Below are 57,671 nucleotides of genomic sequence, written 5' to 3' on the forward strand. Positions count from 1 at the left end.
CGGGTTGACCCGCGGCATGTGGATCGGTTGGCTCGAGTTCGACGTACTGCTGGGCGACGTGCGGTCCCTCAAACAGAAGCGGTCGGTGATTCGTCCCGTGGTCGCCGAGTTGCAGCGCAAGTTCAGCGTGTCGGCGGCCGAAGTGGGTTCGCATGACTTGTACCGGCGAACGAGCATCGGCATCGCCACGGTGTCCGGGGATCGCGGTCATGCCGTCGACGTCTTGGACGCGGCCGAGCGGCTGGTGGCCGCGCATCCCGAATTCGAGCTGCTGTCGGTGCGGCGCGCGTTGGTGCGCAGCGAGGACCTCGGCTAGCCGATGGCGACGACCCGCTGCGCCCGGCTACGCCGCGCTTGCGATCGCCGCTAGCTAGCCGTCGCGGCCTTCGCGCTTGCGGCCCAGCGGCACGGGCGCGACGACGCCGGGTGCGAGCCGCCGCGTGAAGATCAGGAAGGCGGTGTGCCCGCGCATCGAATGCTGCGGCCGGACCGCGAGACCGACGACGTTCCAGCCGCGCTGCAACGTCTCCCACGACCGCGGCTCGGTCCAGCACTGCTGGGCCCGCAAGGCCTCGACCGCGCGCGAGAGCTGGGTGACGGTGGCCACGTAGATGATCAGCACGCCGCCGGGAATCAGCAGCCGCGCGACCGCCTGCAGCACCTCCCACGGCGCGAGCATGTCGAGCACGGCGCGATCGAAGGATCCGTCCGGCAGCTCGGAGTCGCAGACGTCGCCGATGATCAGCTGCCAGTTGTCGGGCGCCTGGCCGCCGTGGAACACCGACACGTTGCGTTCGGCGTGCTCGGCGTGATCGGCGCGCAGCTCGTAGGAGGTCACCCGGCCGTCAGGCCCGGTCGCGCGCAGCAGCGAGCAGGTCAGCGCGCCGGAGCCGGCGCCGGCCTCCAGCACCCGCGCGCCCGGGAAGATATCGCCCTCGTGCACGATCTGGGCGGCGTCCTTGGGGTAGATCACCTGGGGTCCGCGCGGCATCGACATCACGTAGTCGATCAGCAGGGGCCGCATCACCAAGTACACGGCGTTGTTGCTCGACTTGATGACGCTCCCTTGCTCGAGCCCGATCAGCGCGTCGTGCGGAATCGCTCCGCGATGGGTGTGGAACTCGGCGCCCGCGGTGAGCACCACGGTGTAGTGCCGACCCTTGGCATCGGTGAGCTGGACACGCTCGCCCTCGGTGAACGGGCCGGATACGGACACGCGGTCTAGCGTGCCAGCCGACTCGCCGCCGCGGGTGCTTGGGGGTTGTCGGCGCCCGGTCCTAGGCTGCCGACATGATCGTCCAGCCCGAGGCGCCCCAGTCTGAGGCGCCCCAGCCGGAGATGCGCCCGCCGGGCCAGGCGTACCGCCCGGCCCTGTCGCCGTCGCGGGCCGCGGACTTCAAGCAGTGCCCACTGCTGTACCGGTTCCGGGCCATCGACCGGCTGCCCGAGGCCCCGTCGCCGGCGCAGTTGCGCGGCTCGCTGGTCCATGCCACCCTGCAGCAGCTGTACGGCCTGCCCGCCGAACAGCGGGGCCCCGACACCGCCATGGCGTTGGTGGAGCCGGCCTGGGACCAGGTCATCGCGGCGACGCCCGAGCTGACCGCCGATGTGGATCCCGGGCAGCGCGCCCAGTTACTGGCCGAGGCGCAGGCGTTGCTCGCCGGTTACTACCGGCTCGAGGATCCCACTCGCTTCAGCCCGGAATGCTGCGAGCAGCGCGTCGAGGTGGAACTCGCCGACGGCACCCTGCTGCGTGGCTTCATCGACCGGATCGACGTCGCCGCCACCGGCGAACTGCGGGTGGTCGACTACAAGACCGGCAAGGCGCCGCCGGCCGCCCGGGCCCTAGCCGAGTTCAAGGCCATGTTCCAGATGAAGTTCTACGCGGTGGCGCTGTTGCGGTCGCGCGGTGTGCAGCCCACCCGGTTGCGGCTGATCTATCTGGCCGACGGACAGGTGCTGGACTACACGCCGGATCACGATGAGCTGCTGCGCTTCGAGAAGACGTTGATGGCGATCTGGCGGGCGATCCAATCCGCCGGACACACCGGCGATTTCCGGCCCACCCAGTCGCGGCTGTGCGACTGGTGTCCCCACCAACAGCACTGCCCGCTTTTCGGCGGCACCCCGCCACCCTACCCGGGCTGGCCGGAAACCCTTGTTGCGCAGAGCGGTTCGCATCCCACCGAACCGGCCGCCTAAGCCTGGCCGTCCAGCGGCGATAGCTCCTGCAGCATGGTGGGAATCAGCTCGCTGACGGTGGGATGGATGTGCATGGTGCGCGACAGCGTGGTGTAGGGCGCCTTGGCCGACATCACGTCCAGGATGGCGTGGATGGCCTCGTCACCGCCGACCCCGAGGATGGCGGCGCCCAGGATCTCCTGGGTGTCGGCGTCCACCACGACCTTCATGAAGCCTTGCGTCTCACCCTTTTCCACCGCCCGGCCGACCCGGGTCATCGGCCGCTTACCGACCAGCGCCTTGCGTCCCGACGAGCGGACCTGATCGACGGTCATGCCGGCGCGCCCCAACGGCGGATCGATGTAGAGCGCGTAGGTGGTGATGCGGTCGCTCACCCGGCGCGGGTCGTCGTCCAGCAGGTTGGCGGCGACGATCTCGAAATCGTTGTAGGAGGTGTGGGTGAATGCGCCCTTGCCGTTGCAGTCACCCATCGCCCAGATGTGTTCGACGCTGGTCTTGAGCTGATCGTCGACCACGATGTAGCCGCGGGCATCGGTCCGCACCCCGGCCGCGTCCAGGCCCAGGTCGTCGGTATTGGGTCGCCGGCCCACCGCCAGCAGCAGGTGACTTCCCTGAACGGGCGCGGCGCCCTCACCAGTCGTCAGCTCGAACCCGTTGCCGTTCTTGGCTATTCGCACATCATCGGCCCCGACGATGACGTCGACGCCCTCGGCGCGCAGGATTTCTTCGATGGTGGCCGAGACGTCCTCGTCCTCACGCGACGCCAGCCGCGGGCCCCGTTCGACGACGGTCACGCGGGCCCCGAACCGCCGGTACATCTGCGCGAACTCCAGCGCGATGTAGCTGCCGCCGACGATGACGAGATGCGTTGGCACCGTGTCTAGTTCGAGAACGGACACGTTGGTGAGGTAATCGACGTCGGACAGGCCCGGGATGTCGGGCACCACCGCACGGCCGCCGACGTTGAGGAAGATGCGGTCGGCGCTCAGCTCATCGTCACCGACTCGCAGCGTGTGCGGATCCCGAAAGACCGCGTGTCCGCGAAAAACTGTGCAGCCCTTCATGCCTTCGAGCCAATCCTCGACGCCCTTGCGGTCACCCAGCATGATCTCGTCCTTGCGGGCCTTGACCTTTGCCATGTCCACGCTGACCGGCCCGGTCCCGACGCCGTATTCCGCGCCGCGACGCGCCAGATGGGCGGCGTGCGCGGAGGCCACCAGCGTCTTGGTTGGGATGCACCCGGTGTTGACGCAGGTGCCGCCGATCAGCTTGCGCTCGATCAAAGCGACGCGCTGTCCGGCAGCGGTCAGCCGGCCTGCCAACGGCGGGCCGGCCTGCCCGGCCCCGACGATGATCGCATCGAAATGCGCTGTCACTTAACCGCCGTCAGCAGGTATTCCGTCAGCAGGTGGCCCGTCGCCGCTGCGATGGCGAACCCGCCCACGATCGCGACGGCGTCCTCGAGCAGCGCGATGGGCAGGTCCCGGCCACCCGTCGCTGCCACCAGTCGCTTGCGCGCCTGGTAGCCGCCGAGGGTACCGAGCACCGCACCGATGACACCGGCGCCCAGCGCGGTGAACGTCCAGTGCGGCCAAGCGCCCAGCGCCGCGCCCGCGAGCCCACCGGTGACGATCCGGGCCGCGAAGATCGGCGGCGCGGTGCGGGCCGGCGTCTTGGGCAGCTTGTCGTTGATCAGTTCGCCGATCGCCAGGACGGTGAAGATGATCACCGCAATGATGTTGGTCAGCCAACTCGCCCAGGTGCCGTGCAGGTCGATCCAGCCGATGTAGGCGGCCCAGGCCACGACGGCGGGCGCCGTCAGCGACCGCAGCCCGGCCACGACGCCAATCAGTAAAGCCAATAAGACGAGCAGCGCGTGTGTCACGGAAACCCTCCTGGGAGACGAACAGCCGGCGACCGATCCAGGGACGGCCCATTCGCCAACCCGGGCAGTCCCCCGAGGCGGACGCTAACACAGCCGCGGGTCTTGCACCGCCTGCGAATCAGAACCGGCAAAACCTGATATCGGATGCCAGGATCGCCTTGGCGCCGATGGCGGCCAGCTCGTCCATGATCTCGTTGACGCCCCGACGCGGCACCAGCGCGCGGATGGCAACCCAGTCCGGATCGGCCAGGGGCGCGATGGTGGGCGACTCCAGCCCCGGCGTGATCGCCGTGGCCTTGCCCAGCACCGAGCGTGGGCAGTCGTAATCGAGCATCAGATACTGCTGGCCGAACACCACGCCCTGGATCCGCGCCACCAGCTGATCGCGCGCCGCCTGCGTCCCCGCATTGCTGCTCGCGTCGCTTTCGATCAGCACCGCTTCCGAATCGCACAGCGGGTCGCCGAAGGCGACCAGGTTGTGCAGGCTCAGGGTGCGCCCGGAGCCCACCACGTCGGCGATGGCGTCGGCCACGCCGAGCTGCACCGAGATCTCCACCGCGCCGTCGAGCCTGATGACGGTCGCCTCAATACCGCGCCCCGCCAAGTCTTTTCGGACCAGATTGGGGTAGGCGGTGGCGATCCGTTTGCCGGCCAGGTCGGCGATCTTCCAGTCGCGCCGGGCCGGTCCGGCGTAGCGAAAGCTCGACGAGCCGAAGCCCAGCGCCAGACGCTCGCGCACCGGTGCGTCGGAATCGGCCACCAGGTCCCGGCCGGTGATGCCCAAATCCAGCTCCCCCGAACCCACGTAAATGGCAATGTCCTTGGGCCGCAGGAAGAAGAACTCGACCTGGTTCACCGGATCGATGACGGTCAGATCCCTGGAATCGGTGCGGCGCCGGTAACCGGCCTCCGCGAGAATCTCGCTGGCCGGCTCGCTGAGCGTGCCCTTGTTGGGCACCGCAACCCGCAGCATGGTCACAGCTTCCGATACACGTCGTCGAGGGTCAGCCCGCGCGCCACCATCAACACCTGTGTCCAGTAGAGCAACTGGCTGATCTCCTCGGCCAGCGCGTCGTCGGATTCGTGTTCGGCGGCCAGCCACACTTCGCCGGCTTCCTCGAGGATCTTCTTGCCCAGGCCGTGGACGCCGCCGTCGAGCGCGGCGACCGTCGCGCTGCCGGCCGGCCGGGTACGGGCGCGCTCGCCCAGCTCGGCGAACAGATCCTCGAAGGTCTTCACGGCCAGCGATTGTTTCACGCGGCGGCGAGCAAAGTCACGGCGGTTTAGCCCCGGCGGCGTCCTGGCGGATTCGTCACTCGAATCCGGCGAGGGTGAGGCGCAGCGCTTCCTCCAGCTGCACGTGGAACGCCGGGCTCTCGGCGACGTTCGAGGTCAACCAGCCGTCGAGGACGAATTTCACTGTGGCCAAACTGGTATGGACCAACAAGGCGGGTCGGATGTCGGCCGCCGAATCGACACCCATCCGGTGGGCGACCTGCTCGATCAGCCTGCCGTGATCGGTTTCGCTGACCAAGACGGATTTGCTCAACAGGTGGGGCGCGGTTGCGACGGCCAGGCGCCAGGTGTCGAGGTTGTCGACCTCGCTGACGTCGCGGGCGTGCGTGACGAACAGCTGGATCAACGCTTCGACCGGTGACTCATCGGCCGGCCTGGCGCTGTAGGAACCCACGATCTCGGCGGCGGCCTCCCGGACGGGGTCGACCAGCAGGCCCTCCTTGGTGGGCGCGTACCGGAAATAGGTGCTGATGGAGATCCCGGCGGCCGCGGCGATGTCCTCGGTGGTCACCGCCTCGAAGCCGCGTTCGGCGAACAGCCGGTGGGCGGTCTGCTGAATCTGGGACAGCAGCTCAGCACGGCGTCGGTCACGCAGCGATGAGTTTGCTGAGGGCATGCCATCACCTTCGTCAATCCGACATCAGAACCCCACGGCGCCGTTGGCCGACGAACTGAGATGAGTGACTCTACACTATTGAAAGTCCCTATCAAGTAGGCTAGTGTGATGCAGCACACACCAATGAGCTGCGGAGATCTAGGGCTTGTTGACACTATTTTAATAAGGATAGGGTTCAACCGTCGCCCAAAGCGCTCCGCTCGGCACTCAGGACTGAGGGGCGGGAAGAGGGCCGATGAAAGCGCTAGCTGGTACCCGATGACCTGCACCGTGGGTTTGCTAGGCGGACCGCAGGTCACGCCGTTATGACGACGACGCAGCTTGATGGCGTCACCGCTATCCGGAACTGGTCCGTCGGATACGTCAAGCGTCACCCGGTCGCCTCGCTGACGACGGTAGGTGAACAGTTCGTGCTGGGTGTGCGAACCGCCCAATATTTCTTCTACGACCTGGTGACCGGACGATTCCAGTGGCATGAGTTTGTCCGGCAGGGCGCGTTCATGGCCGGCACCGCCGTGTTGCCGACGATCCTGGTGTCCCTGCCGATCAGCGTCACCCTGTCCATCCAGTTCGCCTTGCTGGCCGGCCAGGTGGGTGCCACGTCGCTGGCCGGGGCGGCCAGCGGGCTGGCGGTGATCCGGCAGGGGGCGTCGCTGGTGGCCGCGGTCCTGATGGCCTCGGCGGTCGGGTCCGCGATCACCGCGGACCTGGGCTCCCGAACGATGCGCGAAGAGACCGACGCGATGGAGGTGATGGGCGTCTCGGTGATCCGCCGCCTGGTGGTTCCCCGCTTCGCCGCGGCGGTGATGATCGGTGTGGCCCTCACGGGCGTCGTGTGCTTCGCCGGATTCTTCGCGAGCTACATGTTCAACGTGTACTTCCAGAACGGGGCGCCGGGCAGCTTCGTGTCGACGTTCGCGTCGTTCGCGACGACCGGTGACATGATCCTGGCTCTGATCAAGGCCATCGTGTTCGGCGCCATCGTGGCCATCGTGTCGAGTCAGAAGGGCCTGTCCACCAAGGGGGGACCGACCGGTGTCGCCAATTCAGTGAACGCCGCTGTGGTGGAGGCGATCCTGCTGTTGATGATCGTCAACGTGGCGATCAGCCAGCTGTACATCATGTTGTCGCCGCGTACGGGACTGTGACATGACGGCCTCCGCCTATCAACCGTTCGCACCGATTTCGGTCCCCCTCGTTCGGCTCTACCGCCGCGGCAAGGTGCCGGTCATTCGGCTCGGCCACCTCCTGGTCTTCTTCGTCCGGGCCGCGGTCGCCGTGCCGCTCGCCCTGCGCCAGTACAGCGCCGAATTTCTGCGGCTGCTGTCGAACATCACCTGGGGCAACGGCTCGATCGTGGTGGGCGGCGGCACGGCCGGGGTGGCCGTGGTGCTCGGCATGACGGTCGGCGCGCTGGTCGGCATCGAGGGTTACAACTTTCTGGATCTGCTCGGTCTGGGCCCCGCCACCGGATTCGTCTCTTCGTTGGTCAACACCCGCGAGCTGGCTCCCCTGATGGCGTCGCTCGCCTTCGCCATGCAGGGCGGTTGCCGCTTCACCGCCCAGCTGGGGTCCATGCGGATCGCCGAAGAGATCGACGCCATGGAGTCGATTGCCATCCGCCCGATCCCGTACCTGGTGACCACCCGGCTGATCGCGTCGGTGGTGGCGATCGTCCCGCTATACGCCGCGTGCCTGGCGATCGGATACCTGAGCACCCAGGTCGTGGTGAGCCTGGGCAGCGGCGGGTCGACCGGCTCCTACCTGCATTACTTCACGCTGATGCTGGCCGGGCAGGACATCGTCTACTCCTTGTTCAAGGCGGTCATCTTCGTCTGGATCGCGTCGACGATCCAGTGCTACTACGGCTATTACGCGAGTGGCGGGCCCGAGGGCGTCGGCGTCGCCGCCGGACACGGGATGCGGGCCAGCATCACCGTGGTGATCATCGTGAACATGCTGCTCACCATGGCGTTGTGGGGCGTCGACTCCGGCGCACGGTTCGGCGGGTAGGTCGGTGGAACGTGCCCAATTCCTTTGAGCTGGACGGCCGTGGCCCCTCCGATCGGCAGCTGTTCGGCATCGGCATCGCGGTCGTAGTGGTCAGCGCCCTGGTCACCACCGCGATGCTGGTGAAATCCACCGGCAGGCTCAACGAGTACGTGCGGGTGGTCGCCGATCTGATCAACGTCGGCGATGGCCTTCCCCAGAAGTCCGATGTCAAGTTCCGCGGCGTCCTGGTCGGGATGGTCAACGGCGTCGTCCCGGCGGCGCACGGCAAGCCTAACTACGTCCACATCGACCTCAAAGAGGAATACGCGAAGTCGATTCCGGCCAACGTGACCGCACGCGTGGTGCCGAGCAACGTCTTCGCCGTGTCGTCGGTCCAACTGGTGGGCTTCCCGAACCAGGAGGGCCGCAGCGGGAAAATCCGCGATGGCGCGCACATCTCGGAGGACAAGCGGCTCCCGACGGTTCTTTTCCAGACGACCGTGAGCAAGCTGCGTGACGTGCTCGCCGCCGCGGGTCGTGGCCGTGACGACAGGTCGGTGGGGATCCTGGCCGCGCTGGGCGCGGCGACCGATCACCGCCGCGTCAGCCTGCTGACCGCCGGTGCCCAACTGAATCGCCTTCTCGATCAACTCAATTCGATCGTCAGCACCGACACCAGTCCCTCGACGGTGTCGGCTCTGCTGGATGCCACCACGGGGCTCGCCCAGACGGCGCCCGATCTTCTCGATGCGTTGCATCAGGCCGTCGAGCCGATGCGAACCTTCGCCGAGACGCGCGGGCAGTTGGCCTCGCTGCTCTCCGGCGCCGACTACACGGTCGGCACCACCCGCCAATCGTTCGACAACCACATCGACCAACTCATCAGGATCACAGGCGATTTCACGCCGGTGCTCGGCGTCTTGGCGCAGAAGTCGAACAACTTCGTGCCCGCCGTCACCAAACTGGACAATCTGGCCAACCAGTTCATGGAACAGGTCTGGAACCCGCGGACCAACCTGGGCAACATGCGCGCGATGCTGACGTTCACGCCGAGTTCCACCTACACCCGTGCCGACTGTCCGCATTACGGCGAGCTCAAAGGGCCCAGTTGCTTTACCGCACCGCTTATTCCGGTGCGCCCCGATCTGCCCGACGTGTTGTTGCCGCAGAACTACCATCCGCCGAAGGACCTGGCCCCACCGCCCGGCACGATGATCGGCCCGGACGGAAACCTGGTCGCCGTGGGCCCGCCGCTGGTGAACGGGCCACCAAACCTGGTCGACCCCAATCCGCCACTCGCTCCGGGCATTACGCCGTCGCCGCCGGTGCCGGGCAGTGCGAACCCCGACAACCCCTCACCCGGGGCGCCCGCGACGCCGCAACAACACGAACCGTGGGTCGCGCCGGTGGCACCGAAGGCGCCCTGGATCCCGCAGGCCTCGTACCGGGCCTCGTTTGGCGGCAACGTGGGACCCGTCGGGAGTCAATACGAACGCACCATGCTCGGTGTGATCACCGGCGCCCCCGCGACCGAGGCCACCGAACTTCTGCTGGGACCCGTCGCTCGCGGCACCACGGTCTCACTGGCTCATCCGCCCGGGGAGGTCAAATGAGGTTTCGCGGCCCGCTCATCGCACTGACCCTGTTCATGATCGTCTCGTTGACGCTGACCTGGCTGGTGTATGTGAGCCTGCGGCGTGACGTCGCCGGCGACACCGCCAGGTATACAGCGGTGTTCAGCGACGTGTACGGACTACGCGACGGCGACGACGTCCGCATGGCCGGCGTGCGCGTGGGCCGGGTCGAAAAGGTGGAACTGGACGGGACTTTGGCGAAGGTCTCGTTCGTGGTGCAGTCCGAACAGCGGTTGTTCGGAAACACCCTGGCGTCGGTGACCTACCAGAACATCGTCGGGCAGCGTTACCTCGGGCTGTCCCTGGGCAAGGAAGGCAGTCCGCAGCTGCTGGCGCCGGGCAGCACCATCCCCCTGGAGCGCACCGAGCCCTCTTTCGACGTGACCACGCTGCTCAACGGCTACGAGCCGTTGTTCAGCCTGCTGAACCCCCATGATGCCGACAACCTCACCAAGGGCATCATCGCCTCGCTGCAGGGCGACACCTCGTCGCTCACCACGCTCGTCGGCCAGACCTCCACGCTGACACAGACTTTCGCGGGTCGCGACCAGGCCCTGGGCAGCGTGATCACCAACCTCAACAAGGTGGTCGGCAACCTCGCCCAACAGAACGACGATCTCGACGGGGTAATCACGGCGGCCCGCAGCGTCGTCGGCGACCTCGACCGGCGGCGCCCGGACCTGGTCGCCTCGGTCGGTTCGCTCGCCCGGGTGACCAACCGGCTGTCGGCCTCGGCGACCGACGTCTACCCGGCACTGCGCGAATTCATCGACCGCCAGCCCGGCGTCGCCAAACACATCATGGACGTCGAACCGCAGGTGGCGTTCTTCGGCGACAACATTCCGCTGCTGCTCAAAGGCCTTACCCGGGTGGGCAATCAGGGCGCCTACGGCAATGCCTACGTGTGCGACGTGAACTTCATGGGTTTCTTCCCCGGGCTCAACGATGTCGTGCCGATCATCATCAACGCGGCCACGCCGGGAAACCGGGCCTGGCACACCCCGCGCTGCAGGAGCACGGTCGATGGCTGAGGCATCGGTAGGGCGGCGGTTGTCGGCGCTGACGAAGCGCCCGCTGGAAAGCTACAACAAGACGTGGCTCGGGTTCATCGCCGTCGCGGTGGTCGCGGTGGTGATTTCAGTCATGCTGGTGGTGCACGCTATCGGGGCCGGCTATCGCCATTACACCGCCGAGTTCCTGCAGGCGGCCTCGCTGCGGGCCGGCAACCCGATCGTGGTCGCGGGCATCCCGGTGGGCAACGTCACGAGCATGAAACTCGTCGGCGACCATGTCGAGGTGGGGTTGAAGGTCCGCGACGACATCAAGCTGGGCAAGGATTCTCGCGCACAGATCCGGGTGACCACCATCCTGGGCTCGCGCTATCTCGCGCTGGAACCCAAGGGCCCCGCCCGCCTGCCCAACGAGACCTTCGACCTGGCGCACACCGAGGTGCCCTACGACCTGCAGGCCGCGTTGCAGGACGCCACCACCACTTTCGAGCAGGTCGACTCCGACAGGTTCGCACAATCGCTGGCGGTGCTCGGCAAGCAGCTCGAGGGCCTGCCCGCCGTTGTGCCGCAGGCCATCACGAACATCAACACTTTGTCGTCGATCATCGCGGTGCGACGCGACCAGCTGGGACAGCTGCTGCACAGCACCGAGCAGGTCACCAACACGCTGCGCCGCCAGCAGGCCGGCATCGGCGCCCTGGTCGACCAGGGCCAAGACCTGCTGGGCCAATTCGTCGCGCGGCGCGCCGTTTTTCACGCGATGATGCAATCCCTGTCGAGCCTGGTCGACACCATGAGCCAGGTCGTGGTGAACGACCGCTCGGGTCTGGACGCGTTGATCAGGGACATGCGTGACTTCACCAACTTGATGTCGGCGCACGACGACCTGCTGCACAGCATGCTACAAACCAGCCCGATCTTCTTCCGCGAGGCGGCCAACCTGACCGGTGACGGCAACGCGATCAACTTCAACGCCCCCAATGTCCCGTTGATCGATTCGTGGATGTGCGCAATCAGCGGGCGCGCCAAGCAGTTCGGCATGATCCAGTACTTCAAGGACTGCAAGTGAACGGGCGCGGCGCCAAGGTGCTGGCCATCGTCGCCGCGATCGCGGTCCTCGCCGCGGCGGTCGGCACCGGCTGGTGGTACCTGAGTTCGGACGACGACACGATCACCGTGACGGCCCAATTCGACAGCGCCTCAGGCCTCTACGAGGGCAACGAGGTTGCGGTGCTGGGCATGCCGGTGGGCAAGATCACCACGATCAACCCCAAGGGCGGTTACGTCGAGGTCCAGTTCACCGTCGACCGCCACGTCAAGGTGCCCGCCACCGCGCAGGCCGTCACGGTGTCGACGTCCATCCTCACCGACCGGCAGATTGAGCTGACGCCGCCCTACCACGGCGGACCGACCCTGCAAAATCACGACACCATCGGACTGCCCAGGACCAAGACCCCTGTCGAATTCAGCAGTGTCCTCAATGTTTTGGACAAGGTGACCAAGTCGCTCGAGGGTGACGGGCGAGGCGGCGGACCGATCGCCGACGTGCTGGGTGCCGGCACCGAGGTGGTCAACGGGAACGGCGAAAAGATCAAGGCGGCCCTCGGCGAGCTGTCCCAGGCGCTGCGGTTGTCCAGCGACGGCGGCGCGGCCACCCGCGAACAGATCACCACGATCGTCAAGAACCTCAGCACGCTGTTCGACGCCGTGGCCGCCAACGACACCAAACTGCGCGAATTCGCCTCCACCATCCACCAAGTCAGCCAGATCATGGCCGACGAGGACCTGGGCAGCGGCAGCACCGGACGCAAGCTCGACCAACTGATCCAACGGGCGGGTGACCTGCTCGACGCCAACCGCGACAACGTCAAACAGGCCGTGCTGCATGGCAATGACACGCTGAAGACGGTGACCGATCAGCGGCGCGACCTGGCCGAGCTGCTGGATCTGGCCCCGCTGGTGGCCGACAACGCCTACAACATGATCGACCGGGCGAACGGCAGCGTGCGGGCCCGCTTCCTGACGGACCGGCTGCTGTTCGACAGCCAGTACACCAAAGAGATCTGCAACCTGATGGGGCTTCGGCAACTGGGCTGCAGCACCGGGACCATCCAGGATTTCGGCCCCGATTTCGGGTTGACCTACGTGCTCGACGGCATGGCCGCCATGGGGCAGAAATGACGGGCCCGGGTGTGCGGGGCATGCTGACGGCCGTGGCCGCGGCGATGGTCACCGCGGGATGTGCCTCGAACGGCCTTGCCAGCCTTCCCCTTCCGGCCCCGGGCCTGGGCTCGGGCGGATATTCGCTGAACGCGGTGTTCTCCAACGCGCTGAACCTGCCGATGAACGCCAAGGTCAAGCTCGCCGGCGCCGACGTCGGGCAGCTCGAATCGATGGTCGCCCGCAATTACACCGCGGTCACCCGGCTGCGGATCCGGGACGGCGTGCAACTGCCGCGGGGAAGCACCGCCGAATTGCGCACGGCCACACCGCTGGGCGACGTGTTCGTGGCGCTGAAGCCACCGGACGATGCCGACGGTCCGCTGCTGCGCGACGGGGACACCATCGGCTTGGACTCGACCGCGGCCGCCGCGACCGTCGAGTCGGTGCTGAGCTCGGCGGCGATCCTGGTGAACGGCGGGGCGGTGCGCAATTTCACCAACATCATCAACGGGTTCGGCAAGGCGACCGGAGATCAGGGCCAGGCGTTCGGAGACATGATCCGCAAGTCCAACGAGCTACTCGCGACGTTGGACGGCCGATCCGATCAGATCTCGCACGCGCTGACCCAATTGTCGCGCCTGTCCGACCAACTCGACGCCAAGAACCAGACGATCAGCGACCTGATGTCGGCGGCCCGCCCCGCCACCTCGGCCCTAGCCGACAACACCAGTCAACTGTCGAACCTGGCCGTGCAGGTCGGCGACACCTCCCGGTTGCTGGCCAGGTTCCCGTCGATCGGCGGGACCGACACCAGCGGCCGCAGCATGATCCGCGACCTGAACACGATCGCCGGGGCCGCCAACGACGTTGTGACGAGCCCCGACACCAGCTGGCTGTCGATAAATCGGCTGATTCCCGCGCTGGTCAAATCGACTGCGGGGAACTCGATTTCGGTGAATGTCGGCGTGGACAAGATCATGCTCGGATCGCTGCCCGACATCGGTTTCCCCGGTGACATCGGGCTGCACGGGCCGCACCACTACAACGTGAACCTGCTCGTCGGCACCCTCAAATACACCCTGTGGCGACTGCAGGAACGTGTGGTCGGCCGGGGACCCAATTCGCCTCAGATTCCGGTGATTCCGGACCCCAACGTTCCGGGACAGATCGACGTCGCGCCTGGGCCCCCGCCCGCACCGTCCCCGCCGCCGGGGCCGCCCCCACCGCCAGGACCGCAACCGTGATCCGCGCCGTCGCCGACTTCGCCAATCTCGTTGTGCGCACGGTGCGCACCGCGCACCGGCAACAGGTCTGGCTGTCGGTGGCCGGCCTGGTGCTCATCCTGGTCGTGGCGACCGCCTATCTGCTCGTTGGCGCGCTACGGGTGAAGCCCTTCGCCTCGTCCTACCGGGTCACCGTGCAGCTGGTGGAATCCGGCGGCCTGCTACCCAACCAGGACGTCGCGCTGCGCGGTGTCCGCGTCGGCCGCATCGAATCGCTGCAGATCACCGACAACGGCGTGAACGCCGTCGCCAGTATCACGTCGAAGGTGCGGATCCCCGCGAACAGCGTGGTGCACGTGTCGGCGCTGTCGCCGGCCGGCGAGCAGTACATCAACTTCGAGGCCGCCTCCGACGCCGGGCCGTACCTGCACGACGGCAGCCTCATCGCCTCAGACCACACCACCGTTCCCGTCAGCTTGGCCGAGTTGCTCGGCGACGCCGACGGGCTGCTGGCCCAGGTCGACCCGCACAAGATCGAATTGATCAAACGGGAATTGAGCCTGAGCAGACAGGGCCCGGCCAAGCTGACCGCCATCGTCGACGGCGGCACGTTCCTGCTCTCGGCGCTCGATTCGGTGCTGCCCCAAACCACCAGCATCATCAAGACCAGCCGGGTCGTGCTCACCCTGGCGAGCGACAAGAACGCCGGATTGGGCTCCACCGCAACCGAACTCAACCAGACGCTGACCGGCGTGGCGAGAATGCAGGCCGGCTATCGCCGGTTGACTCAGCAGACGCCGCGCACCCTGTCAGCCGTCGACAATCTGTTCGCCGACAACTCCGACACCATGGTGCAGTTGCTGGGCAGCATGGCCACCATGTCGCAGCTGTTCTATCTGCGGGTCCCGGCGCTCAACGCACTGTTCCCCGACTACCGCGGGTCGGTATTGGACGCGGTGACGAGCGCCTTTCACGACGGCGGCGTCTGGGCGACCGCCGACCTGTATCCCCGCTACGTCTGCGACTACGGGACACCGGCGCACGCCTCCTCGGCCGCCGACTACTACGAGCCGTTCATGTACACCTACTGCCGCGACGACGACCCGGCGGTCTCGATCCGCGGGGCCAAGAACGCGCCACGGCCGGGCGGCGACGACACCGCCGGTCCGCCGCCGGGCGCGAACCTGGGCCAGCGAACCGATCCGACCCCGCGAGGCCGCTACACCATTCCCACCCCCTACGGCGGTCCGCAACTGCCGATCGAACCGCCCCACTGAGCCCTGGCCCATCCCAGCCGACCTTTAAGGAGATGATCGTGGTCGTGACCACCAAGAAGAGCCCGAAAGTCGATACCGAAACGGACACGGACGTCGAAGCGGAAAAGGGCGCCGAAACAGCGGCAGCCGCAAGCGAAGACACCGACGAGGCGCGCGCCGAGGAGCCCACCGACGAGGCTGACGGGCAGGACGAGGACGAGGACGAGGACGAGGACGAAGTTGGCCCGCTGCTCAAACGCAAGCGTCCCGACACCGAGCGCGCCAAGCGGCCCTGGCGGCGGTATCTGCGCCGCAGCGTGCTGCCGGTGTTACTGGTTGCCGCGCTTGGCGTTTCGGGGTTCCTCGGGTGGCGGCAGTGGCAGGATCATCAGCTGAAGCTGGCGGGCGAACAGGCCCAACAGGCGGCCATCGCCTATGCGCAGGTGTTGACGAGCATCGATTCGAACAAGGTGGACGACAACTTCAAGCAGGTGCTCGACGGCGCGACCGGCGAATTCAAGGACATGTACACCCAATCCAGCGTCAAGCTTCGGCAACTGCTGATCGACAACAAGGCGACCGCGCACGGCGTGGTGGTGGACTCGGCGATTCAGTCCGAATCGACCGACAAGGTCGTCGTGCTGCTGTTCATCGACCAGACCGTCACCAACACCGCCGCACCCGACCCGCGCATCGACCGCAGCAGGATCAAGATGACCATGGAGAAGATCGACGGTCGCTGGCGGGCAAGCAAAGTCCAACTCCTCTGAGTCGAGCGGAGCAACCCCATGCTCAAAAGACTGTCGGCGGCAATTGTATTGGTCACGGCGGCAACCATTCCCGGCGCGGCCACCACGCACGCGTCCGCGCCGTCGTTCTGCGGTGAGCTCGGCGGCGATTGGGACGGCCAGTACTGCCACACCGCGGTGACGTCGGAACGCAACGCCGTTCGCGACATCAAGGTGGCCGTGCCCGACGACCTCGTCGACAACCCGACCACGGGGCCGGTGATCCGTGACTACCTGCACACCCTGGTCAACAACTGGAAGACCGCAAACGCCAGCATGGCCGCCGACAGCTACGGCGAGGAGAACTTCGAGGTCTTCCGGCACGGCAACCTGCTCAGCGCGGTGTTCCACGAGGACTATCACGCCGACGGGCCCAAACCCAACAACGCCTATCGGACGTTCACCTTCGACATGGCGGCGGGTCGACGGGTGCAGCTCGCCGACCTGACGACGTCGAACCCGCTGACCGCGATCCCGCCGCTGGCTGCGCCGTTCATCGACACCGCACTCAATCAGGCTCCGCCACCGCATGATCCGGGCACCTACCCCTTCATCCTCGACCGTTGGACTCCCGACAAGGTCTACTCGGGCGCTTACAAGGCGTGGGCGCTGACGCCCGACGAGTTGATCATCTACATGCCCGACTATCCGGTCGGTCACGACGAGCCGATCAACTTCTCCCCCGGGCTGCCGCAGTGGTACATGGACGGCGGCACCGTCCAGGCGCACATCCCGCTGTCGGCGCTGGGTCCGGTGCTGCGCATCTGAACGGAGCCCTCGGTCCTGGCGCATCGGCTCCGCATGTGGCCGAGTCGTTTTCACTCCGGCGAATCGCGCACCGCCTGCTGCTGATCACGACGCGGGCACCCCGTGTAAGTCGGCCGCGGATGGGTACGTTCCGAAAGTGCGCCCGCCTCTTTGCTATCTGAATGCTTGCCGTGCTCGCGATGTCCAGCCGCCACCGGCCCGCCCCGCCCTGCCGCCGGTGCGGACGATCTGATGGCCGCACCCAAGCCGGTGCCCGAGGACCTGCGCCAGCTGGCCCAGGCCCATGGCGTGGCGACCTTTTACCGCAATGAGCGTCGGGAACCGGTAGAGGTCGATGCCGACGTGGTGGTCCGGGTGCTGGCGTTGCTCGAGGTCGACGCCGCCAGCGAGGCCGATCGGCGCCGCGAATTGGCGAAGCTGGCCGAGCGCAAGCGCGCGGGAGCCCTGGCGCCGACCATCGCGATGCGACTGGACGGCCGGCCGCGGCCGTTGCCCGGAGCGGCGGTGCTGGTCGCCGAGGACGGCACCCGCGCCGACGTACGCGGCGAACTGCCCGGCGATCTGGCGCCGGGCTGGTACCGGCTGCATACCGCGGACGGCCAGGAGGTCACCCTGGTTGCGGCCCCGCCGCGGGTGCCCCAGACGGCGGTGACCTGGGGATGGATGCTGCAGCTGTACGCGCTGCGCTCGGGCCGCTCCTGGGGCATCGGTGATCTGGGCGACCTGCGGGCGTTCATCGATTGGACCGCGGCGGCGCACGGCGCAGGCGCGGTATTGCTCAACCCGCTCAACGCCCCCGGCCCGACGCATCCGGTTCAGCCCTCGCCCTACACCCCGTCCAGTCGACGATTCAGCAACCCGCTGGCCCTGCGCATCGAGGACCTCGACGCCTACCATCGAGCAGACCCGCAAACCCGCGCGGAAGTCGACGCCCTGCGCGTCTGGCCGGAGACCGAGCGGATCGACCACGACCTCGTCTGGGCCGCCAAGCGCGACGCGCTGGAGTTGCTGTGGCGCGCGGAAAATCGGCCCTGCCCACTGGACGAGTCCCCGTCTTCCGCGGCGCTGCGCGACTGGGCGACCTACTGCGCGCTGGCCGAGCGGTACGGCGGGCGCTGGCCGCGATGGCCCGAATCCCTGCGCGATGTCCACGGACCGGGAGTCACCCAGGCTCGCCGCGAACTGGCACCCAGGATCGCCTTTCACGCCTGGGTGCAGCAACGCTGTGCCGAACAGCTCGGCGAAGTCCGCAGCGCCGCGCGACGAGCCGGCATGGCGCTGGGTGTATTGCACGACCTGCCGGTGGGCGTCGACTCCGACGGGGCCGACGCGTGGGCCCTGGCCGACATGCTGGCCACCGGAGTTCACGTCGGCGCTCCCCCGGACAATTTCACCCCGCGCGGCCAAGACTGGGGGCTGCCGCCCTGGCGGCCGGACCGGCTCGCCGCCACCGGTTACACCGCGCTGCGAGACATGCTGCGCGCCATACTTGTTCACGCCGACGGACTGCGGATCGACCACGTCGCGGGGTTGTGGCGGTTGTGGTGGATACCGCCGGGCGAGTCGGCCGACCGGGGCACCTACGTCCACTACGACGCCGACGCCATGCTTGCCGTGCTCGCGCTGGAAGCCCAGCGGGCCGGCGCGACCGTCGTCGGCGAAGACCTGGGGACTGTCGAGCCGGAAGTCACGGAAGCGTTGGGCGACAACGGAATGCTGGGCTGCGCAGTGTCCTGGTTTACCCGCGACGAGTCCGCGCCCGGCCAACCCTTACTTGCGTCGTCGCAGTGGCCGGCGCGGGCGGCCGCGAGCCTTTCCACCCATGACCTGCCCACTGCGGCCGGCTTTCTGCGCGGCGAACACGTGCGGGTGCGCGTCGAGCTCGACCTGCTCGACGACGTACCGGCGGAGCAGGCCTCGGCCGATAAGGAAAAGGCCGAGTGGCTGGCCCTGCTGCGTTCCGAAGGGCTGTTGCCCGACGACCCGGACGAGAACGACGCCCCGAACGAGAACGCCATCATCACCGCGATGCACCGGTTCTTGGCGGCCACGCCGAGCAAGTTGAAGCTGATCTCGCCCTACGACATCGTCGCCGAACCGCGACAACCGAATCTGCCCGGCACCATAGACGAATATCCGAACTGGCGGCTGCCGTTGCCGCAAACGCTGGAGCAGCTGCGCGAGGACCCGCGCGTCGCCGAAATCACCGCCATATTTCGGGCCGCCGCCGAGGGCTGAGCCCGCCGAGGGCTCAGTCGTCCGAAGAGCTCAGTCCTCCGGGTTGTAGCCGAGATTGGGGGCGAGCCAACGCTCGGCTTCCGCCAGGGTCCAGCCTTTGCGCTTCGCGTAGTCGGCGACCTGGTCCTGGGCCATCCGGCCGACCACGAAGTACTGCGACTGCGGGTGCGAGAAATACCAGCCGCTGACGGCGGCACCGGGCCACATCGCCATCGAATCGGTCAGCTCGATGCCGGTCCGCTCACGGACGTCCATCAACTTCCACAGCGTCGCCTTCTCGGTGTGCTCGGGGCAGGCCGGGTAGCCGGGGGCGGGGCGGATGCCACGGTACTTCTCATCGATGAGCGCGTCGTTGTCCAGTTGCTCGTCCGGTTGGTATCCCCAGAACTCCTTGCGGACCCGTTGGTGCATCCGTTCGGCGAACGCCTCGGCCAGCCGGTCGGCGACCGACTCCAGCAGGATCGCGCTGTAGTCGTCGAGCGCCGCCTTGAACTCGGCGATCTTCTCCTGGCTGCCGAGCCCCGCGGTGACGGCGAAGGCGCCGATGTAATCGGCCAGGCCGGTGTCCTTGGGCGCGACGTAGTCGCTCAGCGAGCGGTTGGGGATTCCTTCCCGGTGCTCGCCCTGCTGGCGCAGGTTGTGCAGGGTGGTGAGCACCTCGGTGCGGGTGTCGTCGGTGTACACCTCGATGTCTTCCACCCCCGAGCCGACCGCGTTCGCGGGGAAGAACCCGATCACGCCGTTGGCGGTCAGCCACTTCTCCTTGATCAGGGTGTCGAGCATCTCCTGCGCGTCGTCGTACAGCTTGCGGGCGGCCTCGCCCGAAGCCGGGTTGTTGAGGATGTCGGGGAATCTGCCCTTCATCTCCCAGGCGTTGAAGAACGGCTGCCAGTCGATGTACTCGCGCAGCTCGGCGAGGTCGTAGTCCTGAAATTCCCGTACGCCCGTACCTATTGCGGGCACCGGCGGCGTGTAGCCGTCCCAGTCGATCGGCGTCCGGTTGGCGCGGGCCTTCTCCAGTGTCAGCGTCGGCCGCTCGTTCTTCTGGGCGTGCCGTTCGCGCAGGGACGCGTAATCCTTCTCGGTGGCCTCCAGCAGGGGACCGCGCTGCTTGGGGTCCAGCAGCGCGGCGGCGACCGGCACCGACCGGGACGCGTCCTTGACCCAGACCACCGGACCGCTACGACGTGGCGAGATCTTCACGGCCGTGTGCGCGCGCGAGGTGGTCGCGCCGCCGATCAGCAGCGGGATCTCCAGGCCCTCGCGTTCCATCTCGACGGCGAAGTTGGCCATCTCGTCCAGGGACGGCGTGATCAAACCGGACAGCCCGATGATGTCGGCGTCGTGCTCCTTCGCCGCGTCCAAAATCTTCTGGGCGGGCACCATCACGCCAAGGTCGATCACTTCAAAGTTGTTGCACTGCAACACGACTCCGACGATGTTCTTGCCGATGTCGTGAACGTCGCCCTTCACCGTGGCCATCACGATCGTGCCGTTGGTGTCCTTCGCCTTGGAAGCCCCAGTGGTGCCGACGTTCTCCTCTTTTTCCGCCTCGATGAACGGCAGCAGGTACGCGACGGCCTTCTTCATCACCCGGGCCGACTTCACGACCTGGGGCAAGAACATCTTGCCGGAGCCGAACAGGTCACCGACGACGTTCATGCCGTCCATCAGCGGGCCCTCGATCACCTCGATCGGGCGCCCGCCCGCGGCGGCGATCTCACCGCGCAGCTCCTCGGTGTCGTCATCGACGTGGGCGTCGATGCCCTTGACCAGCGCGTGCGTGATCCGCTCCCGGACCGGCAGGCCGCGCCACTCGGCTGCCTTCGGGTCCTCACCCTTGTCCTTGCTGTTGAACCGCTCGGCGATCTCCAGCAGCCGTTCGGCCGCGTCCTCGCGACGGTTCAACACGACGTCCTCGATCCGCTCGCGCAGGTCGGGGTCGATGGAGTCGTAGGGCACCAGCGCACCGGCGTTGACGATACCCATGTCCAGGCCGGCCTTGATCGCGTGGAACAGGAACACCGCGTGGATCGCCTCGCGGACGGGGTTGTTGCCGCGGAACGAGAACGACACGTTGGAGATACCGCCGGAGATGTGCACCCCGGGAAGGTTCTCCTTGATCCAGGCGCAGGCCTCGATGAAGTCGATCCCGTAGGTGGCGTGCTCCTCGATGCCGGTCGCCAGCGCGAAGCAGTTCGGGTCGAAAATGATGTCCTCGGGCGGGAAGCCGACCTCTTCGGTCAAAATCCGGTAGGCGCGCCCGCAGATCTGTTTGCGGCGTTCCAGGTTGTCGGCCTGGCCCTGCTCGTCGAAAGCCATCACGACCACGGCGGCACCGTACTTGCGGCACAGCCGTGCCTCGCGGATGAACTTCTCCTCGCCCTCCTTCATGGAGATCGAGTTGACGATCGGCTTGCCCTGCACGTTTTTCAGGCCGGCCTCGATGACCTCCCACTTGGACGAGTCGATCATCACCGGCACGCGGCTGATGTCCGGCTCGGCCGCGATCAGCTTGGTGAACCGGTCCATCGCGGCGACGCCGTCGATCATGCCCTCGTCCATGTTGATGTCGATGACCTGCGCACCGGCCTCGACCTGCTGCAGCGCGACCGAGAGCGCGGTGTCGTAGTCCTCGGCCTTGATCAGGTTGCGGAACCGGGCGGAGCCGGTGATGTTGGTGCGCTCACCGATGTTCACGAACAGGGAGTCGTCGGTGATGTTGAGCGGCTCCAGGCCCGAAAGCCGGGTCGCCACTTCGATTTTCGGCACCTCCCGCGGCGATTTGCCCTCGACGACCTTGGCGATCTCGGCGATGTGGGGCGGCGCGGTTCCGCAGCAGCCACCGACCAGGTTGACCAGGCCGGCCTCGGCGAAGTCGGCGATGTAGCCGGCCTGCCGCTGCGGGGTCTCGTCGTACTCGCCGAAGGCGTTGGGCAGGCCGGCGTTCGGGTAGCAGGAGACGAAGGTGTCCGCGATGCGCGACATCTCGGCGATGTACGGCCGCATCTCCGGCGCGCCCAGCGCGCAGTTGAGCCCGACCGCGATCGGCTTCGCGTGCCTGATCGCGTTCCAGAAGGCCTCGGTGACCTGACCGGACAACGTCCGGCCGGACGCATCGGTGATGGTGCCCGAGATGATCAACGGCCAGCGGCGTCCCCGGTCCTCGAACAGAGTCTCGACCGCGAACACCGCCGCCTTGGCGTTCAGCGAGTCGAAGATGGTCTCGATGATCAGCAGGTCGGCGCCACCGTCGACCAGGCCGTTGGCGGCCTCGAGGTACGCGGCGACCAGCTGGTCGTAGGTGACGTTGCGGGCCCCGGGGTCGTTGACGTCCGGGGAGATCGACGCGGTGCGCGTGGTCGGCCCGATCGCGCCTGCGACGTAGCGGGGCTTGTCCGGGGTGCTGTACTCGTCGGCGGCCTTGCGAGCCAGGGCGGCGCCGGCGTAGTTCAGCTCGTAGGCCAGCTCCGCCATGTCGTAGTCGGACAGGGAGATCGCGTTCGCGTTGAACGTGTTGGTCTCGAGGATGTCCGCGCCCGCCTCGAGATACTCGCGGTGGATCCCCTCGATGATCTGGGGCTGCGTCAGGTTGAGCAGGTCATTGTTGCCCTGCAGCGCGGTCGGCCACTCCGTGAACCGGTCGCCGCGGTAGCCGGCCTCGTCCGGCCGGTCGCGCTGGATCGCGGTACCCATCGCGCCGTCGATCACCACGATCCGCTGGCGCAGAGCTGCCGTCAGCTCGTCGGTGCAGTTGGGGCGGATGTTCGGCGCGAAGGTGGTCGACGGCGAGACGGTCGACTCAGAGGCGGTCACGTGCACTCCTTCCATAGCGGAAGGCGTCCTTGACTCTGCCGAGCGTGGCGGATACCGGTAAAGACCCGTATCCGTTGCAACGCCTCTCGACCAGAAAAGTCTACGTCGTCACCCGATCGACGCCCGGACGCCCAACTCATCGCCGCTATCGACAGCTCGTCCAGCTGTCTGCGACATAGTTACCAAGGTTAACGAAATCACAGCCGGACCTATTTCGTCTGGACCGCCGAGGATGTCAGTGTCGCAGCGGTGTTCGTTGGCGGCTGTCACGCCATAAGAATAGTCGTCCTATGCAGAGCCCCCGGCTGAGCGCCAATCGGCCGACAATCCTTAGCCACCACGGCCCGAACATCGGGCCGGAAGGCCGTACGCTAAATCTGTGACCCCGCCCGACGGCCCCCCCTTTGGCCTCCCTGGTGAGAAGGCGGCATTGCCCGAACTGCACCACACCGTCGTCGTGGCCGCGTTCGAGGGTTGGAACGACGCCGGCGACGCGGCCAGCGACGCGCTCGAGCACCTCGAGGCCATCTGGGAAGCGGACCCGATCTTGGAGATCGACGACGAGGCCTACTACGACTACCAGGTGAATCGCCCGGTGATCCGGCAAGTGGACGGGGTGACCCGCGAGCTGGTGTGGCCGGCGATGCGGATCTCGCACTGCCGCCCGCCGGGCAGCGACCGCGACGTCGTGCTGATGCACGGGGTGGAACCCAACATGCGCTGGCGGACTTTCTGCGCGGAGCTGGTGGCCATCGCCGACAAGCTCAACGTGGACACCGTGGTGATCCTTGGCGCGCTGCTGGCCGACACCCCGCACACCCGGCCGGTCCCGGTGTCGGGCGCGGCATACTCCCCCGAGTCGGCGAAACGCTTCGGCCTCGAGGAAAGCCGCTACGAGGGGCCGACCGGCATCGCCGGGGTGTTCCAGGACTCCTGCGTGGCCGCCGGGATTCCCGCGGTGACGTTCTGGGCGGCGGTGCCGCACTACGTCTCGCAGCCGCCGAACCCGAAGGCCACGGTGGCCCTGCTGCGCCGCGTCGAGGACGTCCTCGACATCGAGGTGCCGCTGGCCGACCTGCCGACGGACGCCGAGGAATGGGAGCAGGCGGTCACCGAGATGACGGCCGAGGACGAGGACCTCGCCGAGTACGTGCTGTCGCTCGAGCAACGCGGCGACGCCGAGGTCGACATGAACGACGCGCTGGGCAAGATCGACGGCGACGCGCTGGCTGCCGAGTTCGAGCGTTACCTGCGCCGGCGTCGCCCCGGTTTCGGGCGCTAGTGGCGCTGACCACCGGGCGCTGCCGGGATTCTTCGAATTTGCCGTCGACCGATCAATTGCGCAAGCATCGCTTCGCGACCTACCGATTGGACGTTTCATGGCCGCGTTGCCCGATGATCGCAACCCCGATCCCGTAGCCGGCTCAGCTCCTCTAGCCGGCCCAGATCCCGGCGCAGTCGGCGAAGACGCAGGCTACCGCAAGGGACTCAAGCCCCGCCAGGTGCAGATGATCGGCATCGGCGGGGCGATCGGCTCCGGGCTGTTCCTCGGGGCGGGCGGGCGGCTGGCCAAGGCGGGACCCGGGATGTTCCTGATCTACGCCGTGTGCGGGATCTTCGTCTTCCTCATCCTGCGGGCCTTGGGCGAGTTGGTCTTGCATCGTCCGTCGTCGGGCTCGTTCGTGTCGTACTCGCGAGAGTTCTTCGGCGAGAAGGCCGCCTACGCGATCGGCTGGATGTACTTCCTGGGCTGGTCGATGACGGCCATCGTCGACACCACCGCGATCGCCACCTACCTGCGGCGGTGGACGGCCTTCGAATCCATCCCTCAGTGGGTGCTGGCCCTGCTGGCACTGGTCGTGGTGTTGTCGATGAACCTGATCTCGGTGGAGTGGTTCGGCGAGCTGGAATTCTGGGCGGCGCTGGTCAAGGTTCTCGCGCTGGTGGCCTTCCTGGCGGTCGGGATCGTCTTCCTGGCGGGGCGGTATCGGATCGACGGCCACCGCACCGGGCTGAGCCTGTGGACCAATCACGGCGGACTGTTTCCCTCCGGCGTGCTGGCGGTCCTGCTGACTACCTCGGGCGTCGTATTCGCCTATGCCGCCATCGAATTGGTGGGCACGGCCGCCGGGGAGACCGCCGAGCCGGAGAAGGTCATGCCCCGCGCGATCAACGCGGTCATCGCGCGCATCGCGATCTTTTACGTCGGGTCCGTGGCGCTGCTGGCCTTGCTGCTGCCCTACACCTCCTACAAGGCCACCGAAAGTCCTTTCGTCACCTTCTTTTCGAAGATCGGCTTCCACGGCGCCGGCGACCTGATGAACATCGTGGTGCTCACCGCCGCCCTGTCGAGCCTGAACGCCGGGCTGTATTCCACCGGCCGCATCATGCACTCGATGGCGTCCAGCGGCAGCGGTCCCCGGTTCGCCACCCGGATGTCGAAGAACGGGGTGCCCTTCGTCGGCATTGCGATGGCGGCCGCCATCTGCCTGCTCGGCATCGGCCTGAACGCCGTCAACCCCGGCGAGGCCTTCGAGATCGTGCTCAACATCGTGGCGCCGGGAATCCTCGCGAGCTGGGCCACCATCGTGCTGTGTCAGCTGCGCTTCTACCGGCTGGCCAAGGCCGGGCAGGTAGAACGCCCGCAGTTCCGGATGCCGTGGGCCCCGTATTCCGGGTATCTCACCCTGGCATTTTTGGCCGGCGTCCTGGTCATGATGGCGTTCGATAAGGACACCGGCACCTGGACCATCGCGACGGTGGTGGTGGTCATTCCGGCGCTGAGCGCCGGATGGTTCCTGGTGCGCCGGCGGGTGGCGGCTGTCGCGTCGCAGCGCGCGGCCCCGACCGGCTAGGAGCTGCCGAGGTCGCGGTTGTAGGCGCTGGTGGAGCGGCCCAGCGCGGCGACTTGGGCGTCCAGCTGGGGCAGCAGCTCGGCGGTGGATTTGCGCAGAGGCATTTCGCCGACCGGACTGGACAACACCGGCTTGACCCAACGGAACAGCGCCACCCAGCGCGGGCAGTAGACGCGGGTGCGCCGCCGCTCGATGCCCTTGACGAAGGCGGCCGCGCACTTGTCGACGGTCGTCGTCTTGTTCAATGGCCACGGGAAGCTGGCCAGCAGCTGGTTGAACGCCGGCAGGTCGGACTGGGTGTCGCGGACCAGGGCGGTGTTGATCCAGGACATGTGCGCCGAGCCGACCGTGACGCCCAGGTGGGCCACCTCCAGCCGCAGCGCGTTGGCCAGCAGTTCGACGCCGGCCTTGGAGGCGTTGTACGGCGCCAGCCCGGGGCAGGCGGTGTAGGCGGCCAGCGACGAGACGATGAGGACGTAGCCGCGGCGCTCGATCACCGCCGGCAACGTGGCGCGCACGGTGTGAAAGACGCCGAGCACATTGATGTCGAGCACTCGTTTGAATGCGTCGGAATCGACCTGCAGCACCGATCCGTAGCTGGCGATGCCGGCGTTGGCCACCACCATGTCGATGCCGCCGAATCGCTCGACGGCGCGGGCGGCGGCGGTCTCCATCGCGGACAGGTCGCGCACGTCCGCGACGGCCGTCAGTACCCGTTCTTCGCCGAGTTCGGCGGCGAGGGCTTTCAGATCGGCTTCGTTGAGATCGGTCAAGACGAGCTTGGCGCCCCCGGCAGACAGCCGCCGAGCGGTCTCGGCCCCGATCCCCCGGGCACCGCCGGTGATGAAAACAACTTTGTCCTGCAGCGATGTCATGGTCGCCAACGTACCGTGCGGGCAGTCGGGTGCATCGCCCGCGCCGCGACCTCGGTCGACACCGACAGGATTGTGCACGCGAGCCGCCGATCTGCGGTGAATCAGCAGGCTAATGAATTAGCCTGGAATGGCCCTCGCGCACCGCTGAAATTGACATTAACGAAAATGCCAGGATATTAGGCCGCTCTCACAAGTTTGCGTGGTGACAATGTGTAAGGCTTTATCTGCGGCGGCTCTGGCCACACTGTTCTGCGGAATGATGAGCTGCGCCGGATCGACGGGCTTTTCTCCGTTAACACTACGCTAACTGGACGCTCCCACTACTCTATTTGGCTCGCAGCTAGCCCGAAGAGACCAGCGCCGGCCATAGGCTCCGCGGCATGGCACGCAATTGCGCATGTCGCTGGGGGGTCTCGGTGGATGACAAACAACAGCTCGACCCCACCGTCAGCGACGTTGGTAGATCGTTCGCAAGGCACACCGAACGTTATCGAAACAAAGTCGACATCGACCGTGGCCGCTAAACCACCGGCGCGCGGCGGCACCGCCAACCCTGCCGCCGCGCGCCGGACTAAACCGCACGCGCCGCTGCGTGCACCTGGCAGCGGCGGTCTGCTGCCGGGGAACCGGTCTCAGTGTGCTGCACTGCCTACCCCGTTTTCACCGCCGACTTCTCCGAGTTCGCCTGCCCCGGAGTTGGGGCGAGCTACGGGTGTGCGACCGGAATCAGCCGGCTTCGGTCGCGTCGGCTCCCGTATCTGAAAGGGAGGGACAATGCACAGAAAATCGACCCCACCTGATTTCTCAGTGTGGAAATTCGTGTCGCATGCCAGCTTGGGTGATCTTGACACCTATCTCTGGCACCGTCAGGGCAGCAACCTATTCTGCTGGCGCCCGGTGGGAAAGTCTCGGGATGCAGCGAAAAAGAACAACGTCGCAGAATGACGGGCGGAACTAGCGTCATCCGCTAAACACGAAGAAAACAGCGCGGGTGGGACTACACCACAACTTAGCCGCCCCCACAGCTTGTCTGAGAAGCATCCATCTGCTCTACAGTGAAAATTTCGGCTTTTGCCTTGGTCAACACGAAAAACAACACCGATTGTGACCGTCTCCACCGACATACCGAGCCGGCTGGCGGGCGGTTTACGGCGAAGCGGACCGCGCCGGGCGACGCGCAATCCCCAGCGAACCGCCGCCGCGACAACGCCCTACCCGTGTAAGCGGGCGAACTGACCTTGCCGGTACTGCTCGACGCACGCCGACCGCCGCACCTTGCCACTTGTCGTGATCGGTATCGACCCGGGCGCCACCACAACCAGATCCGCGACGCCGAGGCCGTGCGAGTTGGAGACTGCCGAGGTCACTTCGCGCTCGACGACGGCGAGCTTGTTCGCCCCCTCTCCGTGGGGCGTGGGCTGGTTTTTGACTTCGGCGATGACGACAAGCTTTTCCATGCCCCCATGCGGGACCGCTATCGCCGCGCACCGGCCCCGGGTGATCTCCTGGACCGTCGCTTCGATGTCGTCGGGCGAGTGGTTACGCCCGTAGACGATCAGCAGATCCTTGATGCGGCCGATGATGAACAGCTCACCTTCAAAGATGAATCCCGAGTCGCCGGTTCGCAGCCACGGCGCTTCGGGTGTACCGTCCGACGCAGCGACCAGCCGATCGCCGAACGTGCGTTCGGTCTCCTGGGGCTTTCGCCAGTAGCCCATGGCGACGTTGCCACCGTGCATCCAGATCTCGCCCACGGTGCCCTCGGGACACTCGATCCTGGTGTCGGGGTCGACAACGCGGATCATCGGTGACCGCGGCGCCCCGTAGCTGACCAGTGGTGTACCGGTGGGACTTTCGCAGCGGTCCGCGCTACCGGCGGCCAGCTTCTCGGGATCGAAGTGCACCATTTTGGGCGGCTGCGCCGGTGTGCGAGTCAACGCGTACACCGTCGCCTCGGCGAGCCCATAGCTTGGCCGTACCGCGTTGTCGGGCAGATTGAACCGCGCGAACCGATCGGTGAAACGCCGCAGCGTCGCGGGATGCACGCGCTCACTACCGTTGAGGATGACCAGCACCTCGCCCAGATCCAGTCCCGCCAGGTCCTTATCCGATGTCTTGCGTGCCGCCAACTCGAACGCGAAGTTCGGCGCCGCCGAGAACGCGTGACTTTCCTTGGCCAGCAACTGCATCCACCGCGCCGGTCGCTGCAGAAACGACACCGGGCTGGTCAGCACGGTGCGGATCCCGCCCAGCACCGGCGCGCACACTCCCAGTATCAAACCCATGTCGTGGTAAAACGGCAGCCACGACACAATGGTCGTGTCCGGCGGGGCGACGCCTCCGTGCTCCGCGCAGAAGTCGGACATGATCTGCCGGAAATTGGCCAGCAAGTTGCCTTGAGAGACCATGACCCCGGCCGGTTGCCGGGTCGATCCGGACGTGTACTGCAAATACGCCAGCTCTGAATGATTGTCGCACCCGGGGCCGGATCCTGTCCGGGCGTCCAGGTCCAGCAGGTCGACCTCTACGACGGATGGAACCAATCCGCCGGATTGCGACTGGACGTACCCGGCAACGGTTTCCGCGGCCGGGGACGTTGTGAGAATGACGGTTGGCGACGCGTCGCGCAGCACCGAACTGACGCGTTCATCGCTGACGCCGCCTAACGGCACTGAAAGCGGAACCGCGATCTGACCCGCCTGCAATGCAGCGAGAAATGCCACAATGTAATCCAGCCCCTGCGGGGCCATGATCACGGCGCGATCACCCGCCGACCCGCAATCATGAAGCCGCCGCGCAAGGTTGCGCGTTCGCCGATGCAGCTGCGACCACGTCAGACTTTCAGCAACCCCGTTCCAGTCCTGCTCGTAATCGACGAAGGTGAATGCCGTGTCATCGGGCTGCAAGCTGGCGCGTTCACACAGCAGGTCTGACATAGGCGTCTCAACCATCATCACTCCATTCCGCTACGGCCGGGGGTCCAAAAGGGCTTCGTGCGGATCTGCCTTCGATCCCAGCCACGTTCGGTGATCAATATTTTGCGCAACGTTTGTATGGTGCGGGCCTCGCCGGCGAGGTAGGCGACGCCGGGATAGTCGGGCAGCGGGAGCCTGCGCAGGGCGTCGGCGAGCACGGCCGAGTTCGCCGCCGGTGCGCCACCGCGCTCGACCCGGGTTAGTGGGGAGGCCAGGGGCAGGTGATCGGTGTCGGTCACGGCCTCGATCACTCCGTAAACCTCGGCGGTTGGGGGCAGGGATCGAAGCATCGCGGCGAACGCGACCGACGCGGTTTCTTCGCCGGCGAACAGGTGGTAGGGCGCGTCCCGGCGGATGACGAGCTTGCCCTGGGGCCGGGTGAAATGGACGCCGTCTCCGACCGAGGTGGACATCGCCCAGCGCTTGGCGGGTGTCGCGCCCTGCCGGCCACCGTCGTGGTCGACCATCACGATGTCGAGTGCGCCGAGGTCGGGATCGGCGTCGTAGATCGAATACGTGCGCAGCACGGGGTATGGGTGCAGCCGCAGCACGGCATCACGCAGACTCTCGACCTGCAGCCGGACATGCTGACCTGGCGTCCAGGTCAGGCCCCGCAGGCGCGGGCCGCTGAACCGGATGCGGCGCATTCTCGGTGTCAGCCTTTCGATCTCGCTGACCGTCGCCGAAAGAAACACTGCGTCGCGCAGGGTGCTGATGACGGGAAAGTTTTCGACGAGGGTAGCCACGAAAAAACTCCAACTGCTCAGTAGTTGTTGCAGGTGGCGAAGACCCGCTGGACAAGTCCGAACTGCTCGTCAGCCCCCGGCTGGCTCGCCAGCATCTGGGCCATCTGCTGGCGCTGACTCGGCGGCGCGGCCAGGAACTGCCGCAAAAACGAGCCGCTCTCCGGCGAAGCGTTGAATTGTTCGGCCGCTTGGGGATCCGCCGCCTGCAGCGCCGACATCACCTGACCGTAATTGCAGGTGGTGTTGACGAACGGGCTGAGATCCCGATCGGCCGACGCGAGCCCGGCTCCAGCGGTCAATGACAGTGCCAGGCCACAGACCCCGACAGCGAACCTGGTCAACGATACGATCCTCATTTTTTGACACCTCCAACTAATCGTCGCAATGGACCGGCTCACCGAACCGGCGTGAACTCGAGGTGTAATTCCTTGAGGCGCCTGAACAATGGGGTGCGGTCCCATTTCAGCCGACGAGCGCCCGCCGGGCCGTGTTCGGCCTCTGAAAGCCGGATGTCGGCCATTCGGTTAAGGATGCGTTCCAAGCTCACCCGCACTTCGGCGCGAGCAATCGGGGCGCCCGGACACGTGTGGATACCACGGCCGAATGCCATGTGGTGCAATATGTTTGGGCGGCCAAGGCGAAACTCGTCGGGGTCGTCGAACCGCCGTGGATCGCGGTTTGCCGCACCGTTCATCACCAGCACGCTGGTGCCGGCTTGCACATCGATGTCGCCGATCCTGGTGGTGCGACGCGCCAGGCGAAAATTCGTTTTGATCGGGCTTTCGATGCGCAGCATCTCCTCGATGAAGGCGCTGATCTTTGAGTTGTCCTCGCGCAGCTGCTCTTGCAAGTCCGGTCGCTCCGCCAGCGTCAGCATCGACAGACTCAGCAGATCGATCGTCGTGCCGTGGCCGGCGGCGAACATGAAGGTGGCCACGCGGGCAACATCAAGCGCGTCGGGTGTCGTGCCATCGGGAAACTTCGCCAGCGCAAGCTCGGTCAGCACATCGTCACGCGGCTCGCGCCGCCGCTCCTCGATGTACTCGACGAACCACTCCTCTTTCACGCCGACGAAACCACTGCGGTCACCCTCGAGCCGGCTGGCATACGCAGCGCGGCGGAATCGCTCACGGTCGGCCTCGGGCACGTCGAGCAGGTCGGTAATCGCGTCAAGCGTGAATGGAAAATTGTAGTCAATGACCATCTCGCACTTGCCCTTGGCGAGGAACCGGTTGAGTTGCTCGTCGGCAAGACGCCACAGGAAGTCCTCGTTGTTCTTGAGCTGCTTCGGCGTAAACAACCGGCTCAACAGCGAGCGGTGGGCCGTGTGCTTCGGAGGATCAAACGTCAGGAAGTAGTCGCCGAACGTCACCCCCTGGCGGTGCCGCTCAATCAGATCCGAAATGTCGTCGCTGTCGGTTTTGGTCGGAATCCCCGACCATGGGCCGCTGACGATATTGCAGACCGAGAAGGCCTGTTCGGGGTCGCGTTGAACCGCGAGGGCCTCGTCATACCCCGACACCATCACCACACCGTGCGCAGGCTCACGCCATACCGGGCACCGCCGGATCGCGTCGTAGTAGTCGTATGGGTCATCGACGAGCGACTTCTCGGTAAAAAAGTCGAGGTTTTCGGGAGTGGACTTTCGAGTGACCATGTAGTCAGATGTCATTTTTCAACCCTCTCAGCTTGAGGCGGCGTCCGCGGGAACCAGCTTGTCGCGCAGCAATTCGGCTAAGCCGCGGATCGTGCCAATCTTTGCGATGTCGGCGGGCGTCACCCGTACGCCCGTTTCGGTCTGGATGCGGGTAAGCAGTTCGAGGCCACCCAGCGAGTCGAGCCCGTACTCGGAAAGCGGACGGTCGGGATCGACGTTGCGACGCAGGATCAGGCTGACCTGGTCAGAGATCAGGCGCCGCAGCCGGATAGGCCATTCGTCCGGGGCCAGCTCATTGAGCTCGGCACGCAGTTTGCTTGTGCCCGTTGAACTTTGTCCCTCGGAGCGGAACGCTTCGGCGAACGGACTGCGCTCGGCGAACGCGGCCAACCACGGTGTGTTCGTCAACGGGGCATAGCCGGTGCAGGCACGGTCGTGGCGCAGCAGCGCATCGAACGCATAAGCGCCTTCGTCGGGAGCGATCGCGGCGTCGGCGCCTTCGGCCAAGGCGGTGCCACGTCCAATTTGCCCCCACGCGCCCCAGGCGATCGCGGTGGCAGGCAGACCGCGAGCCCGCCGCCAGCGGGTGAAGGCGTCCAGCCAGCTGTTTGCCGCGGCGTAGGCACCTTGCCCGGGTGACCCCACCAGCGCGGCGGCCGAGGAGAACGAGCAGAACCAGTCCAACGGCTGCGAAGCGGTGGCGGTGTGCAGATTCCATGCACCATAAACCTTTGGGGCCCAGTCATGTTCGATGAGATCATCCGTAATGTTGGTCAGCGTGGCATCCTCGATCACCGCCGCCAGATGCAGCACACCGCGCACCGGAAGCCCGGTGGCGGTTGCCGCGGCCACCAACCGCTGAGCCGTGCCGGCCTCGGCTATGTCGCCGCACTCGACGACGACATCGGCACCCGCCCCGCGGATGCGCTCGATCATCGCCCACGCCTCGGGAGTTGGCTGGGAGCGCGAGGACAGCACGATACGCCCGCAGCCGGCCTCCGAACCAGGCGAAGCCATCTTGTCGGCCAGAAACAGCCCCAGGCCACCTAGTCCACCGGTGACAATGTAGGCGCCGTCGCTGCGGAAGACCCCGACCTGCGCCGGCGGCACCATCACGCGGCTGCGGCCGCTGTGCGGGATATCGAGCACGAGTTTGCCGGTGTGTTGCGCGCCGCTCATCACCCGAATCGCCGTGGCGGCATCGGCAAGCGCGTAGTGCCTGGTTTCAGGCATCGGCAACGTACCGTCCGCGGTGAGCCGGTACACGGTGCTCAGCAAGTCACGCAGCCGGTCCGGATGACTGAACGACATCAACGCCAGGTCGAGGGCGTAGAACGTCAGGTTGCGCCGGAACGGGAAGAGCCCCAATCGGGTATCGCCGTAGATGTCGCGTTTGCCGATCTCGACGAATCGCCCACCGAACGCGAGCAATTCGACGCCCGCGCGCTGGGCGGCCCCGATGACCGAGTTGAGCACGATGTCCACGCCATAACCGTCGGTGTCCCGGCGTATCAGGTCGGCGAACTCTACGCTTCGCGAATCGTAGACATGCTCGATTCCCATGTCGCGCAATAATTGTCGACGTTGCTCGCTACCGGCTGTGGCGAAGATCTCGGCGTTCGCAGCCCGCGCGATGGCGATCGCCGCCTGTCCTACCCCACCGGTCGCGGAGTGGATCAGCACCCGATCACCGGCACTGATGCGGGCCAGGTCGTGCAGGCCGTAATAGGCGGTGGCGTGCGCGGTGGTCACCGCCGCGGCCTGGTGATCGGTCAGGCCGACCGGCAGCGTGACAGCCAGGCGCGCTTCGCAGGTGAGGAAGTTACCCCAACAACCATTGGCGCTCAGTCCCCCAACATGATCGCCCACCTTGTGGTCGGTCACGTCCGGCCCGACGGCGGTCACCACGCCGGCGAAGTCGGTGCCCAGCTGCGGCAGCCGCCCCTCGAAGGCGGGGTAACGGCCGAACGCAACGAGCACGTCGGCAAAGTTGATGCTGGACGCGCTGACCGCCACCTCGATCTGTCCTGGCCCGGGTGGAATGCGGTCGCTGGCAACGAGTTCGAGTGACTCCAGATCACCCGGCGTACGGATCTGCAGGCGTATCCCGTCCCGCTCGCGGTCTGCGACGACGGTTTGCCGCTCCTCGGGGAGCAGTGGGGCGGGGCACAACCGCGCGGTGTACCACGCGCCATTCCGCCAGGCGGTCTCGTCCTCCTCCAACCCGCCGAGAAGTTGGCGTGCCAGCTGGTCGGCGTCGGTGGCCTCGTCGACGTCGATCTGGCTGGCGCCCAGGTGTGGGTGCTCCATGCCGATCACCCGGACCAGGCCCCGCAGCCCGGCCTGCTCGAGGTTGGGCACGTCGTTGGACACCACGGTTTGGGCGTTGCGGGTCACGACATATAAGCGCGGCGGTTCGCCCGGAAGATCCGCCAATTCACGGGCAATGCGCACCAGATGTTGCACATAGTCCCGGCCCAGCTGCGCACTCCGCTCGTCAGGGTTACCGTTTTTCGGTCCGGTGAGGATCGCCACGCCGGTGAATTCACCGGCACGCAAACGGTTTCCAAGTTGCTCGGAGTTGGAGGTGTGGTCGGCCTGCTGCGGCCAGGACATGGTGGTGCACTGCACCCCATGGTTCTTCAGGGCGTCGGCCAATGTGCTGGCCACCACGTCGGCGGTGGCGCTGGTGCCGATCAGTAGCCAGCTTCCGGCGTCGGTGTGGTCCAGCTCGGGCAATTCTCGTTGCCGCCATTCGATGGTCATCAGCCGCTCGGCCAGCAGTCGATCGTCATTGCCGCTGCCCGATGCGCTGGTGCCCACACGCAGCCCCTGCACGGTGACCAGGACCGCCCCGTGTTCGTCGAGCAGGTCGATGTCCGCCTCGACCCCGGAGGTATCGGCTTTCGTCACCCGTGTGTAGCAGTAATGGACGTTGCGGGCGGCGCCGTAGGCGCGCAGTAGGCGAATACTCAATACCAATCCGAGCGCGCCTTCGCCCAGGGCCTGAACGTCCGGATGAGCCTCCACGGACTGAAAACACGCGTCCAGCAGTGCGGGGTGCACGCCGTAAGCCGCTTGCTGCGAGCGGATTTGGCGGGGTAGCGCCACCTCGGCCAGCACGGTGCCCGTCGCCCCGTCGCCGGTGTGTACCGCGCCGAGACCGGCGAACGCGGGACCGTAGTGGACGCCCCTCTCGTCCATGCGCTTGCGCACTTCTGCGCCGTCATCACAACCCGGATGCGCCGCGAGTAGTGCGGACATGTCGTGCGCACGTGGCTGCTCGTCCTCCGCGACGTGGAGGACGGCGGAAGCATGTCGCGCCTTTTCGGCGCCCTGATGTGACTCCACGGTGAAGTCGACAACGCCCGGCGAGGACAACGACCCCGAGGCGCCGATCGTGGTCAGCTCGTCCAGCAGGAGCGCCTGCTCGAAGCGGATGTCACGAACCTCGGCTGCCTCGCCCAGCACGGTACGCGCCGCCGCCAGCGCCATCTCGCAGTAAGCGGCTCCCGGCAGCATGGGCACGTCTCGAAGCCGGTGGTCCGCGAGCCAGGGTTGGGCGGCGGTGCCGACCTCGGCCTGCCAGACGTGACGTTCCGGTTCCTCGTCCAAGCGCACATGCGGCCCCAGCAGCGGGTGCACTGCAACGGAGCAACCACCGTGTGTCGGGGATTCCTGGCCCCCGCCGCTCAACCACAGCCGCCGGTGCGTCCACGTCGGCAGCGGCGCGTCGACCAGCCGCCCGCTCGGGTAGAGCACCGAGAAATCGACCGCCGCGCCCGCGGTGTGCAGGTCCGCCACAAACCCACGCAGGCCGTGCGGAAGCTTCTGTTCGCGGCGCATACCGGCCAGAGCGGCCATGGGCATCTCGCGATTGCGGGCGGTCTGCTCGAGGGCGCGGACCAGTAGCGGGTGCGGCGACAGCTCGGCAAAGACCCGGTAGCCGTCCTCGAGAGCTGCCTGCACAGCCGTGGCGAATCGCACCATACGGCGCATGTTGTTCGCCCAATAGCGGGCATCGCACACCGGCTGCTCCCGCGGATCGAACAGGGTCGCCGAGTAGAAGGGCACTTGCGGCGTCATCGGGCTGATGTCGGCGAGCACGTCGATCAACTCGTCCATGATCGGATCGACCTGAGGCGAATGGAAGGCGACATCGGTGGGAACCTCGCGCGCCATCACGTCGCGCTGCTCCCAGGCCGCGACCAGGTCGTGAACCGTTTGCGCGGCGCCGGCGATCACCGTGGACTGCGGCGAGGCCACGACCGCCACCACCACATCGTTGATACCGCGTGCCGTCAGTTCCGAAAGCACCTGCTGCGCAGGCAATTCCACCGAAGCCGTGGCACCGGCACCGGCGACGCGGGACATCAGCCGCGAGCGCCGGCAGATCACGCGCACCCCGTCTTCCAGCGATAACGCGCCCGCGGCGACAGCCGCCGCGGCCTCACCGAGGGAGTGCCCGATGACCGCCCCCGGGCGCACCCCGTAGGCCTTCATCGTGGCGGCCAGGGCGACCTGCATGGTGAACAGCGTCGGTTGGACCCGGTCTTGACCGGTCACGGTCTGCGGCGCCGAGATCGCGTTGGTCACCGAGAATCCGGACTCCCGGGCGATCAGCGGCTCGGCTTGCGCGACGGTGGCGGCGAACACCGGTTCGTTCGCCAACAGGTCGGCGCCCATCGCCGCCCACTGCGAACCCTGCCCGGAGAACACCCATACCGGTCCGCGGTCGTCCTGTCCGACCGCGGCCGGATACGGAGTGTCGCCGTCGGCAATTTCGCGCAGGGCCTCTGCGAGCTCGAGCCGGTTGCCGGCTATGGCGGCGGTGCGTACCGGGCGGTGCGCGCGCCGGCGCGCCAGGGTATAGGCAAGGTCGGGCAACGCTAGGTCGTCATGTGCTCGCACCCAATCGGCCAGCCGGCCGGCGGTGCGGCGCAGTTCATCGGCCGAGGTGGACGACAGTGGAAACAGCAGAGACGCCGTCGCCGAAGCTTCGGGCGAGACACCCTCCGGCACAGCGGCTTCGAGAACCTGTTCAGCTGCTTGTTCCACGATGGCGTGCACGTTGGTTCCCGACAGCCCGTACGACGAGACCGCCGCCCGCCGCGGGTGATGGCCGTTCGTGACCCACGGTGTATTCTCTTGCGGCACAAACAGCTTCGTATCTATCCGGGCAAGGTCATCGGGCAGCCGGGTGAAGTGCAGATTCCGGGGAACCACACCGTGTTGCAGGGCGAGGATGGCCTTTAGCAGCCCGAGTGCTCCGGAGGCCGCTTGGGTATGCCCGAAATTGGTCTTCACCGACGCCAGCGCGCAGGGGCCGTCGACGCCATAGACGTTGGCCAAACTGGCGTATTCGATCGGGTCACCCACCGGGGTGCCGGGGCCGTGGGCCTCGACCATGCCGACCGTGTCGGCGTCCACGCCCGCGGCGGCTAACGCCGCCTGATACACCGCCGTCTGGGCGGTCTCCGATGGTGTCGCGATGTTCACGGTGTGCCCGTCCTGGTTAGCAGCGGTCCCACGCAGCACCGCCAGGACTCGGTCCCCGTCGCGTTGCGCGTCCGCCAACCGCTTGAGCAGCAGCATGACGCTGCCCTCCCCGCCCACGAACCCGTCCGCCGCGACGTCGAAGGCGTGGCAGCATCCGGTCGGTGACAGCATGCCCTCGGCCGACCCGGCCGAGAATTTCCGCGGATCCAACGCCAACGTGGCCCCGCCGGCCAGGGCGAGGTCGCTTTCACGCTCGTGCAGGCTGCGGCACGCCAGGTGTATCGCCGTCAGGCCGGAAGAACACGCCGTGTCCACCGTCAATGCGGGACCATGGACTCCCAAGGCATAGGCGATGCGCCCGGAAGCCAGGCTGAAGCTGTTGCCGGAGAAGCCATATGCCCCCTCCACGGAGTTCGCGTCGGCGGCCAGCAATTGGTAGTCGCCATGCGTCAGCCCCAGGAACACACCGGTCAGTGAGTCAGCGATGCGCTCCCGCGTGAGACCGGCGTGTTCCATGGCCTCCCAAGAGGTCTCCAGCAGCAACCGGTGCTGCGGATCCATCGCCGTCGCTTCCCGCTCGTTGATCCCGAAGAACTCGGGATCGAAACCGGCGACGTCGTCGATGAAGGCGCCCCACCGCGATACCGACCGGCCCGGCACACCGGGTTCCGGGTCGTAGTACTCGTCGGCATCCCAGCGATCGGGCGGGATTTCGGTGACCAGGTCATCGCCGCGTAACAACGCTTCCCACAACTGATCCGGCGAGTCGATGCCGCCGGGAAGCCGACACGCCATTCCGATCACCGCAACAGGAGTGACAGTCGTGGTGGCCGTCGGGGGTGACGAGACGGTCGAAGGCGAGCGCTGCATGGCGTCGTCGATCAGGTGGGCAGTCATTTCGCCTCCTTGCGGCAACGACCGAGTGGCTTGTCAGTCGCCGGGGTGCCGTCGGTGTTGTGGTCGAACGGGGTAATGGGTCGGTGCGCTCGCTGCAACCGACCTCGCGCGCTAGGGCTGCGCCCGGAAAGGGCCTCGACGAAGTGCATGCCCCGAGCGTCGTGGCTTTCAATCCTGTTGTCAGGCTTATCAAGTCGGTAGCGTAGTCAGGACTCATACATAGAGTGGTAGACGCAAGACGACAGAGTGGTGGCTCCGGCACCGGCAGTAAATTACGCAACCGAAAATCAGCCAGCTTGCATGGATTATATTCTGCGACAGCGCTTTTCGTACATCTACGAGCATGGGATATTGCGCGGCGGGCTGCCCGAGAGGGCCGTACCGCGACCGGCCCGCTCGGCGTCCAGCAGACGTACCGACGACGACTAGCTAAAGCTCCCCGGCATCGAGGGCCCCCTTGACCTCCTGCGCGCGAGCTACCTGCGCCGCGGTGTACCCGATTAGCAGCGCCACCCCACCCAGTAGCACGACCACCCCGGCCAACCACAACAGGCCGTAGGTGTAGCCGCGGTCCAGCGCATGCAACTGGGCGGCATTCATGAACGTCACCGGACCGAGGGTGCCGCCGAGGCGCAGCGTGCGCGAGGTGATGGCGACCTGGATGACGACCAGCACCAGCGGTCCACCCAAGGTCTGCAGCATCATCGAAATCGCCGACGTGGGCCCGATCCGGTCCGAATCGACGGAGGCGATCACCGATAGCGTGAGCGAGACGAAGACCGCCCCGATGCCGATAGCGCCAATGACGAGCGGCAACACAAGATTCGGGAAGTACGGCGTGCCGCGGTTGAAGGTCGATCCGTATAGCGCCGCGCCCAGAATGAGGCCGCAGCTGGCGATTACGACCACCCGGGGCGGGAACCAGGTCACCAGCTTCGACGCCACGGCCACCCCGATGGCCATCGCGATGCCGAACGGGACGAAGGCGATGCCGGCGCGCAGCGGACTGTAGCCCATGATGGTCTGCACATACAGGCCGACCACCACGGTCAGGGTGAAAAATATCCCGCCGGCAAGGAACATGGATGCGAATGTGGCCATCCGGTTGCGGTCGAAGAACAGGCTGACCGGCACGAGGGGGTTCTCGGCCCTGCGCTCCACGACGAGGAACGCCACGAAAGCGGCCAGAGCCACCACGCCCGAACCGAGCGTGACGGCCGACAACCACCCCTTCTCCGGGCCGATCGAGAGGGCGAACACTGCGGCGGTACAGGTGAAGGTGGCCAGCACAGCCCCCGCGATGTCGAGCTTCAACCGCTCCTTCTGGGTTTCCGGCAACGTGTTGACGGCGAGGTAGATCACGGCCAGCCCGATCGGCACGTTCACCAAAAACGCCAGGCGCCACGACATGTCGGTGAGCGCCCCGCCCACCACCAGGCCCAGCACCCCACCGAGACCAGACGTCGCGCCGAACACCGCCGTCGTAAAGTTACGTTGCGGCCCCGTCGGGAAAGTGGTCGCTATCAGCGCCAAAATCGTCGGTGTGGTGATTGCGGCGGCCCCGCCGTGCAGCAGCCGTGCTGATATCAGCACGCCCCCATCCCAGGCGACGCCGCACAGCATCGAGGCGAAAGTGAACAGCGCGACCCCGCCGATGAAAGCACGCTTGCGGCCGATAGCGTCACCCAGGCGGCCGCCCAGCAGCATCAGACCACCAAAGGTCAGCATGTAGGCGGTGATCACCCAACTCCGCGCGGCATCCGATAAGCCGAGCTCGTTCTGGATCCTGGGCAGCGCAAAGATCGCGACGGGGCCGTCCATCGACACCATCAGCTGTATGCCGCCGATCGCGACAACTACGGCGACGAACCGGCGAGACCGCAGCAGAGCCGGAAAGCGCCGCTTCGTATGGTGCAATGTGGTCGGTTCGACGGACATCTTGAACCGCTACTTCGCCGCGTCGCCATAGCGCCAAATGCGCGTTCGGAGAGCGAATCCCTGCGTCTGGGTATCACTCACCGCGTCGCGACCAAACAGACCCTTCTCGACTTTTCGCATGGAACCCAGCTCTTTCGTGAGTGTGATGTCGATATTGCCCAGGTGCGTTCAAGGCGCTTTTGGTGCGTTTAATCTATGCGCGCAGGCTCGGTTTCCATCAGGGCTTTGATGTGTGGTCCGTACTGGAAGAGTGATTCGGCAGTCAACATTTCCAGGTGCGCGCATTCGATCGGGTAGCTGTTGATGTCACCAGAAACGTAGGGTCGCCAACTTTGCGTAGGACACGAGCCCCGATCGCCCTTATCCCGCATAGCGGAGAATAGGGTTATATCCCCATCGAAGACGCCGGGTTCGTGGACTTGAGCCAATGCCTGGTTACGGTTGATGTTCTGAACACCGAAATCCACAAGTTGCTTGTACCGAGCAAATTCGACGATTCCTTGTTCGCGAAGGAGCGCTTCCACCCGTTCAACGGTGAGCGGCTCGTTCTGTTCGGGAACATCTATACGACACAGTCGCAAGACCTCTTCTAGCACGTCCTGTTCGCCCACATTCGGCAGGTCGACGCCGCTGTCGGTGACGAGTAAAGCGTCGAGAAGGACGAGGTGTGCGATTACGCATCCGCGCCGCTGCAGCTCGATGGCAATTTCATGCGCGACAATGCCGCCAAACGACCAGCCGAGAAGGTTGTAGGGCCCGGTTGGATCAACCCCTTGGATCCGGTCGGCGTAGGTTACCGCCATCTCGCGGATCGACTCAGGTTCGGCCTCGCCATTTTGCGGGGTTTGTTGAATGCCAATGATCGGGCAGTCCAAGTAATCACCCAGAGCGTAATACGGCCAGACCAGCCCGCCCGCGGGATGGATGCAGAACAGCGGGCGGCCCGCGCCCTGTTTGAGGAACTCAACGGGGACCAGTTCCACTTCGGCGGTATCTTGGTCCAATTGCTGGCTCAAGCTTCTCACGGACGGCGCCAGGAATAGTGTGCGCACCGCGAGGTTGGCGTCCAGGCTGGTGTTGATCGCGGCGATCAGGCGCATCGCCGACAGCGAATCCCCGCCCAAATCGAAGAAGGAGTCGTCGACCCCGACCCGTTCGAGGCCGAGTATTTGGGCGTAAATGCCGGCCATGATCTCCTCGGTGGGGGTGGTTGGGGCGCAATAGCGATCGCCCCGTTGGTATTCCGGCGCCGGCAGGGCGCGGGTGTCAAGTTTGCCGTTGCCCGTCAGGGGCAGTGCGTCAAGCACCACGACTGCGGCGGGCACCATGTAGCCCGGGAGTCGCTGCATGAGCTTTGTGCGGGTGTCGACCGGATCTGCGGTGCCGGTGATGTAGCCGATCAGGCGTTTGTCACCGGGGCGGTCCTCGCGCGCGATCACCGCCGCTTGATCTACCCCGTCGATTGCGGCCAGGGCGGCGCGGACTTCTCCGAGTTCGATGCGGTAACCCCGGATTTTGACTTGCTCGTCGGCGCGGCCCAGGTACTGCAGTTGCCCGTCGGGGCCCCACTTCACCAGGTCTCCGGTGCGATACATCCGTGTCCCCGGTGCCCCGAACGGGCAGGCAACAAACCGCGATGCGGTCAATCCCGCGCGGAACATATAGCCGACCCCGACTCCGACACCGGCCACATACAACTCCCCGACCACCCCGACCGGCACCGGACGCGCCCACTGATCCAGCACGAACAACGCGGCACCTGGGAGCGGTGAGCCGATCGGCGGCGCACCTGAACCGGCGACCAACGGCGCACTCCTGGAGGCACACACCGTGGTCTCGGTCGGGCCGTATTCATTGACCATCAGCCGCCCCGGCGCCCACTGATCCACCACCTCGGCCGGGCAGGCCTCACCGGCCACCAGTAACGCCATCGACTCCAAGCCCTCAGGGGAGAGCATCGCCAGCGGAGACGGCGACTGACTCGACACACTGACCTGTTCGGCGACGAGCAAGGCATGCAAGTCTTCGGCCGAGCGTGTCACCGACTCGGGCACCACCACCAGCCGTCCCCCATGCAGCAACGTACGCCACATCTCTTCGACCGAGGCGTCGAAGGCCAAGGAATGCCCCAGCGTCGACGGCCCTGCCGGCAGGTGGATATCCGGCGGCCCGAACATCTGGGTGACGTTGTGGTGGGTGATGGCAACGCCTTTGGGCACACCGGTGGTGCCAGAGGTGTAGATGAGGTAGGCGATGTCGTCGGGCGCCGGCGCGGACAGGTCGGTGCACGGGTAGCTGTTGATGCCGGGGTCGTTGACGTCGATGACCACCAAGTCGCACGAGTACTCACCGAACCGATCGGTGAGCTCGGTGGTAGTGAGCGCGGCGATCGGCGCGACATCGGCCAGGATGAATTCGATTCGCGCGTCGGGATGCGCGGGGTCGATCGGCAGGTAGGCCGCCCCGGTCTTGAGCACCGCCAGGATCGCCACGATCGCCTCGGTGCAACGGGAAAACAGCAGTGCCACAGTCTGTCCCGGGCCCGCCCCGTGGCCGGCCAGCAGATGCGCCAACCGGTCAGCTGCGTGGTCGAGGTCTCGGTAGGTCATCGAGTCGCCGTCGCAGGTGATCGCCACCGCCTCGGGCGTACGCGCCACCTGCGCAGCGAACAGCGTCGGAATCGACACCGCGGTGGACTGCGCCGCGGTCAACGCGGCCCGGTTGCCGATCCCGTCGAGGTGGGCGTGCTCACGCTCGTCGAGCAGATCGACCGCTGACAACTGCCGGCTGGGGTCGGCACTCACGGCCGCCAACACTCGGCGCAACCGCTCGATCAACGCCTCGATGCTGGCCGCATCGAACACGTCGGTGCGATACTCCACCGACCCGCCGATCCCGGCCGGCTGGCCGGCCTCGGCGAAACGTTCGGCCAGCGTGAATGTCAGATCCATGCGGGCGACCCGCGTGTCCGCCGATAGCGGCGTGACCTGCAAATCACCCAAAGCAAGCCCAGCGGCCAGGTCATTGTCGGGCCCGGCGAAGTTTTGCCAGGCCAGCGCCACCTGCACCAGCGGGTGATGGGCCAGGCTGCGGGTGGGGTTGAGCCGCTCGACGAGTAACTCGAAGGGCACATCCTGGTGCTCGTAGGCGGCCAGGCTGCGGGCGCGCACCTGGTCGAGGGCTTCGGTGAAGCTGGGATCACCCGACAAATCGACCCGCAGCACCAAGGTATTGACGAAGAATCCCACCAGCTCATCGAGCGCGGGATCGTCACGCCCGGCGATCGCGAACCCGACCGCCACATCATTGCTGGTGCTGAGCTTGGCCAGCAGCACCGCCAGGGCGGCCTGAATCACCATGAAGCTCGTCGCGTTGTGCTCGCGAGCGACCCGACGAATCTGCTGCTGCAGCTCGGCGGGCCAGTCCACCATCACACTGGCGCCGCGGTAATCGGCCACCGGCGGGTAGGGCCGATCGGTGGGCAATGCCAGGCGTTCGGGCAGCCCGGCCAGTTCCTGTTCCCAATAAGCCAGCTGCGCAGCAATCGGGCTGTCGGCATCGGCCACGTCCCCGAGCTGTGCGCGCTGCCACAACGTGTAATCGACATACTGCACCGCCAACGGCGCCCAACCCGGCGCCCGCCCCGCACACCGGCTGGCATAGGCCACCCCCAAATCAGCCACCAGGGGGGCCATCGACAAGCCGTCGCCGGCGATATGGTGCATCACGGCCACCAGCACGTGCTCGTCCTCAGCGACGCGGAAAAGCTTTGCCCGCAAAGGGATCTCGGTGGCCAACTCAAACGAGTGCCGCACCGTGGGGTCGATGGCATCCTGCAGCCGATCCGCCGACCAGCCGGTGGCATCGACGACCTGCCAGCCGAAGTCGGCCCGCTCGGCAGGGATCACTACCTGGCGTGGTGTCCCGTCGACCGCGGGGAACAAGGTGCGCAGGCTTTGCTGGCGAGCCACCACATCGGCCAGGGCCGCCCCCAACGCATCTGCATCCAGGCGCCCACTGAGCCGCAACGCCGCAGCCATGTTGTAGACGGGTGACGGCCCCAGCAATTGATCGATGAACCACAACCGCTGCTGGGCAAACGACAACGGCACCACCGCAGGCCGCTCGAGGGCCACCAACGGCTCGCGCCGAGCCCCGTCGACACCCACACGCAACGCCAACTGGGCCACCGTTGGCGCCTCGAACACCGTGCGCACCGACAACTCGGCGCCCAAACCCGTCTCGATCGCGGCGACCAGACGCATCGCCAACAACGAATCCCCACCCGAATCGAAGAACGAGTCATCGACACCGACCTCGTCGGTCCCCAACACCTCGGCGAACACGCCGGCCAAGATCTCCTCGACCGGGCTGGCCGGAGCGCGATAACCGGCGTTCTGATACGCCGGCGCCGGCAGGGCGCGGGTATCGAGTTTGCCATTGGGCGTGAGCGGCAGCGCCGCCAACACCACGACCGCGGCCGGCACCATATACTCCGGCAACCGTTCGCCCAGCGCGGTGCGTAGCTCGGCCGGGCTGGCCGTCCCGGTGACATAGCCGACCAGGCGTTTGTCGCCCGGGCGGTCCTCGCGGGCTACCACGACCGCCTGCTGCACCCCGTCCAGCGCTGCCAGAGCCGCCTGGACCTCCCCCAGTTCGATGCGATACCCGCGGATCTTGACCTGCTCATCAGCACGTCCCAAATAGCGCAGCTGCTCATCAGCACCCCACCACACCAAATCTCCGGTGCGATACATCCGCTGCCCCGGCGCCCCGAACGGGCACGCCACAAACCGCGACCCGGTCAACGAAGACCGGCCCACATATCCGTTCGCCAGCCCCCCACCGGCCACGTACAACTCCCCGACGACTCCCACCGGAACCGGCCGCAGCCAGGCATCCAGCACAAACAACGCCGCCCCTGACACCGGCGCGCCGATCGGCACCACACCCGAACCCGCCGCCAGCGGCGCGCTCATCGCGGCATAAATCGTGACCTCGGTCGGGCCATAGGCATTGACCATCACCCGCCCCGGCGCCCAGCGATCCACCACCTCGGCCGAGCAGGCCTCACCACCCACCAGCAGCGCCACCGACTCCAATCCCTCAACCGGCAACGCCGCCACCGCCGACGGTGTCTGGGTCAACACGCTGACCTGCTCCGCCACCATCAGGGCATGAAACTCTTCCGGGGAACTCGTCACCGACTCGGGCACCACCACTAGGCGCCCACCGTGCAACAACGCGCCCCAGATCTCCCACACCGAGAAGTCAAAGACATAGGGATGGCACTGCGTCCACACTCGTCCGGTCGGCAGGCCGGCGTTCAATGACTCCACGTGCTGGGTGAGGTTGTGATGGGTGATCGCCACTCCCTTCGGCACCCCGGTGGTGCCCGAGGTGTAGATCAAATAGGCGATGTCGTCGGGGGCCGGCCCCGGCACACCCGTGCTCGGGTAGATGTCCACGCGGGGATCGTCGACATCGATGACCAGCAGCTGACGCTCGTCGAGACGCACCCGCAGGTCCGCCGTGGTGATCGCCGCGATCGGCTGAGCGTCGTCGAGCAGGAATCCGATCCGCTCCGCCGGCGCCGCCGGGTCGATCGGCAGATACGCCGCCCCGGCCTTGAGCACCGCCAGAATCGCCACGACCGCCTCCATCGACCGGGAAAGCAGCAGCGCTACAGGCGTCCCCGCGCCCACTCCTTCGGCTAGCAAGAAGTGCGCCAGCCGGTTCGACGACTCATCAAGCTCGCGGTAGGTCATAGAGCGGCCTGCACACGTCACCGCCACCGCCTCCGGTGCGCGAGTCACCTGCGCGGCGAACAACACCGGGATCGACACCCGCGGCAGTGCGGGTCGGGTCAACGCCGCCCGGTTACCGATTTGATCCAATCGGGCATGCTCACCCTCGCCGAGCAAATCCACCGACGACAGCCGCCGGGTGGGATCGGCGGTCATGGCCACCAACACCCGCTCCAACCGCTCGATCAACGCCTCGATGCTGGCCGCGTCGAACACGTCGGTGCGATATTCGACCGTCCCGGAAATCCCGGCGGGCTCACCGGCCTCGGTCCAGCACTCTTTGAGGAAGAAGACCACATCCATCTTCGCGGTTTGGGTATCACCGACCAGCGGCGTGACCTGAAGATCGCCCAAATTCAGCCCGGTCGCGGGGACATCGATCTGCCCGGGGAAGTTGTTCCAGGCGAACACCACCTGAACCAGCGGGTGATGGGCCAGCGACCGCGCGGGGTTGAGCCGCTCGACGAGCACCTCGAAGGGCACGTCTTGGTGCTCGTAGGCGGCCAGGCTGCGTGCCCGCACCTGGGCCAGCAGCTCCGCCACGGTCGGATCGCCGGTGAGATCGACGCGCAGCACCAGGGTGTTGACGAAAAAGCCCACCAGCTCATCCAGTGCGGGATCGCGGCGCCCGGCGATCGGGAATCCCACTGCCACATCGCTGCTGGCGCTGAGCTTGGACAGCACCACAGCGAGGGCGGCCTGCGTGACCATGAAACCGGTTGCGTTGTGCTCGCGGCCCACTCGGGCAACCTGCTGCTGCAACAGCGCCGGCCACTGCACCGCCACCCTGGCGCCGCGCTGATCGGCCACCGCCGGGTAGGGCCGATCGGTGGGCAGCTGCAGCCGCTCGGGCATCCCGGCCAACGCCTGCTCCCAGTAGGCCACCTGCGCGGCGATGCGGCTTTCAGTGTCATCGAGATCGCCGAACTGCGCGCGTTGCCACAGCGTGTAATCGACGTACTGCACCGGCAATGGCGCCCAGCCCGGGGGTTGCCCCTCGCACCGGCTGGCATAGGCCACCCCTAGGTCGCGCACCAGCCGGGTCGTCGACCAACCATCGGCGGCGATCTCGTGCACCACCGCCACCACCACGTGTTCATCCTCGGCAATGCGGAAAAGTTTTGCCCGCAAAGGGATTTCGGCGGCCAGGTCAAATCCGTAGCTCACCGTGGCGCGGATAGCCTCCTGCAGCCGGCCTGCCGGCCAGCCGGTGGCGTCGACTACGTCCCAACCGAAGTCGGCTTGCGCGGCGGGCACCACCAGCTGCCGCGGTATCCCCTCGACCGCCGGGAACAGGGTGCGCAGGCTCTCGTGGCGGCCCACCACATCAACCAGTGCCGCACCCAGCGCGTCCACGTCAAGTGGCCCGGCCAGCCGCAACGGCAGTACCACGTTGTACAGCGGTGAGGGCCCCTGCAACTGGTCGATAAACCATAACCGGCTCTGGGCAAACGACAACGGAACCACCGCCGGCCGCTCAACCGGCATCAGCGGCTCCAGGCCCCCGCCCTCACCGACATGGGACGCCAACTGGGCCACCGTGGGCGCCTCGAACACCGCACGCACCGAAACATCGGCATCCAGACGGGTGTTCACCGCGGCGATCAAACGCATCGCCGACAGGGAATCCCCACCCAGGTCGAAGAACGAGTCGTCGACTCCGATCTTGTCGATCCCGAGCACCTCGGCATAGATGCCGGCGAGGATTTTTTCGGTCTGGGTCTGGGGCGCCCGGAAGGCTGTGGTGGCAAACACCGGTGCCGGCAAGGCTTTACGGTCGATCTTGCCCGAGGTCGTCATCGGGAACTCGTCGAGCACCACGATATGCGTCGGCACCATGTATTCGGGCAACCACGCGCTCAATTGCTGACGCACCGCGGTGATTTTGGTGTTGGTCTGCGGGTCGTTGGCGTAACCGGTGACCCGGTGGGGCCCGTCAGCAGGCAGATACAGATCGGTCAGCGCCGACGTCTGCTCAGCGTCCGCCGCAGCGATGAACACCGCATCCACGGTGCCCGGTTGGGCACCCCACGTGACGGCGACGTGATATCCGGCGCTCTCCCCAAGACGGTGCAGTTGTTCGGGGACAACGGCATCGGCGCCGTCGGCGAGGGCCAGTGCGTCCTTTAGGGACAGCCCGTCGACAAGGGCTTGTTCGATGTGGACGTCGCTGATAAGTCCGGCGCGGGGGATCTCGGTGACGCGAACGGTGTCGGGACGCTGCGCCACCAACCGGTCGCGTAGCCCGCCCAGGCCCGCACACTGGGTCCACGCCCAGCTGTCGGCGCCGGCCAGTGAGCGCACCGGCGCGGGGGATTTACGGACGACGAGGTCGTAACGATAGCGGTTGAGTTCGTTGTCGGCCATCCCGCGCTTGACTTCAATATCCAGCCCGGCCGTCGACGGGTGGCCAGCAGCCCAGGTGGTGAAAAACTCTGGGGCCAGCAACAATTCGGCTTCGCCGAGTACGGCGCGCTGAACTCGTTGGCGAATCTCGTCGGCGTCGGCGATGTCGGTGGCGCTGCGGGCGAGCGCGATCCCGGTTTGAAACGCGCCCTGCAGACTGTGGTTGCGCACATCGCCGATAAACAGTGCCCCGCCCGGTGCCAGCAATCGCATCGCCACCGCCAGCACGTCGGTCAGATACCGCGCGCTCGGGAAGTACTGGACCACCGAGTTGAGCACCACGAGATCGAAGTGGCCTTCCGGCAGCCCAGCGGCGACATCGGCGGGCTGCACCTGCAACCGCACCCGATCGCCCCACGACCGTCCGGCCACGGCGGCCTGCAGCCGCCGGATCGTCGGCGCGGAGAAGTCCGTCGCCCAATACTCGGAACACATCGGGGCCACCTGGGAAAGCAATAGCCCCGAGCCCACGCCGATCTCCAGCACCCGCGCGGGATGCAGTCGAAGGATCCGATCCACCGTGGCCGAACGCCACTCTTCCATCTCTTCGAGCGGAATCGGATCGTCGGTGTAGCTGCTGTTCCAGCCGCGGAAGTCCATGCCGAACTCCGGCGCCTCCACGTCAGCGCCATACGCCTCGTCGTACAGCTGTTGCCACGCTTCGACGGTTTCGGCGTCGTGCTCGGCCGTCGTGGTCTGCTCGAGGGTCACATAGGCGACCAGATGCGAGCCGGTTTTGCTCTCATGCACGGTCGCGGCCGCGCGCGTGACCTGCGGGCAGCCCAGCAAGGTGTTTTCGATTTCGCCCAGTTCGATGCGGTGTCCACGCAGCTTGATCTGTGCGTCGGCACGGCCGAGATATTCCAGGGTTCCGTCGGGTGCCCAGCGCACCAGATCGCCGGTGCGATACAGCCGCGCGCCCGCAGGCCCGTAGGGATCCGCCACGAATCGTTCCGCGGTCAATTCCGCCCGGCCCAGGTAGCCGCACGCCACCGCCGGTCCGCCCAGATACAGGTCACCGACCACCCCGATCGGGGCGGGGTTCAGCCGCGCGTCGAGCACCAGTGCGCGCATCCCCTGGAGCGGGGTGCCGATGCGGACCGGCTGCCCCGCCAGCAGCGGCGCAGTGGTGGCCCAGATCGTGGCCTCGGTGGGACCATAGCCGTTGAACATGCACCGCCCCGGCGCCCACGCGGTCACCAACTCGTCCGGGCAGGCCTCACCACCGACGATCAGCGTGGACAATCCAGCCAGCCGGGTTCGATCCAGCGTCGAGAGCAGCGTCGGGGTCATCACCGCGGCGTTGACCCGATGCTCCTCCAGCAAGGCGGTCAGCGCCTCGCCGGCAAAGACCTCCGGCGGCGCAACCACCAACGCGCCCCGCGCTCCCACCGCGACCAATAGCTCGCCGAGCGCGGCGTCAAATGTCGGGGAGAGCACCGCCAGCATCCGGGCGTGCTCGCCCATGCCGAATACCTCGCGGTGCGCCGCGGCCACCCCGGGCAGACCGCCGTGGGTGACCGCCACACCCTTGGGGGTGCCGGTGGACCCCGACGTGAAGATCACATAGGCGGTGTTATCCGGTCCCAGCGACGCCAGCCGGTCGGCGTCGGTGATCGCCCCCGCGCACCGCCCAGACAGGTCCAGGCCGTCCATGCGCAGCACCGCGCGCGTCCCGGCCCCGGCCACGACGTCGGCATCGCGGGTCAGGACGCACACCGCGTCCACCGTGTCCAGCACCGTGGTGATCCGCTCGACGGGGTGAGTGGGATCGACCGGCACATACACGCCGCCGGCTTTCTGCACCGCCCACCACGCCACCACCAGCTCCGTGGACCGGCCGATCGCCACGCCGACGGCGCGTTCCGGACCCACTCCTGCCTCGATCAGCACTCGCGCCAGCCGCGTCGATGACTGGTCGAGTTCGCGATAGGACAGGTTCCGGGCATGATCGACGACCGCCACCGCGTCCGGGTCGGCGGCCACCGCCGCTGCCAACAACTCCGGCGCTACTCCCGTCGGCGCCTCGACGCCGGCGCCAGACCACCGCGAGAGCACCAAATCCCGCTCCCCGGGATCCAGCAACGCCAGGTCGCCCACCACCACCGACGCGTCCGCTACGACCGCTTCGATCACCCGCTCAAACCACGTGACGAAGCGCTCGATGGTGACCCGGTCGTACAGATCGGTCGCGTAGGTCACGACGCCGGCGGCCATCGGCGCGGTCGGGTCCTCGGAGGGCACCTCCCGCAGATCGACGTCCAGGTCGAACTTGGCGGTGCGGCTGTCCACCGCGAGTGGCTCGACGCTGAGCCCGTCCAGAGCCACGTCGGGGCGCACATTGTTCTGGAAGGCCAAGGCCACCTGGAACAGCGGATGATGCGCCGTGGAGCGCACCGGGTTGAGCTGCTCGACCAGCCGCTCGAAGGGCAGATCCTGGTTGCTGTAGGCGTCCAGCGCCTTCTGACGCACGCCCTCGAGCACCTCGCTGAACCGGTTCGCGGGTGTCACACCCACCCGCAACACCCACGTGTTGACGAAGAACCCGACCAGCTCATCGAGCGCCGCATCCATCCGGCCGGCGATCGGGGTGCCGATCGCGAGGTCTTCGCCGGCCCCGGCCCGGTGCAACACCACCGCCATGGCAGCCTGCAACACCATCGAGGCGGTCGCATTATGCGCAGCCGCCAACGCCTTGATTCCGGCCCACAGCCGCGGATCGAGGTGCACGTCCACCGCATCGCCGCGGTAGCTCGGCACCGGCGGGCGCGCCCGGTCCGCCGGCAGCGACGCCACCTCGGGTAGATCGGCCAACTCCTGCCGCCAGTACGCCAGCTGCCCGGCGATCACGCTGTCGGGATCGGACTCGACGCCCAACCATTCCCGTTGCCAGAGCGTGTAATCGGCGTACTGCACCGGCAACGGCGCCAACTGCAGGGTCTGGCCCTGCCGGCGCGCCCGGTATGCCTCGCCGATATCTCTGGCCATCGGCGCCAGGGACCACCCGTCACACGCGATGTGGTGCACCACAATTCCCACGACATGCTGCTCCGGGCTCACCGCATAGATCTGCGCCCGAATCGGGATCTCGGTTGCCAGGTCAAACCGATGGCCGGCCAGCCCCACCAGCTCGCCGACCAGATCCTGCTCCGCCAACGACACGACTGCCGGGCTCCCGCGACGCCACATCCCCGCCTCGGCCGGCAGTACCTGCTGGAACGGCACACCGTCGATATCCGGAAATATGGTGCGCAGCGTCTCGTGGCGGGCGATCACGTCATCGATTGCCGCCGCCAGCGCCTCGACGTCCAGCAACCCGCTGATCCGAAACGCGGTCGGCATGTTGTAGGTCGTCACCCCGCCCTCGAATCGGTCGAGGAACCACAACCGGCTCTGGGCATACGACAGCGGCACCACCGTGGGCCGCTCGCCGGCCACCAGCGGCTTACGCCCATTCCCGGCCCCGCCGATACGGGGCGCCAACTGGGCGATCGTGGGCGACTCGAACACCGTGCGTACCGCAAGGCCGGCGTCCAGGGATTTGTTGATGGCGGCGATGACCCGCATGGCAGACAGCGAATCCCCGCCCAGGTCGAAGAAGGAGTCATCGACCCCGACCCGGTCGAGCCCGAGCACCTGGGCGTAGATGCCGGCCAGGATCTCCTCGGTGAGAGTAGCCGGGGCGCGGTACCGATCACCCTCCCCGTATTCGGGCGCCGGCAAGGCCCGGGTATCCAGCTTGCCGTTGACCGTGAGCGGCAGCGCATCGATCACCACCACCGCCGCCGGCACCATGTAGGCCGGAAGCCGCTGACCCAGCCATGCCCGAACCTCGGCCGGGTCAGCGGTTCCGGTGACATAACCCACCAGCCGCTTGTCGCCGGGGCGGTCCTCGCGGGCGATGACCGCCGCGTGCTCCACCCCGTCGAATGCGGCCAGCGTCGCCTGGATTTCGCCGAGCTCGATGCGATATCCCCGGATCTTGACCTGCTCATCGGCGCGCCCCAAATACCGCAGCTGCCCATCGGGACCCCAACTCACCAGATCCCCGGTCCGATACATCCGCGCGCCGGACTCGCCGAACGGGCACGCCACAAACCGCGACGCCGTCAGCCCCGCGCGCCCCAGGTATCCGTACGCCAGTCCGCCGCCGGCCACGTACAACTCCCCGGTCACCCCGACGGGCACCGGGTGCAAGCCGGTGTCCAGCACGAAAAAGCCGAGATGGTTCAGCGGCAAGCCGATCGGGCTGACACTGCGGTCGACGTCGGCGACGGTGATTTCCCGGAACGAGGCGTGCACCGTCGTCTCGGTGATGCCGTACATGTTGATCAGCCGCGGTGATCGTGGGTGGCGGTCCAACCACGTCCCAAGGCGCTGCGGTTCGAGCGCCTCGCCACCGAACACCACCATCTGCAGCTTGAGCCGTTGCTCGGACTCGGGTGCCCGCGCATCGGCGGTTTGCAGCGCATAAAACGCCGACGGCGTCTGACTCAATACGCTGACCTGTTCGGCAATCAGCAAAGCGTGCAGCTCTTCAGGCGAGCATGTCACGGACTCCGGCACCACCACGAGCCGTCCGCCGTGCAACAGCGCACCGAAGATTTCCCACACCGAGTAGTCGAAGGCCAGCGAGTGACACTGCGTCCACACCTGCCCCACCAGCTGTTGGTCCGCATTCAAGGAGTCCAGTAGCCGGATCACATTCTGGTGAGCGACGGCCACCCCCTTGGGAACCCCGGTGGTGCCCGAGGTGTAGATCAGGTAGGCGATCGCTTCGGGACCTGGGGCCGGCAGGCCCGTGCACGGGCAGCCGAGGATGCGCGGGTCCGCGACGTCGATGACCGGCAGGCCACAACCGTCGAACCGCTCGGCCAGTCCTGCGGTGGTGATCGCGGCGATCGGTGCGGCATCGGCAACCATGAACTCCATGCGCGCGGTCGGATGCGCCGGGTCGATCGCCAGATAGGCCGCCCCGGTCTTGAGCACCGCCATTACCGCCAGGACCGCCTCGGCCGACCGTGGCAACAGCAGCGCCACATTCTGTCCCGGGCCGGCGCCCAGGGCGGCCAGCAGGTGCGCCAACCGGTTGGACGCCTCGTCGAGCTCGCGGTAGGTCATCGACTGGCCTGCGAAGGTGACCGCCGCCGCCTCTGGCGTGCGCGCCACCTGAGCGGCGAACACCGCCGGGATCGACGCCACGCTTGGCACCGTCCGGGCCAGCGCCCCCCGGTTACCGATCTTGTCCAGGTGGGTGTGCTCGTCGGCATCCATCAGGTCCACCGACGACAACCGTCGGCTGGGGTCGGCGATCATGGCCGTCAATGCGCGCCGCAACCGCTCGATCAGCGCCTCGATGCTGGCCGCGTCGAAGACGTCGGTGCGAAACTCCACGTCCCCGGCGATTCCGGCGGGGTCCCCGGCCTGGGTGAAACGTTCCGCGAGGGTGAACGTCAGATCCATGCGCGCCGATTGAGTGTCCACGGGCAAACGCGTGACCTTCAGGTCACCCAGGTCCAGCCCGGCGGCGGGGTCGCTGGTGTGCCCCGGGAAGTTCTGCCAGGCCAACACCACCTGTATCAGCGGGTGGTGGGCCAGGCTTCGGGTCGGGTTAAGTCGATCGACGAGCACCTCGAAGGGCACGTCTTGGTGTTCGTAGGCGGCGACGCTGCGCGACCGCACCTGGGCCAGCAACTCGGCCACGGTGGGGTCCCCGGCCAAATCGGCCCGCAGCACCAGGGTGTTGATGAAGAACCCCACCAGCTCATCGAGCGCTGGGTCGCTCCGTCCGGCCGTCGCGAATCCGACTGCCACGTCGCTGCTGGCGCTGAGCTTGCCCAGCAGTACGGCCAGGGCGGCCTGGATCACCATGAAGCTGGTCGCGTTGTGCTCGCGTGCCACCGCGCGCACCCGCTCTTGGAGCTCGGCCGGCCAGTCCACGATTACGCTGGCGCCGCGGTAATCGGCCACCGGCGGGTAGGGCCGATCAGTGGGCAACGCCAGGCGCTCGGGCAGCCCAGCCAGCTCCTGTTCCCAGTAGGCCAGCTGCGCAGCGATCGGACTCTCGCGATCGGCGACATCACCCAACTGCGTACGCTGCCACAGCGTGTAATCGACGTACTGCACCGGCAACGGCGCCCAACCCGGGGCTTGACCCGCACACCGGCTGGCGTAAGCCAGTCCCATATCACGCACCAGTGCGGTGATCGACCAGCCGTCGGCGGCGATGTGGTGCACCACGGCCACCAGCACGTGTTCGTCGTCGGCGACGCGGAAAAGCTTTGCCCGCAAGGGGATCTCGGTGGCCAGATCGAACGTGTGGCACGCCGCGGCGTTTACGGCCTCGCTGAGGCGGCCTGGCGACCAGCCGGTGGCATCAATGATCTGCCAACCGAAATCAACTTCTTCTGAAGGGATAACCACTTGCTGCGGTGTTCCCGTGGGCGCCGTAAACAGCGTGCGGAGGGTCTCATGGCGGGCCACCACATCGGCCAGCGCCGCACCCAACGCCTCGGCATCCAGCCGTCCACGCAGCCGCAGTGCGGCAGGTATGTTGTAGATCGGTGACGGTCCCTGCAATTGGTCGATAAACCACAACCGCTGCTGGGCAAACGACAGCGGAACCGCCGCAGGCCGCTCCACCACCGCCAACGGCTCAAGCCGACTTGCGCCCGCGCAAACGCGGAGCGCCAACTGGGCCACCGTGGGCGACTCGAACACCGTGCGCACCGAAAGCTCGGCGTGCAGGCTGGTTTCGATCACCGCGATCAGGCGCGTCGCCAGCAGCGAATCCCCACCCAGATCAAAAAACGACTCGTCCGCCCCGACACGCTCGACGCCCAGCACGTCCGCGTAGATACCGGCCAGGATCTCCTCGACCGCACTGGCAGGTGCGCGATATCCGGCGTTCTGGTATTCGGGTGCGGGCAGGGCGCGGGTATCGAGTTTGCCGTTGACCGTGAGCGGCAGCGCGTCCAGCACGACCACCGCGGCGGGCACCATGTATTCGGGCAATCGCTCGGCCAGCGCGGTACGCAGTGCGCCGGGATCGACTGTCCCGCTGCTCGATTCGGTGACATAGCCGATGAGGCGCTTGTCGCCGGGGCGGTCTTCGCGGGCGATCACGACCGCTTGCTCGACGCCGTCGAGGGCGGTCAGTGCGCTCTGGATCTCGCCCAGTTCGATGCGGTAGCCGCGGATCTTGACCTGCTCATCAGCACGCCCCAGATACTCCAGCTGCCCATCGGCACGCCAGCGCACCAGATCCCCGGTCCGATACATCCGCTGCGCCGACGCAACGGTGAACGGGCAGGCCACAAACCGCGAGGCGGTCAACGAGGCCCGACCCACATACCCGACCCCGACCCCGGTGCCGGCCACATACAACTCCCCGACCACCCCGGCGGGCACCGGGCGCAACCAGCTGTCGAGGACAAACAGTGCGGCCCCACTGACCGGCGAGCCGATCGGCACCACACCAGCGCCCGCGGACAGCGGGGCGCTGATCGCTACACACATCGTGGTCTCGGTCGGGCCGTACGCATTGACCATCACCCGACCAGGCGCCCACCGATCCACCACCTCGACGGGGCACGCCTCACCGACCACGGCCAAGGCCACCGACTCCAATCCCTCGACCGGCAACGTCGCGAGCGCAGACGGCGTCTGAGTCAACATGCTGACCCGCTCGGCCGCCAAAACCCGATGCAACTCGTGCGGAGAACTGGTCACCGGTTCAGAGACCACCACCAGGCGCCCACCGCGCAACAGCGCACCGAAGATCTCCCACACCGACACGTCGAAAGCCAACGAGTGACACAACGCCCACGTACCCGTCTCCGGCAGGCCCGCGCCCAACGACCCCAACAGTTGGGTCACGTTGGAATGGGTGAGCGCCACCCCTTTGGGCACCCCGGTGGTGCCCGAGGTGTAGATCAAGTACGCGATATCGGCGGGCTCGGGGCCCGTCAATCCGGTACTGGGCTGGGCATCCACAGCGGGATCGTTGACATCGATGACCACCACGTCATGGCTGTCGAGCCGCTTGGCCAGCCCACCGGAAGTCACCGCGGCGATCGGTGCGGCATCGGCCAGCACGAATCCGATCCGCTCATCGGGTACTGCCGGGTCGATCGGCAGATACGCCGCCCCCGTCTTGAGCACAGCCAGGATCGCGGCCACCGCCTCGGCCGAACGCGAAAACAGCAGTGCCACAATCTGTCCCGGGCCCGCACCTCGGCCAGCCAACATGTGCGCCAGCCGATTCGAAGCCTCATCGAGCTCGCGGTAAGTGACCGACTGGCCCTCACCCACCACCGCTACCGCATCCGGAATCCGGGCCACATGAGTCGCGAACAGCGTCGGGATCGACACTGGCACACTCGCCGACTCGCTCAACACCGCGCGATTGCCGATTTCCCCCAGCCGGGCATGCTCACCCGCGCCGAGCACATCCACCGATGACAGCGGCCGGGCCGGGTCGGCGGTCATCGCCACCAACACCCGCTCCAACCGCCCGATCAAATCGCGGACGTCACAGTCAGAAAGCCATTGTCCGGCGCCCCCGAACCCACCCGTCGTGGCGCCGGGCTGCATGCCGAGAAAAAGCCGATCGTGGTCGCTGAAAAAGTCCAGCCCAAGCTGATCGACGAGATTGGTGTGGGTCAGTGTGCCCGAAACCGTGGCACCAGCGATATTCGCCAGATTTGTAGTCGGAATGAAATTGAGGATTATGCGATTCGACCGCCGCGCAGAGCCGCGAAGACGCCTGTTCTCGATGAGGTGCACCGGGAACCGCTGATGGTGCAGCGCTTCTCGCAGTCGCGTGTCGACATGTTCACAAAAACTGGCAACCGAGGACCCCGGCGAAGCTTTTAACACCAGTGGGACGAACCCGGTAATCATGCCGGGCACCGCCTGTGTCTCCGGACGCACCCGCCTGCTTACCGGAAATTCGAACACCACCTCGGAGCTTTCGACGTCGCATCCACCCACCAGCAGCGCGCACGCCGCAGCGATCACCGAAGAGCGGCGCACGCCCAACGCCTGCGCCAATTTTTGGATCCCGGCGACTACGGCGGGGTCTAATTCAACGGGTGGAGACGCCTCATATGGCTCACGCGCGCCCGC

The 57,671-nt window shown here is 66.7% G+C and carries 30 protein-coding genes (1 of these 30 running past the window's edge); 15 read left to right on the top strand and 15 right to left on the bottom strand.

Features of this window, described 5'->3' with window-relative positions; all coding sequences use genetic code 11:
- Positions 1-16: 16 nt before the first annotated feature.
- Complete coding sequence (locus tag DQP58_RS05515) at positions 17-316, top strand: DUF503 domain-containing protein (protein ID WP_112707538.1); 300 nt, start codon at positions 17-19, stop codon at positions 314-316.
- Between the two features lie 54 nt (positions 317-370).
- Here DQP58_RS05515 and trmI read toward each other — a convergent pair whose 3' ends face one another.
- Positions 371-1,216, bottom strand: a complete 846-nt coding sequence (gene trmI / locus DQP58_RS05520) for a tRNA (adenine(58)-N(1))-methyltransferase TrmI (RefSeq protein WP_112707489.1) — start codon at positions 1,214-1,216, stop codon at positions 371-373.
- Between the two features lie 122 nt (positions 1,217-1,338).
- On the opposite strand from trmI, the gene DQP58_RS05525 reads away from it, so the two are divergent.
- Complete coding sequence (locus DQP58_RS05525) at positions 1,339-2,202, top strand: RecB family exonuclease (protein WP_112707539.1); 864 nt, start codon at positions 1,339-1,341, stop codon at positions 2,200-2,202.
- Here DQP58_RS05525 and DQP58_RS05530 read toward each other — a convergent pair.
- The 5 genes from DQP58_RS05530 to DQP58_RS05550 form a co-directional block, all read right to left on the bottom strand.
- On the bottom strand, positions 2,199-3,578 hold the full coding sequence (locus DQP58_RS05530; protein WP_112707490.1) for an FAD-containing oxidoreductase: 1,380 nt from the start codon (positions 3,576-3,578) through the stop codon (positions 2,199-2,201). The genes DQP58_RS05525 and DQP58_RS05530 overlap by 4 nt on opposite strands.
- Positions 3,575-4,087, bottom strand: coding sequence for a DUF4126 family protein (locus DQP58_RS05535; protein WP_112707491.1), 513 nt, complete (start codon positions 4,085-4,087; stop codon positions 3,575-3,577). Before DQP58_RS05535 ends, DQP58_RS05530 begins: the two co-directional genes overlap by 4 nt.
- Positions 4,088-4,205: 118 nt before the next feature.
- Positions 4,206-5,060 carry an ATP phosphoribosyltransferase gene (hisG, locus tag DQP58_RS05540; protein ID WP_112707492.1) on the bottom strand — a complete coding sequence of 285 codons (855 nt, stop codon included), beginning with the start codon at positions 5,058-5,060 and terminating at the stop codon, positions 4,206-4,208.
- 2 nt (positions 5,061-5,062) lie between these two features.
- Positions 5,063-5,344 (bottom strand): phosphoribosyl-ATP diphosphatase, encoded by a 282-nt coding sequence (locus tag DQP58_RS05545; protein ID WP_065056338.1) that lies wholly within the window; start codon positions 5,342-5,344, stop codon positions 5,063-5,065.
- A 55-nt stretch (positions 5,345-5,399) separates the two neighbouring features.
- Positions 5,400-5,999 (bottom strand): TetR family transcriptional regulator, encoded by a 600-nt coding sequence (locus DQP58_RS05550; protein WP_112707493.1) that lies wholly within the window; start codon positions 5,997-5,999, stop codon positions 5,400-5,402.
- Between the two features lie 305 nt (positions 6,000-6,304).
- Between DQP58_RS05550 and DQP58_RS05555 the strand changes: the two genes are divergently transcribed.
- The 11 genes from DQP58_RS05555 to malQ all read left to right on the top strand — a co-directional run bounded on the left by DQP58_RS05555 (position 6,305) and on the right by malQ (position 19,071).
- Positions 6,305-7,147 (top strand): MlaE family ABC transporter permease, encoded by an 843-nt coding sequence (locus DQP58_RS05555; protein ID WP_112707494.1) that lies wholly within the window; start codon positions 6,305-6,307, stop codon positions 7,145-7,147.
- 1 nt (position 7,148) lies between these two features.
- Entirely contained in the window at positions 7,149-8,012 is an 864-nt protein-coding gene (locus DQP58_RS05560) for an ABC transporter permease (RefSeq protein WP_112707495.1), read from the top strand.
- Positions 8,013-8,023: 11 nt separating this feature from the next.
- Positions 8,024-9,604 carry an MlaD family protein gene (locus tag DQP58_RS05565; protein ID WP_112707496.1) on the top strand — a complete coding sequence of 527 codons (1,581 nt, stop codon included), beginning with the start codon at positions 8,024-8,026 and terminating at the stop codon, positions 9,602-9,604.
- Positions 9,601-10,656: an MlaD family protein gene (locus DQP58_RS05570; RefSeq protein WP_112707497.1), complete on the top strand. Its 1,056-nt coding sequence runs from the start codon at positions 9,601-9,603 to the stop codon at positions 10,654-10,656. The genes DQP58_RS05565 and DQP58_RS05570 overlap by 4 nt, the downstream gene beginning before the upstream one ends.
- Entirely contained in the window at positions 10,649-11,704 is a 1,056-nt protein-coding gene (locus tag DQP58_RS05575; RefSeq protein WP_112707498.1) for an MCE family protein, read from the top strand. The genes DQP58_RS05570 and DQP58_RS05575 overlap by 8 nt, the downstream gene beginning before the upstream one ends.
- Positions 11,701-12,816 (top strand): MCE family protein, encoded by a 1,116-nt coding sequence (locus DQP58_RS05580; protein WP_112707499.1) that lies wholly within the window; start codon positions 11,701-11,703, stop codon positions 12,814-12,816. The genes DQP58_RS05575 and DQP58_RS05580 overlap by 4 nt, the downstream gene beginning before the upstream one ends.
- Positions 12,813-14,042, top strand: a complete 1,230-nt coding sequence (locus tag DQP58_RS05585; RefSeq protein ID WP_112707500.1) for an MCE family protein — start codon at positions 12,813-12,815, stop codon at positions 14,040-14,042. Before DQP58_RS05580 ends, DQP58_RS05585 begins: the two co-directional genes overlap by 4 nt.
- Entirely contained in the window at positions 14,039-15,298 is a 1,260-nt protein-coding gene (locus DQP58_RS05590) for an MlaD family protein (RefSeq protein WP_112707501.1), read from the top strand. Before DQP58_RS05585 ends, DQP58_RS05590 begins: the two co-directional genes overlap by 4 nt.
- Positions 15,299-15,330: 32 nt before the next feature.
- Positions 15,331-16,047 carry a tetratricopeptide repeat protein gene (locus tag DQP58_RS05595; protein ID WP_112707502.1) on the top strand — a complete coding sequence of 239 codons (717 nt, stop codon included), beginning with the start codon at positions 15,331-15,333 and terminating at the stop codon, positions 16,045-16,047.
- Positions 16,048-16,065: 18 nt separating this feature from the next.
- A complete protein-coding gene (locus tag DQP58_RS05600; RefSeq protein ID WP_112707503.1) occupies positions 16,066-16,833 on the top strand; it encodes a mannan-binding family protein in 768 nt (255 codons plus the stop codon).
- Between the two features lie 231 nt (positions 16,834-17,064).
- Positions 17,065-19,071 (top strand): 4-alpha-glucanotransferase, encoded by a 2,007-nt coding sequence (gene malQ / locus DQP58_RS05605; RefSeq protein ID WP_112707504.1) that lies wholly within the window; start codon positions 17,065-17,067, stop codon positions 19,069-19,071.
- Positions 19,072-19,101: 30 nt separating this feature from the next.
- Here the strand turns inward: malQ and metH are convergent, their stop codons facing one another.
- A complete protein-coding gene (gene metH, locus DQP58_RS05610) occupies positions 19,102-22,902 on the bottom strand; it encodes a methionine synthase (RefSeq protein WP_112707505.1) in 3,801 nt (1,266 codons plus the stop codon).
- Positions 22,903-23,266: 364 nt separating this feature from the next.
- Between metH and DQP58_RS05615 the strand changes: the two genes are divergently transcribed.
- The gene (locus tag DQP58_RS05615; protein ID WP_205869344.1) at positions 23,267-24,169 is read left to right on the top strand and encodes a PAC2 family protein; all 903 of its coding nucleotides are present in this window, start codon (positions 23,267-23,269) and stop codon (positions 24,167-24,169) included.
- 97 nt (positions 24,170-24,266) lie between these two features.
- The gene (locus DQP58_RS05620) at positions 24,267-25,742 is read left to right on the top strand and encodes an amino acid permease (RefSeq protein WP_112707506.1); all 1,476 of its coding nucleotides are present in this window, start codon (positions 24,267-24,269) and stop codon (positions 25,740-25,742) included.
- Here the strand turns inward: DQP58_RS05620 and DQP58_RS05625 are convergent.
- The 8 genes from DQP58_RS05625 to DQP58_RS05660 form a co-directional block, all read right to left on the bottom strand.
- Positions 25,739-26,617, bottom strand: coding sequence for an SDR family oxidoreductase (locus DQP58_RS05625; RefSeq protein WP_112707507.1), 879 nt, complete (start codon positions 26,615-26,617; stop codon positions 25,739-25,741). The two genes, DQP58_RS05620 and DQP58_RS05625, sit on opposite strands and share 4 nt — an antisense overlap.
- A 1,211-nt stretch (positions 26,618-27,828) precedes the next feature.
- Positions 27,829-29,568, bottom strand: a complete 1,740-nt coding sequence (locus tag DQP58_RS05630) for an AMP-binding protein (RefSeq protein ID WP_112707508.1) — start codon at positions 29,566-29,568, stop codon at positions 27,829-27,831.
- 2 nt (positions 29,569-29,570) lie between these two features.
- The gene (locus DQP58_RS05635) at positions 29,571-30,338 is read right to left on the bottom strand and encodes a siderophore-interacting protein (RefSeq protein WP_112707509.1); all 768 of its coding nucleotides are present in this window, start codon (positions 30,336-30,338) and stop codon (positions 29,571-29,573) included.
- A gap of 17 nt (positions 30,339-30,355) precedes the next feature.
- Entirely contained in the window at positions 30,356-30,694 is a 339-nt protein-coding gene (locus tag DQP58_RS05640) for a hemophore-related protein (RefSeq protein WP_112707510.1), read from the bottom strand.
- Positions 30,695-30,732: 38 nt separating this feature from the next.
- Complete coding sequence (locus tag DQP58_RS05645; RefSeq protein ID WP_112707511.1) at positions 30,733-32,010, bottom strand: cytochrome P450; 1,278 nt, start codon at positions 32,008-32,010, stop codon at positions 30,733-30,735.
- A 12-nt stretch (positions 32,011-32,022) separates the two neighbouring features.
- The gene (gene pks2, locus DQP58_RS05650) at positions 32,023-38,391 is read right to left on the bottom strand and encodes a sulfolipid-1 biosynthesis phthioceranic/hydroxyphthioceranic acid synthase (protein WP_112707512.1); all 6,369 of its coding nucleotides are present in this window, start codon (positions 38,389-38,391) and stop codon (positions 32,023-32,025) included.
- A gap of 429 nt (positions 38,392-38,820) precedes the next feature.
- Positions 38,821-40,329 carry an MFS transporter gene (locus tag DQP58_RS05655; RefSeq protein WP_112707513.1) on the bottom strand — a complete coding sequence of 503 codons (1,509 nt, stop codon included), beginning with the start codon at positions 40,327-40,329 and terminating at the stop codon, positions 38,821-38,823.
- Between the two features lie 188 nt (positions 40,330-40,517).
- Positions 40,518-57,671 carry the 3' portion of a non-ribosomal peptide synthetase gene (locus DQP58_RS05660; RefSeq protein ID WP_112707514.1) on the bottom strand. 687 nt of this gene lie beyond the right edge of the window, so only the last 17,154 of its 17,841 coding nucleotides appear in the window; its start codon lies off the right edge, out of view — the gene reads right to left on this strand; it ends in the stop codon at positions 40,518-40,520.

The organism is Mycobacterium colombiense (assembly GCF_003284975.1).
Lineage (GTDB): Bacteria > Actinomycetota > Actinomycetes > Mycobacteriales > Mycobacteriaceae > Mycobacterium > Mycobacterium europaeum_A.

What these genes read in the sequence shown, in the direction of transcription:
- DQP58_RS05515 (WP_112707538.1), top strand. Translation starts at nt 17, where the DNA reads ATGTGGATCGGTTGGCTCGAGTTCGACGTACTGCTGGGCGACGTGCGG.
- DQP58_RS05525 (WP_112707539.1), top strand. Translation starts at nt 1,339, where the DNA reads ATGCGCCCGCCGGGCCAGGCGTACCGCCCGGCCCTGTCGCCGTCGCGG.
- hisG (WP_112707492.1), bottom strand. Translation starts at nt 5,060, where the DNA reads ATGCTGCGGGTTGCGGTGCCCAACAAGGGCACGCTCAGCGAGCCGGCC.
- DQP58_RS05550 (WP_112707493.1), bottom strand. Translation starts at nt 5,999, where the DNA reads ATGCCCTCAGCAAACTCATCGCTGCGTGACCGACGCCGTGCTGAGCTG.
- DQP58_RS05555 (WP_112707494.1), top strand. Translation starts at nt 6,305, where the DNA reads ATGACGACGACGCAGCTTGATGGCGTCACCGCTATCCGGAACTGGTCC.
- DQP58_RS05560 (WP_112707495.1), top strand. Translation starts at nt 7,149, where the DNA reads ATGACGGCCTCCGCCTATCAACCGTTCGCACCGATTTCGGTCCCCCTC.
- DQP58_RS05570 (WP_112707497.1), top strand. Translation starts at nt 9,601, where the DNA reads ATGAGGTTTCGCGGCCCGCTCATCGCACTGACCCTGTTCATGATCGTC.
- DQP58_RS05575 (WP_112707498.1), top strand. Translation starts at nt 10,649, where the DNA reads ATGGCTGAGGCATCGGTAGGGCGGCGGTTGTCGGCGCTGACGAAGCGC.
- DQP58_RS05585 (WP_112707500.1), top strand. Translation starts at nt 12,813, where the DNA reads ATGACGGGCCCGGGTGTGCGGGGCATGCTGACGGCCGTGGCCGCGGCG.
- DQP58_RS05595 (WP_112707502.1), top strand. Translation starts at nt 15,331, where the DNA reads ATGATCGTGGTCGTGACCACCAAGAAGAGCCCGAAAGTCGATACCGAA.
- DQP58_RS05600 (WP_112707503.1), top strand. Translation starts at nt 16,066, where the DNA reads ATGCTCAAAAGACTGTCGGCGGCAATTGTATTGGTCACGGCGGCAACC.
- malQ (WP_112707504.1), top strand. Translation starts at nt 17,065, where the DNA reads ATGGCCGCACCCAAGCCGGTGCCCGAGGACCTGCGCCAGCTGGCCCAG.
- metH (WP_112707505.1), bottom strand. Translation starts at nt 22,902, where the DNA reads ATGGAAGGAGTGCACGTGACCGCCTCTGAGTCGACCGTCTCGCCGTCG.
- DQP58_RS05620 (WP_112707506.1), top strand. Translation starts at nt 24,267, where the DNA reads ATGGCCGCGTTGCCCGATGATCGCAACCCCGATCCCGTAGCCGGCTCA.
- DQP58_RS05625 (WP_112707507.1), bottom strand. Translation starts at nt 26,617, where the DNA reads ATGACATCGCTGCAGGACAAAGTTGTTTTCATCACCGGCGGTGCCCGG.
- DQP58_RS05630 (WP_112707508.1), bottom strand. Translation starts at nt 29,568, where the DNA reads ATGGTTGAGACGCCTATGTCAGACCTGCTGTGTGAACGCGCCAGCTTG.
- DQP58_RS05640 (WP_112707510.1), bottom strand. Translation starts at nt 30,694, where the DNA reads ATGAGGATCGTATCGTTGACCAGGTTCGCTGTCGGGGTCTGTGGCCTG.
- DQP58_RS05645 (WP_112707511.1), bottom strand. Translation starts at nt 32,010, where the DNA reads ATGACATCTGACTACATGGTCACTCGAAAGTCCACTCCCGAAAACCTC.
- pks2 (WP_112707512.1), bottom strand. Translation starts at nt 38,391, where the DNA reads ATGACTGCCCACCTGATCGACGACGCCATGCAGCGCTCGCCTTCGACC.
- DQP58_RS05655 (WP_112707513.1), bottom strand. Translation starts at nt 40,329, where the DNA reads ATGTCCGTCGAACCGACCACATTGCACCATACGAAGCGGCGCTTTCCG.